Here is a 42,437-nt window from a genome sequence, read left to right on the forward strand (position 1 = left end):
TAGTAGTTCATTCATATCCGCAGGAATTTCTCGTTCGAATTCCATATATTCACCCGTGCTAGGATGATCAAACCCTAAAGTTTGTGCATGAAGCGCTTGACCTTCAATCTGCAGTGTCTTTGAAGGACCATACTTCGGATCTCCGGCTAATGGGAATCCAATATATTTCATATGAACACGAATTTGGTGTGTACGTCCTGTTTCTAGCTGACATTCCACAAACGTGTAATTCGTAAACCGTTTGATCACATTAAAATGAGTAACAGCATCTCGGCTGTTTTCATCGGTTACGGTCATTTTTTGACGATCACTCTTGTCTCTTCCGATTGGAGCATCAATCGTACCTTGGTCATGTGGCATCACTCCATGAACGATCGCTTTATAAACACGAGTTGTTGTTTTTGCTTTAAGTTGATCAACGAGAGATTCATGAGCCTTATCGTTTTTTGCGACCATTAGTAATCCAGATGTATCTTTATCGATACGGTGAACAATTCCTGGACGAAGTACACCATTGATTCCAGATAGATCTTTGCAGTGTGCCATAAGACCGTTTACTAGAGTTCCGCTATAATGCCCAGGTGCCGGGTGAACAACCATCCCGCGTGGCTTATTTACTACAAGTACATCGGAATCTTCATACACGATATCCAGATTCATCTCTTCTGGTACAACATCTAATACTTCTGGTTCTGGAATTTCAATCTCGATGACATCTCCAGCTGTACATTTATAATTAGACTTTACAGGTTTTCCTTCTAACAACACAATCTTATCTTTGATCCAGTTTTGAATCTGAGAACGTGACCAATCATCCTGCACATCAGATAAAACTTTATCAATACGGTTTCCTGCTTGTTCAGGAGTTACCGTATATTCAAATTTGTTCATTTTCTGGCTCCTTCTTTTTGCTTTCCATAAAACTTTGAATAAAAATCAAACCAACACCTACTACGAGTGCTGAGTCGGCTACATTAAAAATCGGGAAGTCATAGCTGCCGATGTAAACATTCAGAAAATCAACAACTTCTCCGCGAAGCAAACGATCGATAAAATTACCAACAGCTCCCCCTAATACTAGTGCAAGCGCCGTTTTAAGGAGTGTATCATGTGCGTGTTTTTGTAGGTAATAAACAACTGCACCCACAACAATAACGGTAATAATGATAAAAAAGTATCGCTGATCTTGGAGAATACCAAATGCGGCTCCCCTGTTTCGGTGAGAGGTTATGTAGAATACTTGATCAATAACAGGAATAGATTGCCCTAATTCCATATTCTTTACGATTAGCCACTTTGTCACTTGGTCGATTACCAAGATGAGCAAAGCTACAAGATAATAAAACAATAGAACTCCTCCGATACAGAAATTAATGTCTTTATGAATTGTAGCACAGCCATCGGACGTTCTACAATTTAATTTGTGCCTGACATCAATGAAGTACACCACAACAAACAAAAATCCCGCAAAAATGCGGGATTAAACAGTTTGAGTTAACTTTGATGCTCTTGTAAGTAGTTGTTCTCCGTTTCAGGTTGCTTCGCTTTCCGCGGGGCGACCGGTGAGCCCCTTGACGCTACGCGCCCTTAAGGGTCTCACCTGTCCGCTGTCCCGCAGGAGTCTCGCACCTTACACTCCGATCAACTTTCAAAGAAGAAAAAAAAAGTACAAAAACTTTTATAGATTTATCTGTTTAAATAACTGATACTTTTAAGCGTAGTGCTTTTCAACGATCTCTGCGCAGCTTGCACAAAGTGTTGGATGGCTCTCGTTCTGCCCAACATCTTCAGAAACAACCCAGCAGCGTTCACAAGTTTCACCTTCTGCAGAGCTTACTGAAACAGCGACATGCTCATACACTCCTGCAGATTCAGGAGCTTCTGACTTCACTCCTCCGACTTCAGCTTTAGAAACGATAAAGAGCTTATTCAAGTCCCCTACTGATTCTAACCATGGTTTTAAAGCTTCTGTCGGATAAAGAGTAATGGAAGCGGTTAGTGACTTACCAATTGTTTTTTGGCTTCTTGCTTCTTCAAGTGCTTTTAATACTTCATCACGAACATCCATGAATACATCCCAGTCTTTTTCAAGGTTTTCAGTACCTTGGTAGTTCTGAACTTCTGGCATTGTTGTTAATTGCACACTCATTTCATCAACGCCTGGAATGTATTCCCATACTTCATCAGCTGTATGAGAAAGAACAGGAGCAGAAAGCTTTGTAAGTGCCATGAGTGATTGATAAAGCACAGTTTGAATGCTGCGGCGTTTATGATCGTCTTCTGCTTGAATATATAGAGTATCTTTTGCCATATCTAGATAGAACGAACTTAACTCAATCGTACAGAAGTTGTGAATCGTATTATATACCGTAATAAACTGATATTCTTCGTAAGCTTTTTTCACTTTAGCTACTACTTTATCGAGTTTAACCATCATGTATTTTTCAAGATCCGGCATATCTTCAAACTTTACAGAATGCTGCTTCGGATCAAATCCATGCAGGTTACCTAACAAGAAACGAAGTGTATTTCTGATTTTACGGTATACTTCAGCAACTTGTTTTAAGATGTCGTCTGATACACGTACGTCTGATTGGTAATCAACAGACGATACCCATAAACGGATGATATCTGCACCTAGCTGCTTCATCACCTTGATCGGATCTAATGTATTACCAATTGACTTACTCATCTTACGTCCTTCTCCATCTAGAACGAAACCATGGCTTAAGACAGCTTTGTAAGGAGCTTTACCAGTGATTGCAACAGATGTAGAAAGAGAAGAGTTAAACCATCCACGATATTGGTCAGATCCTTCAAGATAAAGATCTGCAGGTCTTACTAAATTCTCTCTCTCTTCAAGAACACCCCAGTGAGATGTACCCGAATCAAACCAAACATCCATGATATCTGTTTCTTTTGAGAAACGGCCATTTGGGCTATGAGGTGAAGTAAATCCTTCCGGAAGCAAATCTTTTGCATCTCTTTCAAACCAGATGTTTGATCCATGCTCTCTGAACAATTCTACAACGTGACTAATCGTTTCTTCTGTAAGAATTGCTTCACCATCTTCGCCATAAAAGACTGGAATTGGAACACCCCAAGCTCTCTGACGAGAGATACACCAGTCTTCACGATCTTTGATCATGTTGTGTAAACGTGTTTCCCCCCAAGTTGGAACCCAGTTAACTTCTTCAATCGCACGAAGCATATCTTCACGGATTCCTTTGATCGAAGCAAACCATTGAGCAGTTGCACGAAAGATTACCGGTTTTTTCGTTCTCCAATCATGCGGATAAGAGTGTGTGATGAATGAAAGCTTTAGTAGAGCACCCTTTTCTTGTAATTGTTCAGTAATCGGCTTATTCGCTTCATCATAGAACAATCCTTCAAATCCAGGTGCTTCTTTCGTCATAACACCTCTGTCATCAACAGGACACAATACTTCTAGTCCGTATTTCTTACCAACTAAAAAGTCATCTTCTCCGTGACCAGGAGCTGTATGGACACAACCAGTACCTGCATCCGTTGTTACATGGTCGCCAAGCATGACTAGTGAATCACGGTCATATAGAGGGTGACTGGCTACGGCATGCTCAATGTCAGCACCTTTAAAGTGTTTCACTACCTCAGCCTGATCCCACTCAAATTCTTTCGTTAGTGATTCTAATAGTGCTTCAGCTACAACATATTTTCCATTTTCCGTTTGAACAGAAACGTAATCTAACTGTGGATGAACAGAGATTCCTAAGTTTGCAGGAATCGTCCATGGAGTCGTTGTCCAGATTACAAGTTTCTCATCTGCATCAAGAACACCTTTTCCATCCTTTACATCAAATGCTACATAGATAGAAGCTGAACGTTTATCTTGGTACTCAATCTCTGCTTCTGCTAATGCCGATTCTGATGAAGGAGACCAATATACAGGTTTTAAACCTTTGTAGATCAGATCTCTTTTGGCCATTTCGCCAAATACTTCGATCTGTCGAGCTTCGTAACCTTTATCTAGCGTGATATAAGGGTTTTCCCAATCTCCACGAACACCTAGACGTTTAAACTGCTCACGTTGATGATCGACTTGTTTCAGCGCATACTCTTCACAAAGCTTACGGAACTCTGCAACTGTTAGTTCTTTGCGTTTTACTTTACCGCTTTTTGTTAGTGCTGTTTCGATCGGCAGCCCGTGAGTATCCCAACCAGGAACGTAAGGAGCATAGTGACCTGTCATCGATTTAAAGCGCACGATGATATCTTTTAAAATTTTATTCTCTGCGTGTCCGATGTGAATATCACCATTGGCATACGGTGGTCCATCATGCAGGATAAACGGAGGTAAATCCTTCGTGTTTTCTAACACCAACTTGTAGATGTCTAGTTCTTTCCACTTGTCTTGAACAACAGGTTCTCTTTGAGGAAGATTTCCTCGCATCGGGAACTCTGTTTTCGGCATTAATAATGTGTCTTTATAATTCATCATCTTTCCTCCTTCATTACGATAAAACGTGACAGATGACCAAAAGTACCATGTTAAAACAAAAAAACCTTCTCGCCCCTACTGCATGCTAACAGTAGGGACGAGAAGGTTATCCCGCGGTACCACCCTAATAGGTTCGTATATAAACACGAAACCCGCTTAGTCATCCGTAGCGTGGATGAGGCGCCTGAACTTACTGCTTTTTCAGTCCAGGAACTCTAGGGTGATTTTCGAATACTTCTCTATACTAGGCTCACACCATTTCCTAGCTCGCTTTAATAGATAAAAGTAATTTACTCTCCCCGTCTTCGTCACATATTAATCTTAGAAAAGTATATGCGATTTTTTAAAGTAATGTCAAGCTTACGACTTTACTTCCTGTAGTTCATAGCCTTCAAGATTATCTGGTGCATTCAACGAGTCCCAATCATCATTCTTTAACATTTCAAGTTGAGCTTCGATCAACATTTTGAAACGCGTTCGGTAAACAGAAGACTGTTTCTTTAATTCATCAATTTCCATTGAAATCTTTCGAGATTTTGATAACGACTCGTTAATGATTCTATCGGCATTTTTTTCAGCTTCTTTTACAATTAAGCGAGCCTCTTTATTTGCTGTACGTTTTACTTCTTCCCCTGTTTCCTGAGCAATTAGAATCGACTTATTCAGAGTTTCCTCAATGTTTTTAAAATAAGAGATCTTTTCTTCAAGGTTCGCTACCGTTTCCTCTAGTTCTTTCTTTTCTCGGATCACTGTTTCATAATCTTTGATGACTTGATCTAGAAAGTCATTCACTTCATCTTCACTATACCCTCTGAAACCTCTTGTGAATTCTTTGTTATGAATATCCAGTGGTGTTAAAGGCACAACGGCCACCTCCATTGATGCATTATTTTTTACCTAATTTCGACAAATTTTCCGTCATTCCTTCTATTTAAGGAAATTATTTTAAAAGTCCGTAACGGATACGCCACTTTTCTTTCTTAGTCGTTCCCTCGATCGCGATGAGTTTACTCCTGCCGAATCCTCTTACTGAGAGCTCATCACCTTCCATCATTTCAGTTGAAACATGGTCAACAATCTTATGATTGAGCTTAACCCGACCTTGTTGGATCAAGGGGGATGCTTTTGCTCGGGAAAGGTTGTACACTTCAGCGACAACCACATCTAGTCTTAGTGAAGACACGGTCCCGCTCTTTTCGTTATATTCAGTCTTTACTTCTGCTAGTTCATCTTCTGAAATAGTATGTAACGTAATACCTGTCTTACCGACTTTCGTTAAGTTCAATTCAATAAACCCAGAGATCTCAGTTGCACAAATGAATTGAACACGATCCCCTGAAATTAAAATATCACCGTACTTCCCTCTCTTAACACCGATGTTCATTAAGGCTCCTAAAACATCTCGGTGTTCAATCGTAGAGAATTTAGCAGGATACTGAATGTTATAGCAGACTAATTGAAAATCTTCGTTCTGAGCTTCATAATAATCCGGATAAATCAATGCTCTCTTCCGTTCAGAAAAAGAAGAGCCTCCCCATAGAGAGAGGCGAACTTCTGTATCGTTACCAACGATGGTTTTTACGATTTCCTGTTCTCTCGGATCAAGAAAGTCCGTCAATCTCGGACTATACCTCTCGAGCACCTCAGACTTCCAGTGCAAGACCCGATCCACAAATTCATGCTCTTCTGGTCTGTAATGCTGATAGATACTCATATCTATCACCTAAAGTGAACGAGCTATCATCTGTGCGATCGCCGAAACACCAAAACGAGCAAAGTGCAGAGCCATTAAAGCTACGATTGGTGAAAGATCAATCATGCCAAGAGGCGGAATAATCTTTCGAAAAGGAGATAGATATGGTTCAACGAGTCTAGCGATCACTTGACCGATGGATGACTCACGAGCGTTTGGAAACCAAGATAATAGTATGTACCCGATAATCATGTAATAGTAGATCTGGATAAGAGTTAGTACTACGTCTTCAACTGCATAGATCATATTCAATAATTTTCACCTGCCTGATTTAATCTTCTTCCATCATTTCTGAAATCGTTCCGGAAACATCAACATTTTCAGGAGTACACAAAAATGTATTCGGCCCTAACTTTTGTATGTCACCACCGATTGCATAAACAGTCCCTGATAAGAAGTCTACGATTCTTTTTGCTTGATCATGCGGAATTCTTTGTAAATTCATAACAACAGCTCGTCGATTCTTTAATTGATCTGCGATATCTTGAGCTTCTGCATATACACGAGGTTCTACAAGAACAACTTTAACTTGTTGTTGAATACTTTGAAGACTTACAACGTTCGGTTTTCCTTTTTTCGTATGAGACGGTGTGATTTCCTCTTCTTCTTGTCTTGATTCTTCCTCGTATTCTTCTTCATACTCATAATCGTCTTCTAGATCAAAAAAGCGCTTGAATTTTGTTTTAATTCCCATTTGTACCACCTCCTAAAATTCTTTTCCTACTAAACTCGTCCCTATTCTAATAAATGTTGCACCTTCTTCAACAGCAATCGAAAAATCGTTAGACATTCCCATAGATAGTTCAGTACATGGAGCATGAACCATTTTTTGTCTCTGTATTTCCAATTGAAGTTGCTTTAATGTAGAAAACACGTTTCTGATTAAGGATTCATCATCAGTAAAAGGTGCCATAGTCATAAGTCCGACAACCTTAATACGATCGTAGTCTTTTAATTTATCGACAAAAGCGACCACATCTTTTACTGGCAAACCATGTTTGGAATCTTCTTCCGCTACGTTAACTTGTACAAAGCATGAAATGGTCTTTTCTGCTCTTTTTTGAATCTCACTCGCTAAACTTAAACGGTCTAATGAATGGATATAATCCACATGCTCGATCACATCTTTTACTTTTCTAGTTTGCAGAGTTCCGATAAAGTGCCATTTAACTGACGTGTCTTTCAAAAATTCTTTTTTGGATAGCAGTCCTTCTATCCTGTTCTCACCGATATGTTCAATACCTGCTGAAACAGCCGCTCTCGTTGTTTCATTACTCACATATTTCGTCACAGCGATCAAATTAACGCCCTTTGAAGATCTGTTTTTTTTCTCGCATGCTTTTTGAATTTCATTTAAGATGTGTTCTTTGTTTTCTTTGATACCCAATTTCTTGATTAATCCCCTTTCCTGCCTATATAACTCATCATTCTTCCCGTCTTGCCTCTATCTTTACGATGTGAAAAGAACACGTCGTTTTGACAGCTCGTACATTGATCTGAAACGATAATATTTTCTGGCAATACTCCAGCTCTTAAGAGAAGGATTTCATTTAGTTTTTTCAAGTTTAATTGATAGTTTCCTGCTGCATTCTTCTTATAAACGGTGTCTTCCGTATCTCCGCCTAATGCTGCTTTTACTTCTTTAATTACTCGATCATCTACCTCATAACAGCAATGCCCTATAGAAGGACCGATTGCGGCTAATACCGCCTTCACGTCAACATTCTCTTTATCTTGCCAAGTTTTGATCATTGCTGGACCGATTTTTGCAACTGTTCCTTTCCATCCCGCGTGTGCGAGTCCGATCAAGTTATCGTTCGGCGAAAAAAAATAGAGAGGTACACAGTCCGCATACAGTGAGGTTAAAAGGATGTTTTCATCTGATGTATATAATCCATCTGCATCGGGAATTGCCGTTTCAAAATCTAAAGAACCTAATCCTCTATCTTCTTTAGATACCTTTACAATATTTTCAGCATGAACTTGTTTAGAGCCAACCCAATTTTCAACCGGAAAACTGATGTCAGCTGAAAATAATTCGCGGTTTGTCCGAACCATATCTGGATCATCATTCACATGAAAACCCATGTTCATAGAATGAAAGGGCATTGTACTATTCCCGCCTTCACGTGTTGTGAAACCAGCAATAACCTTAGAATTTATCTTATGCCATGTCTGTATTGCAAGATGCTTTCCAGATCGTTCAAATGTGTTCATAAGTATGTACTCCTCCTGGAAAGTTTTATCTTTATTTTACCACAATTTAAAGCAAGAAAGAAAAAAGAACCGTTTATTTCAATTGATCAAACGGTTCTTTAACATATTCATTTAATTCGCTAGCTTCCATATGTCTTACAAGAATAACATCTGCACCAATCTTAACAATATTTCTCCAAGGTATCACGATGTCGTTCTCTCTTGCAAAAAAACCAAGCATCTTTCCAGCACCAGGGATGATGATCGCATCTATCTTTCCAGTATTTAAGTTGATTTCAAGATCAGCTATATGACCGAGCTTTTTTCCATTTGCTACGTTAACCACATCTTTCACTTGAAAATCTGATATTTTATTCATCTGCAATCCCCGCCTCTCTTACAACAGTATATGAAGGACAAAGCTATTTCATGTTTCTGTCCAAAAATAAAAAAAACCCGTGAAAACGGGTTTTAGCTGCTTTGGATGTTTTTATTCATCTGAGAGATTGCTGCTTTTTCAAGTCTCGATACTTGCGCCTGGGAAATTCCGATCTCATCAGCGACTTCCATTTGCGTTTTTCCTTGAAAGAAACGCATCGTTAAGATCATCTTTTCTCTATCATTCAGCCGGCGCATTCCTTCTTTTAAAGCAATCTCCTCAATCCACTGCATGTCTTTTGCTTTATCATCGCTGATTTGATCCATAACAAAGATCGGATCACCACCATCATTGTAGATCGGTTCAAATAGTGAAACTGGATCTTGAATGGCATCAAGTGCAAAGACAACTTCTTCTTTTGGTACATCTAGAGCTTCTGCAATCTGTTGTGCCGTTGGCTCCCGAGATAGTTTGTTCATAAGCTGATCTCGAACTTGCAGTGCTTTATATGCGATATCCCTTAAGCTTCTTGAAACTCTTATCGGGTTATTGTCTCGAAGATACCGGCGAATCTCACCAATAATCATCGGAACTGCATAGGTTGAAAACTTAACATTCTGACCTAGATCAAAATTGTCTATGGACTTCATCAGCCCGATACACCCTACTTGAAATAAATCATCTACATGCTCTCCGCGGTTGTTGAACCTTTGAATGACACTCAGAACGAGCCTGAGGTTTCCGTTAACCAAAGTTTCGCGTGCATCTGGATCACCTTTATGCATCTTATCAAAAAGAATACGCATCTCTGGATTTTTTAAAACAGGAAGCTTTGATGTGTCAACTCCGCAAATCTCAACTTTATTTCTTGTCAAGTCTTTTCCCTCCTGCCGGGAGCTAATTTCAAATTAAGTATCACCGAACGGAGGGAAATTTATGCAATTATTATTTTACAGAAAACGGTAATAAGTGATCAAAAGCTATATTCAATATGTGTTAAACCATTTTATTAAATTCTTTTTGAAGTCTCTTAATGATTCGCTTTTCCAGCCTTGAAATATAAGACTGAGAAATTCCGAGCATATCTGCTACATCTTTTTGTGTTTTTTCTTCTCCTCCCGAAAGACCGAAGCGAAGTTCCATGATCTGTTTTTCACGATCGTTTAAGGTAAATAGGGCTTTTAATAAAAGTTTACGATCTACATTTGCCTCAATTCTGCGCGTTATAATGTCATCATCTGTCCCAAGAACATCTGAGAGCAAAAGTTCGTTCCCATCCCAATCCACATTTAACGGTTCATCGAACGATACTTCTGACCGTGTCTTGTTGTTACGGCGTAAATACATCAAGATCTCGTTCTCTATACATCTCGATGCATAAGTGGCGAGCTTGATCTTTTTTTCTGGATTGAACGTGTTTACCGCTTTAATAAGGCCGATCGTTCCAATACTGATTAGATCTTCAATGTTAATCCCTGTGTTCTCAAACTTTCGTGCAATGTATACGACTAAACGAAGGTTTCTTTCGATCAAAAGAGATTTGGCAGCCTGGTCACCAGAAGGAAGCTTTTCAAGCAATACCGCTTCTTCTTCTTTACTAAGCGGAGGGGGTAAAGCTTCATTTCCACCAATATAATAAATCTCATCTGACTTCAGCCCCAACTTGAATAGTAACTTATACCAGTACATCGTCATTTTTAAACGCCACTTATTAAACATGTTAACTCCCCTTTCACATTATCTTCTTTTAAGTGCTTTCACGTATCGCCTTTGTTAGGACGCTTGTACATGTTGCAGGTACATCTTTGGATGAACGATAGCATCAAACTGACCTTCGCTAGATAATACTGTCCAGCTCAAGCCTATGAGACACTGCGGAGATGCTACCGATACTCCATCCTTTTCTATTTCTACGGCATCTGGTTTTAAACAAGCTAAAAACTGTTGATGTCCTACTGCGCGGTAAGGTACGATTCGAAGTCTGTTAAGCCATAGGTGCTCATTGTCATCTGTATTCATTGCAAGAACGTCTTTGGCAGCAGTTCGAATGATCTCGGGAAAAGAATCACCGTGTTTGTTCATATCAAGGATCATGACGGGCATTTTAGAAATAGGATCGTATAATTTATTGCCAGTATCAATAAGTCCATTTGCAGATATCAAGATCTGGTCTATTTTGATAGTAACTTTGACAAGACTGTTGGAATCCATTTTTTCCACAGAAATATCATCTACTCTTTTCTTTGAAAAGTACCAAAGAAGAGGAACACCTGCTACTACAAAAAGCCAGCTGATCGGGTCACCCATACCTGAACTTTTTGTCGTGATAACTCCATTCATAATCACAGCATCACTTTGCATAAAATAATGAAGACCGAAAATACCTCCACCCGTCACAAAAGAAACAAAATAAAACATGGCTATATTTTTCATGACAAACTTGAAACGCTTAAAACCAAACGCCACAATCATAATAAAAATAGATAGGATAAATTTCATGATCGGCTGTGAAAATAACATTAGTTCTGGAAAGATTACTAAAAACACATAACTTGACGCTAATAAAGAAGCAAATAGGATTCTCTTTTTCGATGCATTGCGCTTTAGCACATACGCTGTCAGAGAGATTAGAACATAATCAATGCAGAAATTAAGAAACCAAATGACATCCAAATAAAGGGTCATTGGTTTTCTCCTTTCTTAAATTTGAAATCAGTATAACGTATAGGTTGTTTGAAAGTCTGTCAGTTTATGAGAGAAGTAAAGTTCTTATTTTCTCTATTTTTGTCAAAATAACTTATATGTTAGGTATACGCTTTTCGGACAAGAATATGACAAAAAAAACTGTATGCTTATACATTGTTGCTCATGAAGGAGGTTAATTTCCGATGCAGAGCTCGCTTTCCTCAAGGTGTACGGTGAGGTCATTCTGCTTTCAGTCATTAAACGGTCTACCTGTCTAGCTTCGCCTCTAGCCCCTCGAGGTTATAATGTAAATAGTCCACGAAGGTACAGGTCTCTTCCGCATTCAACAAACCCGCTCATTCCGCAGGAGTCCCTCCCTTCTTCTCCAATCAACTATTCATTGAAGCATTCTTCAAGATTTATTGATACCAACAGTCTTCTTCTCAAAAATGCATCTAGTACTTTAGAAAAGCTGTTTTAATTTGACTCTTTTCAAAAAGCTAGTTACTAAAAAGAGATTTTGTAATTCTTCATTGTCAAGTTGATTGGAGTGGAAGTTGCGAGACTCCTGTGGGACTGGCGGTCAGGTGAGACACTTAAAAGTGAAACGTTACGAATGTGGCTCACCGCCTGCCCCACGGAAAGCGAGCAAACTGGAACGGAAATCGACTACTAACAAATGCAACAATGAATTCAAAAACAGCTTTAGGAAGATGTTTTTCGCAAAAAAAAGCATGCTCTCTAAAATAGAGAACATGCTTTCATTTTTGTATTTATCTTCTTCTGTTACGACTGCGGTTACGCAAGAACGTTGGAATATCAAGCGTATCTGAATCAGCATTCGTGTAAGAAGTATTTCTTGATTCTTGGCTCTCTTCACGAGATTGCCCTTGAGACTGGCTTTGTGGTTGAGATTGACTTTGAGAAGAATGAGACTGATTAGAAGTAGGAGCTTGCTGCATTCTAGGACGCTCCGCTCTCTGCTGGTTGTTAACCATCTTCTCATTTTCATCAAATCCAGTCGCGATAACCGTAACTAGAATCTCATCTTTTAGTTCTTCGTTAATTACGGAACCAAAGATCATGTTTACTTCAGGATCTGAAGCAGATGAAACAATATCTGCTGCTTCGTTCACTTCATAAAGACTCAAGTTAGCTCCACCAGTAATGTTCATCAATACACCTTTCGCTCCATCAATAGATGTTTCAAGAAGTGGAGATGAAATTGCTTTTTTCGCAGCTTCAGCGGCACGGTTTTCACCAGTACCTACACCAATACCCATGAGTGCAGATCCGCGTTCAGTCATGATTGTTTTTACATCGGCAAAGTCAAGGTTGATCAATCCTGGTACAGCGATCAAGTCTGAAATACCTTGTACACCTTGGCGAAGAACATTATCCGCTTCACGGAAAGCTTCTAACATCGGAGTATTTTTATCAACGATTTCTAATAGTCGATCATTCGGGATTACAATTAATGTGTCAACTTTTTCTTTTAATACTGAGATGCCACCAACCGCTTGCGTAGAACGCTTACGGCCTTCAAAAGTGAACGGTCTTGTTACAACACCAACTGTAAGAGCTCCAAGATCTTTCGCGATCTCTGCAACTACAGGAGCCGCACCAGTACCTGTACCGCCACCCATACCTGCTGTTACGAAGACCATATCAGCACCGCTGAGTGCCTCTTCGATCTGCTCGCGGCTTTCTTCAGCAGCTTTTTTACCGATATCAGGATTCGCACCTGCCCCAAGTCCTCTTGTTAATTTCGTTCCGATCTGCATTTTCACAGGCGCTTTTGATAGATTCAAAGCTTGTGCATCTGTATTCACACAGATAAATTCTACACCTTGTACACCGTGTTCGATCATACGGTTAACAGCGTTACTTCCGCCGCCACCAACACCAATTACTTTAATTGTCGCCAATTGATCCATATTCATATCAAACTCTAACATGAGCGTTCCTCCTAATGACTAGTTCCTTAATGTTATTCAAAAAATAAACCAAACCAGTCTTTGACTTTTGATTTCATGCCACCGGATTGTTTTTCTTGTCCCGATTTTTGGCTGGATTGTTGTTTCTTTTTAGGTAAAGGTTCTCCAGCGTTATCAGCTAACGCAGTGGCAACTTCTTTTCCTTGAACTTTAATATTTTTGTGAGTGAATTGGATTAATCCAACACCTGCTGTAAACTTCGGTTCTCTAACTCCGATATAATCCGGCAAGGAAACACGTACGTTCTGTTGGAAGATATCTTGGGCGAGCTCAAGTACTCCTGGAATTGCAGCAACTCCGCCTGTAATAACAAAACCGCCTGGCAGTTCGGAATATCCGCGCTGATGCAATTCATCATCAATCATCTCAAATATTTCAGCCATACGAGCTTCAATGATTAACGAAAGTTCGTATTGCGAGATTTCTTGTTCTTGTGAAGATCCAATTTGTGATACTGTAAATGTCTCATCTTTTGATGCATAATCCACAAAAGAATGACCATGCTTTAGCTTAATCTTTTCTGCATCTTCAGCAGACGTTCTTAATCCGATGGATATATCTTTTGTAATAAAGTCTCCTCCAACAGAAAGAACAGATGTTAACTGCATGGTACCTTGATCAAAAACAGATAGTGTAGTAGAACCCCCACCAATATCAATCAGTGCTACACCAAGCTCCATCTCATCACGTGAAAGTGCAATCGATGATGTTGCCAATGGCTCTAAACAAATGTCCGCCACTGTAAGTCCAGCTCGTTCTACGCAACGTAATAAATTATGTAAGATTGTCTTGGAACCAGTTATTACTGTTCCTTCCATCTCAAGGCGAACACCTAACATACCTCGAGGATCAATAATCTCATCTGTACCATCAACAATAAATTGTCGAGGAATCACATCTATAATTTCGCGTTCTGGAGGCACTGACATAACCTGAGCTGCCTCTATTACTCTAGCGATGTCTTCATCACCGATCTCTCGGTCTTCTCTTGATACCGCAACTACACCGTGGCATGGCTGAAGTTGAATATGGTTTCCTTTTACACCTACGATTACAGCATTAATTGGAATACCTAACATTCTTTCTGCTTGCTCTACGGCTTTTCTTATGGAACGAACAGTTTCGTCAATATCTACAATGGAACCTTTTCTGATTCCAGCTGATTTTGCATGGCCAACACCAATTACATTAAAGGACTCACTAGTCATTTCTCCAATGATCACTTTAATATTGGATGTACCGATGTCTAAACTTACATAAATTTCATTGCTGTTCATTCTGTGGCACCTCCTTACCTTTCATCCAAAAAATCTTCTTAATTTTTTAAAAATCCCTTAATTTACGCTTAATTATGGAATAAATTCCACAAACAACGGGTTATCCCTCTTTTTTTTTACCGTTTTTTCAAATTTTTTAGGCCTTTTTGCGCGAATCTGACCATTTGGAAATAATTAAGCGTCTAATAACAGCGATATTATTAAACAACCTAACACCAAATGCAAAAATCGCAGCTAGATACAGATCGATCCCAAGGTGTACCCCTAAGTATGCGAGCCCAGCAGCCAATAAAATGTTAAAGAAAAAACCTGTAATAAACACTTTATCTTCAAAACTGCCTTGAAGATGTGCACGTATACCACCGAATAAGGTATCTAGTGCAGCTAAGACAGCGATCGATAAATAGTTTGCATATTCTGGAGGGACCCGAATATCAGACATGAAACCTAATAGTAGACCTAATAACAGTCCAAGTACCGGCAACCACATCTTACGTTTCCTCCTTTGCCGGTTTCATAAACTTCACCTTCATATCTTTATCGAAAGCTGGCAAAATAACTTTAGCTGTTTGTTTGGATTCGACGAGAAAATTTTCTCGAATAAACTCCTCTACAGCGGGTGAAGCAATGATCTTCTGATGAAGTTTTTCATTGTCTTTTGCCAAAACTCGGATTTCAATCGGAAATGAAGAAACAGGCTCATTGTTTATGTAGATGTTTCCATTCACTTCCCGGATCGGGGTTTTAGATACGACGCGTTGGCCATCTATAGAGATCTCATTCGCATCATATCGGTTTAGTTCGTTTACAAGTCTTCTAAGCATATCAGGATCTATTTTAGGAACAGGTTGACCTACTCCAATTAGCTCTTCACTAAAAGGTTCGATCGTTATTACGATTCCTTGTCCGCTAATCGTTGTTAATCCTGCCTGTTTTTTTAAATCCCATAGCGCTTTTTCCATTGCTTGGATTTTTTCGTCCTTACCTTCACCTTTGTATTGGTTCAGGAGTTCACTATAGCGTTCAAATTCCTCATTAAGCTCCTGCTGACGCTGTTTCTCTTTTTCCAAATCAGCTCTTAATTCCCATAGATCTCTAGTATCCCGAACAACAGGATTGTTTGTGGTCTCAAATTGGATCGCCAGCATTCCGCCAAGTATGAGGGCAATTGTTGCAAACATGAATTGTCTTTCTTTCAACTAACTCATCCCTCTTCCGTAATAAATGGCTCCATCTCGATCGCGCTTTCTTGCTCCACTCTTACTTCTACTCCATCATTAACAATTTTATCAACGATGTATAGATTCAAAGATTTCTCTAGGGTTGTAGAATTCCCGATTGCTGTAATAACAAAGGGTGCAGGATATTGGTTACCATCCACAGAAACGACAGGACCGATACAAGCGATATACGTATCGTGAGAGATTCTTTGACCGTTTATCGCAATGGCTTCTGCACCCGATACGTGAAGTTCGTCAATGACACCTCTTATATGTTCTTCATGGACGATATAATCGTTAGGGTTCTCCCCTTCCGGTATATAGGAAGAATCTTGAAGAGTAACCTCTACCCCCTCCCCTTTCACTTTTACGTTCCCTACTACCATTCTGAGCTCTTTCAAATCTTCTACTAGTTTAGAAGATATCTCCTTTTGATCTGCCAGCTTATTTTCTTTCTTCTCAACATTTTGCTGCAGACTTTGAAGATCGCCTGCTAATTCTCTATTCGTTTTTTGAAGATTTAAGATTTGGCTGCGCAATGAATCTTCCTTTTTCCATTCATTGTTCTGCACAACATTTTGCTTTTCGATCTGCGCTCTCTGATAGGAGAAAGATAATATGAACCCGGTAACGAGTAGGATTAAAGATAGGAAAAGATGCGTCCCTTTAATTTTTCTCATTACTTTCCTCCACTTGGTTGTATCGTTCAAAACGTGTGCTGATTCCTAAATAGAACGTTCCTTTTTCCTCAGGCTTTAACTCGCTCACTAAAGATGGATAAGCTGTCAGCCTTTCTGAGAACTTAGAGATCGATGTCACCACTTTGTTTCCATCCGTCATAAACAACGTTAGCTGGTTTGAACTGTTGGATGAAGGTGTATGTGTGATCTCAGATATACGATGAATGATTCCTTCAGGTAGCTTCTGCAGTTCCTGTGCCATCATCTCTAATTGTTCTGGATCTTTCCAGCTGACAATTACAGGTGCATTTACTGGTCTCTCATTTTTCTTTAGAGGCTCTAACATTTTTCCGTTCTGAAGCATCGGGTAGTATACGTTCTCTTTTCTGAAATACCCGACGCGTTGAAATTCACTCACTTTAATGACAACTTGGTTAAAAAATTTCTTTTGGATGGATACGGAACTAACCTCTGAGATATCTTCGAGCCGCTCCATAATCTCTTCCTCAGATACATTCAAATACTTTGTCTTTGTTGAAATTTTGCTTTTTTCAAGAATCTCATTGTCGGTTACAAAATAGTTGCCAGAGACGGTAATTTTCTTCACATGACTAAGATCTGATTGAAAATAAACGACGACCAACAATAACAGGAAGAAAAAGGACAAGTAATATATAAGACGACGATTTGCTTTTTGTTTGCGATGTTCTTTCAGCTTCGGAATTCGGTCCTCAATCTTGACAACCTTTACCTTGTCCATCCTCTTCCTCCGTTTTATAAGTTAGTACAAGAAACATTAACGGTTGACAGAAATAAAAGAACTTGGCAGATAGACGCCAAGTCTTCAAAAAGGTACTGATAACAGTCCAACTGTCAGAAGATAACGAAATGTATGGTTCGTTTTGAAACGTCAAAAGTTAATTTTTTCTTGTTCTTTGTATTATAGCACGGATAAGCCGCAATTCAGCACTATTTATCCAATTTTTTGTTAATCATTTCTACCAATGATCTCAACTTCTGTATGAAGTTCAACACCATGCTTTTCTTTAATCGTTTTTTGTATATAACTGATAAGATCCAGCACGTCCTTGGCTTTTGCATCTCCAGTATTCACAATAAAATTAGCGTGCATCTCTGAAACTTGTGCCCCACCTACTTGAGTCCCTTTAAGTCCCGATGTTTCAATAAGATGTCCTGCATAATTAGGCAGCGGATTACGGAAAACACTACCACAGCAAGGATAGTTCCATGGCTGTGTGTTTCTGCGATAATCTTTATTCTTCTTAAGCTCTGCCATGATCGTTTCTTTATCTCCTTTATCCAAAACGAGGATGACTTCCACACAGATTCCACCTGTCTCTTGAAGAACAGAAGTACGGTAAGAGAATTTCAGTTCTTCATTAGAAAGCCATGTAAGCTCACCATCAGGTAATAAAATCAAGGCTTTATCAACGATCTTTGACATATCGGATCCGTGCGCACCTGCATTCATGAATACAGCGCCGCCAACTGATCCCGGAATACCTGCTGCAAATTCTAGACCCGTATAAGCTTCGCGTGACATTACAGTGGCTAGCGGAATAAGCGAATACCCCCCGCCAACTCTAATTGTGTTATCATTTTTTTCAAGGTGGTTGATCCCCTCCCCTACTTTAATGACAACCCCTTCTATGCCTCCGTCTGCAACTAGGAGGTTAGAGCCTCTTCCAATTGCACGTATTGGTGCGTTGGCTTCTTTTATATAACTTAATGCTTTTTTTAGACTTTCAATGTCTTTCGGTTCATAAAAAAGGTCAGCTGGTCCACCAATTTTTAATGTGGTGTGGTTTTTTAATGGTTCATTTACAAGGACAGTTCCTAAATCTTCACTTTTTAATTTCTCAGCTAATTGGCTATACATAATTAAAAACCCCCTACGTTCATACGCATCGTTCTATTTATATGCTATGCGTTAATCTTTTCCATGTTTTCAATATCCTTAAACATCGACAAAGAAGTATTCGAATGAATTACTCTTTTTGTTACTTATTTTAAAAGAAAACTACTTGATGCTCTTGAAGGTAGTTGATTTCCGCTCCAGGATGCTCGCTTTCCGCGGGGCAGGCGGTGAGCCACATTCGTACGATTCTCGTATAAGTGTCTCACCTGCCTAGTTGCAGTGGCTAGCCCCTCGAGGTCAAAAGCTAAATGGTCCACAAGGCAAAGTGCGCCTTGGAAGCCCATTCACCTTTTGCTGGTCGGGGCTGAACAAGCCACTTCCACTTTTAGGACTGCCCGCCTGTCCCGCAGGAGTCTCGCATCCTTGCACTCCAATCAACTTTTCAATGATGGTTTAATACATTTTATAAACAACAATCTTTTGAATATACTTCAAAAAAGAAGTTACCCTGCCATAATTGACAGGGTAACGTCTTTAAATCGCTATGTTTAGAATAAGAGAATTTCCTTTGAAACTCAAGTATTAATACCTTGAATAGCGGCTAATATTGAGGATTACTCCAATTGACGCAAGCATCAGAGTTAATGAAGATCCTCCATAACTTAAAAATGGAAGTGTTATTCCAGTAACAGGCATCAAACCTGTTACAACTCCAATATTAATCATCACTTGAATAGCGACCATTCCTATAATTCCTATCGCTAAAAAGCTACCGAATAGATCTGGAGCTCCTAAAGCAATCCTGATTCCTCGCCATAAGAGAAGACTAAAGAGGATTAGTACAAAAATAGCACCTATAAAACCGAGCTCTTCTGAGAGGATCGCAAAAATAAAATCCGTTTGCGGTTCAGGTAGATAACCAAATTTTTGTCTGCTCTGCCCTAAACCTAGTCCGAGCAATCCACCTGGCCCGAGTGAATAGAGAGATTGGATAATCTGAAATCCGCTGCCTAAAGGATCACTCCAAGGATCAAGAAAAGAAGTGATTCTCTTAATTCGATAAGGAGCAGAGATAATTAATCCCGCAAGTCCGATAAGACCGATTAAAGCCATCCCTACAAAATGGGAGATACGCGCACCTGCAACAAAAACCATCACGATGCTTGTTCCGACCATCACTGCTCCAGTTCCTAGATCTGGCTGAAGCATAATCATGCCAAATGCGATCATCACTAATCCGAGAGTAGGTACTAAACCTTTTTTAAGAGAAGTGATCTTTTTTTGATGCTCTGATAGATACTTAGCCAGGAATGTAATCATGGCTAGTTTCATAAATTCAGACGGCTGTATGGAAAAAGCACCTACACCAATCCAGCTTCTAGCACCGCCACGCACCATACCAATACCTGGCACAAGAACTGCGATCAATAATACAAAACAAATAATGAGAAGAATCTTAGACCAGACTCTCCACGTCATGTAATTGATGTTCATGATAAAAAACATCGCTGCAATACCTACACCGGCAAATAACAGTTGTCGCTTTGCAAAAAAGAACGCATCATCAAACTTGTATAGCCCTAAATCTGCACTAGCGCTATAAACCATTATTATACCGATCGATAACAACATAAGCGTAACGACAATCATTATGATATCAGGGGTTGATTTCGTTGCAGGCAAAGGGAAACACCTCAACTCTTCTTATTTGTACAAACCTTATTTAAGTTTATGCACAGAGTTGATAAACATGTCCCCTCTTTGTTCAAATGTCTTATATTGATCCCAGCTTGCACATGCAGGAGACAATAATATAACATCTTCTTCGGCAGATAAACTGTACGCAAGGGGAACAGCATCTTCCACATTATCAGCACGTTTTATCGTTTCTATTCCTGCCTGTTCCGCTGCTTCCGCTAATTTATCAGCTGTTTGACCAAAAGTGACGATCGCTTTTACATTTTTTAGTGATGGAAGCAGATCATCAAATGAATTTCCACGATCAAGACCACCAGCTAGTAAGATGACGGGTTGTTCAAATGCAGACAACGCTGCATTCGTCGCTAATATATTCGTAGCTTTTGAATCATTATAAAAACGTCTGCCCTTAAACTCTCCGACGAACTGCAAACGGTGTTTAACCCCAGGAAACGAAGTGAGAACTTGATGTATCTGCTTCAATGTAGCACCGGCTAATAAGGATGCCGCTACAGCTGCCATAATATTAGAGAGATTGTGTTTACCAGGTAACACGATCTCACTTAGATCAATAACTTTTTGGTTCTGAAAATAAAGGGCACCATCTTCAACATAAACTCCATCATCATATTTCTTCGTGACAGAAAATGGGATATGCTGCGCATTAGAATCCTTCATCAAATGAGAGACACGTTCATCATCTGCGTTATAGATCACATAATCTGATGGATCTTGGTTCTCAGTAATCTTAGCTTTTGCTTTTCCGTATTCATCAAGAGAACCGTGATAATCTAAGTGTGCTTCAAATAGGTTCAGAAAAACTGCAATCTGTGGCTTAAATCGCTCTGTACCCATCAACTGAAAGCTAGAAAGTTCAGCTACTAATATATCTTTCTCTGTCGACTTCGCTGCAACCTCTGAGAACACAGTACCTATGTTCCCTGCTACGACAGGTGTCTTATCACTGTTTTTTAACATATCACCGATAAGAGTAGTGGTTGTTGTCTTGCCGTTTGAACCTGTAATCGCAATAATTGATGCCTCTGAGATCATACCTGCTATTTCCACTTCAGTATAAACCGGAATGTTGCGTTTAACCGCTTCATCGATCAAAGGGTTTTGGTATGGAATTCCTGGATTCTTTACAATGAAGTCCAACTGGTCATCTAGTAATGTTAGCGGATGATCTCCACAAACTACTTTGATTCCAAGCTTCTCAAGTTTTTCTGCTTCCACATTTCCTTCTCTAGGGCTTTTATCGTTCACTGTTAATTGGGCTCCAAACGAATGAAGCAGTTTTGCACCAGCAAAACCGCTCTTAGCTAATCCTACGATTAATATCTTTTTGTTGTTAAAAAATGTAGTGTCTTTCATCTATACCCACACCTCTAAATAAATTCCTAATGCTGCAAATACCAATCCTACAAGCCAAAATGTAACGACGATGCGCCATTCACTCCAGCCTGACAGTTCATAATGATGATGAAGCGGACTCATCTTAAATACACGCTTACGAGTAAGTTTAAACGATGCTACTTGAATCATTACAGAAAGCGTTTCGATTACAAAAACTCCACCAATAATAACTAGTAAAATCTCAAGCTTTGTTAGAATCGCGACCGCGCTAATCGCACCACCTAATGCAAGTGAGCCAGTATCTCCCATGAATACTTTTGCTGGGTGTGCATTAAAAACTAAGAAGCCAAGTACTGCACCAACCACTGCGACACAAAAAATAGCAGCTTCAAATTGAAGGATAGTAGAAGACAAAACAGCAAACGCACCAAAAGCAATAGCTGCTGTTCCGGCTAACAGTCCATCCAATCCATCCGTAAGGTTTACCGCATTTGAAGCACCGATTAACATGAATACAACTAATATTGGGTAAAACCATCCTAGATCAAACGAAAAATCTGTTCCAGGAACCGAAATTTCTGTTGAGAAATCAATGGCTCTTAATCCTAGGAAGAAAAGAGCTGCAATGATTAATTGACCTACTAATTTTTGTTTTGATGTTAAACCGAGATTTCTTTTCTTTACTACTTTAATAAAATCATCTAAGAATCCTATAAGTCCGTATCCTAATGTAACAAGGATAAGCAGATGGGTCTCTGCCGTAACAGCAAAAAACTTAGCAGTCATCGCATACGTTGCGATAACAAGGGCTAAGACGATAACAATCCCGCCCATTGTAGGTGTTCCCTGCTTTTTTTGGTGAGATTTTGGGCCTTCATCACGGATGCTCTGCCCAAATTTTAATCTTCTTAAAAACGGGATAAAAAAGGGTGAACTTAATACCGCGATTAAGAAGGATGCAACTAATGTAAATAATAAGACTTGCTCAATCATTTTTTCGACTCCTGTTCTTTCTCTACAAATTTCGAGACTAGGGTTTCTAGTACCATCCCTCTTGATGCTTTAAAAAGAATAGCAGTATCTTTTGATAATAATTTAGCAATAGGTTCTTCCGCTTCATCTTTTGTTAGACAATGAATAACCTCAAGGCCTTCATTTTTTTGTTTTTTTAGTTCGTCTGCAATCCAAGCACCTTTTTGCCCTACACATATCACATGAGAGATCGATTCATTCACATGCTTCGCTATGTTTCGATGCATTTCTTCTTCATTTGAACCTAATTCATACATATCTCCAAGAACTGCAACTTTATTAGAATAATCTTTCAGTTCAGCAAGTGTATCTAGAGCAGCAATCATACTCGTTGGACTAGCGTTATAGGCATCGTTGATGAGAAGAGTATCCTTCTTACCGCTTTTCATTTCAAGACGCATAGAAGTAACTTTAAGATTCTCAAGTCCTTCTAGTATCTTATTTTCTTCGATATTCAAGTAATGCCCTACAGCTATGGCATATGCTGCATTTTTTATATTATGTCGTCCTAACATCGGTATGCGATACACAGTTGTACCTTCTTCTAAAGAAAACGTAACACCATGTGCATCTGTCTTAAGGTTACATAACTTCAGTGTGTTGGAATCACCAAATCCAACTTGCAGCACGTTCTCACCTTTTACATGTGAAAGAAGCGGCTCATCTCCATCGATGATAAACAGCCCGCCTTGTTTTAATCCATCTGCAATCTCAAGTTTAGCTTTAGCGATTCCTTCACGACTACCAAGCTGTTCAAGATGGCTTTCACCGATATTCGTAATAACAGCAACATCTGGCTCTGCGATCTTACTTAAAAGAGATATCTCACCATAATCACTCATCCCCATTTCTAGGATCAATACTTCTGTAGTATCTTCCATCGCTAGAATGGTCAAAGGCATTCCAATATGATTATTGTAATTCCCTTGTGTTTTAAACGTTTTAAAGTTTTCAGAGGAAACACTTTCGATCATATCTTTAGTTGTTGTTTTTCCGTTACTACCCGTTACAGCTACTACAACAGGATTGATCTTCTTCAAGTAATATTTAGAGATATCTTGCAAAAATGTTACAGTGTCTTTTGTGTAAAGGATAGGAAAATCTTCCGGCAATCCTAGTGGAAGATCTTTTCCTTCTTGCCAGACCGTAGCTGTGCAACCTTGCTCGATCGCATTTAACAGAAAATCGTGACCATCAAACCGCTCACCAGCTATCGGTAAGTATAGGGCATTCTCGCTTTTATGTCTTGTATCTTTAGAAACACCTTCTAATATCAGGTTCTCATACTTACCACTCGTACGATCTGCTAATGAGACCAGTTCTTTAAAATCTAACTTCATTTTTTCACCGCCTTAATTGCTTCCCTTGCAACGATCCTATCGTCGAATTCTAATATATCTTTTCCAATGATTTGATAGGTTTCATGACCTTTTCCGGCTATAAGTATAACATCGTTTGCACTAGCCTTTTCAACCGCATGTTCAATTGCCTTTTTTCGGTCAGGGATGGTCACATAATTACCATCGTCTACACCCTCTTCCATATCTTTTAAGATTTGAAGAGGATCTTCTGTTCGTGGGTTATCACTTGTAAAGATGGCATGATCAGCTAAGTTAGCCGCAATTCCCGCCATGAGTGGCCGCTTAGTCTTATCACGGTCACCACCACATCCTACGATCGCTGTTATTTTCCCTGTTGCAAACTCTTTAATCGTTCGTAATACATTCTCTAAACTATCTGGCGTATGTGCGTAATCAACGATGACCGTAAAATCTTGACCTGCAATAACAGGTTCGAATCTCCCAGAAACGCCAGTTACTTCTTTTAGACTAGCTAGAATCTGATCTAGATCTAATCCAGATAACAAACATGCTGTTGTTGCTGCGAGCACATTATAAACAGAAAACTTTCCGATAAGCTTCAATGTAACTTTTCTTGAACCAATAGGAGTCTGCAGCGTAAACGTAGTGCCTTGCGCCCCGATCAATATATCGGTTGCTCGAACGTCGCTATCGTTGTCAATTCCATAAGAAACAACCTGTGCGGAAGTAACTCTTTCAAACACTTTTGAAGCTGGATCATCATTATTAAGAACAGCGACTTTACGATCTGATCTGTTATAAGTATTACCCATTTGTGAAAACAGAAGACTCTTTGCAAACTGGTATTCTTCCATATTTTTATGGTAGTCCAAATGATCTTGTGTCAAGTTCGTGAAAACAGCGATATCAAAGTCACATCCCCATACTCTACCTTGAACGAGAGCATGCGAAGACACTTCCATGACGGCTGCTTCCACTTTTTCTTCGGTCATTTGATAAAAAGCATTCTGCAAAAATAATGAATCAGGTGTAGTATTCGCTACCTTAAAGCTTTGATCTTTTATCTTCATTTCAATCGTGCCGATCATCCCAGTGCTTTTCCCAGCATCTCTTAAAACTTTTTCAATGAGATGTGAAGTTGTCGTCTTCCCATTCGTACCGGTGATTCCGATTAAATGGAGTTTTTGGGAGGGATGACCATAAAAAGCATCTGCTAATACCGCAAGAGCTTTTTTTGTGTTTTTAACTTTTATAACAGGAATGTTAACATTAATATCTTTCTCAGCTAAAATAGCAGCAGCTCCGTTATTCGCAACGGTTTCTGCAAAATCATGTCCATCAAACAGAAGCCCTTCCATACATACAAAAAGACAGCCTTTCCCAGCTTTCCTGGAATCCATTTCAATGGAGGTAATTTCAGGATTGGCTTGAATATCCAATTCATAGTTCACTAAATATGTAAGCAGTTCTTTTAATTCCATTAATCCTGATCTCTCCTCTAATCATCGTTAAGCGTATAGTCAAAAAAGCGAAATTTCACATATGTTGCAGCTCATATAAAGGTCTTTTTTGGTGTTATCTTATATGCCGCTCAAATAAGTGCACCAAAATAACATCTTTCTATGAAAGAGCGTTTTATGTGCATCTTTAAAGAAAATAAGCCAAGCAAGATTCCGCGCTTGGCTATGTGTACATTCTTTATTTTAATCTTCCACTTCTTTTTTGTCACCCAAAAATAAACGAATCGTTTTACCAGCTTCTAGCTTTACGCCAGCTTTAGGAGCTTGCTGTACGATGTAGTTCCCTTTTCCGGATGTTTCAATTTTGAGATTATACAGCAGGTTCGTAAGCTCTTTCGTTTGTTTTCCCACTAAATCTGGAACGACTACTTCAGGAGCATCGAGCCATGTTTTCTCTTTTTCTATCTGACCTTTTTGCTTTTTAACGCCCATAGCAGAAAGGCTGTCTTCTATAATATTTCCAACGATTGGTGCTGCCACAATTCCACCAAACTGAAGTGTTTCTTTTGGATTATCTATAGCAACATAAACAACGATCTCAGGGTTGTTAGCAGGAGCCATCCCGATAAAGGAGACGATATGGTTGTTCTTTAAATAAACACCACCTTCAGCCTTTTGAGCAGTCCCCGTTTTCCCTCCGACCCGGTAACCATCAACGAATGCATTCTTTCCAGTCCCTTGAGCTACAACACTTTCTAATGCACGTCTAACTTCTTTAGATGTTTTTTCGGAGATCACTTTTCTTTTAAGTTTTGGTGTTTGCTTACTAACGACTTTCCCAGTAATAGGGTCCACTAATTCTTTAGCTATATATGGTTCGTACAGATAACCTCCGTTTACGGCCGCAGACACAGCAGCTACTTGTTGAATCGGAGTCACAGAAACACCCTGCCCGAATGCGGTTGTTGCAAGTTCAAGCGGTCCAACACGATCTAAGGAGAATAAGATCCCTTTACCTTCTCCAGCCAGATCAACACCTGTCTTCTCTCCAAATCCAAAGTCTTTAATATATTCAAATAGTTTATCTTTACCTAGACGTTGACCAAGAATAACAAACCCTGGGTTGCATGAATTTTGAACGCCTTCTAAGAAGGTCTGACTGCCATGCCCTCCCGCTTTCCAGCATTTAAGCTTTCTTCCTGCAACTTCGATCGATCCAGGATCGTGAAAATGATCTCTATCTAAGTCAACTTTATCTTCTTCGAGTGCTGCAGCAAGCGTGATGATCTTGAAAGTAGAACCTGGTTCATATTGAGCCCACACTGGTAAATTTCGATTGTATACTTCTGGTGAAACTCGTTTGTACTCTTCTGGGTCAAAATCCGGTCGTGAACTCATACCAAGAATTTCTCCAGTGTTCGGATTCATCGCTATAGCGATCGCTCCATCAGGGTCATAGGTGGCTTGTGCGATATCAAGCTCTCTTTCAATAATGGTTTGAACGCGTGAATCTGTCGTTAATCTGAGGTCATAGCCATCTTTCGGTTTTTCATACTTGTCCGATAAAGATGGCATTCTGCGTCCCCTTGCGTCCGAGAAGAAAGAGATATGACCTTTTTCACCGTTCAGCTGTTCATCATAATAGAGTTCTAATCCTGTGAGCCCTTGACTGTCAATACCTGCAAAGCCCAGTACGTGAGAAAGATAAGATCCGTACGGGTAGTGCCTTTTACTATCTTCTGCAACAAAAACACCTGGTAGATTCAAAGCTTCAACTTCTTTTGCCTTCGTATTGCTGATCTTTCGTCCTCCGTTATCGATTCTCACGATAGAGGCTTTCTTGGTAAGTCTTTGGTACACTTCTGTTTTCGATATATTTAACAAAGCAGCCAACTTTTCAGCAGTTTCTTCAGGTTCCTTAATCTGTCTTGGAACGACAAAGACGGTTGGAGCGCTAATATTTGTGGCGAGTACCACGTCATTACGATCTAGAATCTTTCCTCTTTTTGGTTCAAAAGGAATGTCTCTGCTCCAAGAATCAAGGGCTTGATCTGTCAACATATCTCCAAGCACAAATTGAACGTAGCCAAGTCTTACAGAAATAACAAAAAAGAAAGCTATTCCAAAAACAAGAACAAAAATTAAGCGCCTGCGTACAGTTACATTCGAAACTCGCACACACAATACCTCCCTTGTATGTCTCGTTTCAAATATATGCTTGTACACAAGCGCCTAGAACATTTAGTCTGTTACTGGAAGATCTTCATCTTGAGACTGTTCCTCGCTAGAACCCGGGTCTTCCACGTTCTCTTCTTCTTCAGAATCTGTTTCTGATTCTGTTACTTTAGGAGGTTCTAGTTGAACAACAAAGAAATCTCCTTCTTTAACGGGGTTACCGGGTTTAATGCTTTGTTTTACTGCAAATCCGCTTCCCGTTATCGTTTCTTTCAATCCAAGAAGCTTGCTGATTCGTAATATATCCATGTAAGACCAGTCTTTAACATCAGGCATTTTTGCATCACCAGACGTTCTTAATATGACTCTTTCACCTTTCATCACATAAGCACCTTCATATGGTTCTTGGTTGGTGATATCATTACCTGAACCAATGACGGAAACCTGCATTCCGAGTTTTTCTAAATCACTCTTTGCTTTCTCCGCAGATTGTCCAGTGTAATCTGGTAATTCTTTACCGTAAGATTTCTTTACTTTAGAAGATTGATTTTTTACTTTAGCTTCAGGCTGAATATTTAAATATTGAAGCCCGCTTTTCATAACGCTCGTAAAAATATTAGCTACTGGGGTAGAACCCATCTCAGGGAACTCAACCTTAGGACGTTCCACAGCCACATATACTAACAGTTTAGGGTCATCTTTAGGAGCCATTCCCAAGAAAGAGAACACGTTCTCTCCCCAACCAGAAATGTACTTTCCGTCTTTTCCTACGATCTGTGCCGTTCCTGTCTTTCCAGCTACGCTATAACCATCAATCATATAAGGTTTACCCGTTCCATCCGTTACTACTGTTTCTAATATATCTCGTACTTGTTTTGCAGTTTCTTCAGATATCGGCTTACCTGCTACTTTCGGCTCATTTGATAACACCGTTTTCTTCGTTTCTGGGTCCATGATCTTGTCGATCACGTACGGCCTCATCATGTTACCACCATTTGCAATAGCTGTTGCGGCTTGAATCTGTTGAATTGGAGTGATCGTTGTTCCTTGGCCGAACGCAGTGGTTACTTTTTCAATCTCATAGTTATAAAGAATCGATCCACTCTTCTCATTCGGCAGGTCAATGTTCGTCTTTTGATCTAATCCAAATTTAGAGAGATAACTTCTATATTTCTCATAACCTAGTTTTTCACGTACAAGTTTTGAGAACGCAACGTTAGAAGAATTTTGAACTCCTTCGTTATAAGTAATCGGTCCCCATCCTCTTTTATTATGATCGTAGATCGGTCTTCCGATGTTCGGAAGCTTGTACGATCCAGATTGGAACACCTCATTACCGTTGTATTTACCTTCTTCAATGGCTGCTGCCAATGTGAAGATCTTCATTGTTGATCCTGGTTCAAACGGATATGAAACAGCGAAGTTCGTATAGTTTTTTATATCTTTTTTGTTCGGATTAAAACTAGGTGAATTACTCATCGCGAGAATTCTTCCCGTTTTCGGATCAGCAACGATGCCAGTGATCTTTTCTGGCTTGTATTTCTTTGCTGCTTCTTGCACCGCTTCATCTAAGTACAATTGAATCTTCTCATCAAGAGTTAAATAGATATCCTGACCATGTTTCGGTGGTGTGATCGATTCTTTATTTGCTGGAATTGCACGACTGAAAGCATCACCGACAAAGGAGATCTTGCCATCCTTTTCTTGCAAATACTTATCCAGGGATTTTTCAAGTCCCATCAGTCCAGTCTGGACGCCTTCTTCACCGTTTCCAGTGTATCCTAGTACATGAGCGGCAAAGCCTTGGTTAGGATAATAGCGTCTAGATTCTCTTAAGAAATCTACACCCGGAATCTTCATCTTTTCAATCTGCTCTTTTTTGCGATAAGAAACTTTTCTTCCAGATGGGACCTCGACTTGAAATCTGCCTTCTTTACTCAAAAGCTCTTCTAAGTCTTCTTTGTCAGAATCTAGTACTCTTGATAGTTTTTCTGCAGCCTCTTCTGGGTCTTTTATATGATTAGGATACTTTTTGTCGAGAATGGCGATCACGCTGTAAGAAGGAATGTCTTGTGCTATCACTTCACCGTTCCGGTCAAACATCGTTCCACGCTTCGCATCTAAAACGTCACTCTTCAACCATTTTCTTTTCCCGTATTCGATCAAGTCGACCCCTTCTGCGGATTGAGAAGAAGCTACTAGAAAGAATTTACTTGTTAATACAAAAAAGAGCACGGTAAACACAACCATCAGAATACCTGCTCCAACGTTTTTTCTTTTTAATTTCATAACAACACCTGCTTTTTAGTCCTGAACCACTTTTACGTTCTTATCGTCAAAGATGAATCCTTGTTCCTTTGCCAACTTCATGATGCGTTCGGGATTGCTTAGTTCTGTAACTTGAAGGTGATAATCTTCAACGATCTTCGTTTCTGCAGTAAGGTCCTTTTGAATATTCTCAACTTCAGCAGTTGCCTGATAAACGGACGCGTATAGAGAAATGAGCCAAATCAATCCGGCAATTAAGACCACCCCCATAGCTCCCCATAATACGACTTCACCTTTTGTAAATATCTTACGAGATGGCTGCTGTACCGGCTTTGGGTTTCTTTCTGGCTGTAACTGTACTTGTTGTTTTTGAACTTGATAGGCTAAATTGCTCACTTTAGCTCTCCTCTCTATTTTTGTTTTTCAGCGACCCTCAATTTTGCTGAGCGTGATCTTCTGTTTTCTTCAAGCTCATTTTCTGTTGGTACGATCGGTTTTCTTGTGATGAGTTTTAATTCTGGTTTGTATTCTTCAGGAATAACCGGCAGTCCTGGAGGGAGTTCCGGACCTGTGCTTGCTTTTTTTAGGATATTTTTACACGCACGATCTTCTAAAGAATGGAAGGTGATAACCGCAATCCTGCCACCGATATCTAATAGTTCAATGGAATCTTGCAATGCATCTTCAAAAGCGTTCAATTCATCATTTACAGCGATACGAATGGCTTGGAATGTCCGTTTTGCAGGATGTCCGCCTGTTCTTCTTGCAGGAGCAGGTATAGCATCCTTTATTATTTCGACAAGTTCTCCAGTTGTTTGAATCTCTTTTTTCTCACGAGCCGCTTCAATTTTTCTAGCGATATGTTTAGCAAATTTTTCTTCGCCATATCTTGAGATAATCTTCATTAAATCATTGAACGGCCATTCATTCACAATTTCTTTTGCTGTAAGATCATTTGATTGATCCATTCGCATATCAAGCTCAGCGTCATGTTGATAGCTAAACCCTCTATCCGCTTCATCTAGTTGCGGAGATGAGACACCTAAATCAAATAGGATGCCATCCACTTTATGTATGCCACGTTTAGAAAGCTCTTCTTTAATATGACGGAAATTGCTGCGAATAATCGTATACTTTCCTTCATGTTCCTTTAGAACCTGACGGGCGTTTTCAATAGCAATGTCATCTTGATCAAATGCATATAGATGGCCAGTTTCTAATTGAGACAAAATAAGTGCACTATGACCTGCCCCACCTAACGTACAATCAACATAAATTCCATCTGGTCTCACGTGTAAAGCATCTACTGATTCTTGTTTTAAAACGGTTATATGGTCAAACATGGAAAATTCCTCTCTGCTATAAACTTAAGGGTTATAAATCAAAGTCCATCAGACTCTCTGCAATTTCTCCAAATGAGTCTTCTGACTTTGAGAAGTATTCTTCCCAAATTGATTTACTCCAAATTTCAATTCTATTCGACACACCTATCACTACGCAATCCTTTTCTAGTTTTGCATAGTCTCTGAGCGGAGATGCAATGTTCACTCTTCCCTGTTTATCTAACTGACACTCAGCAGCTCCAGAAAAGAAAAAACGAGTAAATGCACGTGCATCCTTTTTCGTGAATGGCAAACTCTTCAACTTTTCTTCGATGACTTTCCACTCATTTAAAGGATAACCGAATACACATTGATCCAATCCGCGAGTTAAGATAAACTCTGTGCCTAGTTCGTCACGAAATTTGGAGGGGATGATCATACGTCCTTTTTCGTCGATGCTGTGCTGATACTCTCCCATGAACATATGATCACCCCACTTTCTCCCCTAAATCTACCACAACGCTCCACTTTTCACCACTACAAGTATTATTCGTGTACAAAAAAAAAAATCCTGCTGTAGCACAGGATTTTTCCTAAAATAATTTATCGTTTTATACGTATACAATCTTATGTTTTCCATTAAATTGATAAGGGTATTGTACAAGGTTATCCACAAGACAGGAACCTTCTTCATTAATAAATTGATAGATGTTCCAGATTCTTTCTTGCAGGATTCCTGTCGGCTTTAATTGCAGCATGATCTCATCAAATTCGGCAAGTGGTTCTTTTACCTTTTTTCGAACACGCTGTTCTAGCTTATCCTCCATATAGTCGATCTCTGATAAGATTCTCTTCAAGTTGTGATCCGCAACGGAAAGAAGCTTCGGATCTATATCTTCTGCTAGCTTTATCAGTTTTTCATAAGAAGAAGTAAACTCTGCTCTTACAGATTGCACTGTTTCATAAGTCTCGATGGGACGGTTTAAAGTAAACCACTCGCGTTTATATTCTTCCGTACCATTCTCTAAAACTTGTTTTACCGTTAATTTCTTTGAATGAAGCAATTCGTTAACCTCAGCAGTTACGAGAGTAAATGAAAGCCTTGGTGTTAATATCGGCATCGTCCTATTAAATTGGCTAAAAACCTTTCCAAGAACAGCCCAATAGGCAATTTCACCAGGTCCAGCAACAAACGATAACACAGGTAGAAGAAACTCTTGCATCAAAGGACGCGTCACGACATTATTGCTGAATTTTTCTGGGTGTTCAACCGCTTCTTCAAGTAGTTCTGCTTTTGAGATCGTGAAGTCTTTCTCTTTAGAGGAGAATCCATTTTCATCACGATACAACAAGATTCGTTCCTGATCCTTCGTATAGAATAGATGTGCGTTGTTATCTTGAACCTCTATCGGTGCGGAATAACCACTTTTGCACAGTTCTTCCGTGCGTAAATTAAAAGCCTTATCGATCTCGCTGTTATGAAGAATCATCTCTTTTAACATCATCGATTGCAGTTTTTTAAAAGCAGGATCTCCAGAATCTAATACAATCAGGCCGTCTTCAGAGAACCATTTGGAAAGAAGTTTCGCGAAGAACGTAACGATTGAATCTGATTCCTTCAAGATACGTTCTGTCTCTGCAACTAGATCACTAGTAAAAGCTGTTTCACCAAAGGAACGAAATACTTCCTTCAACCAAGGTTGAACCTCATCTCTATTCCATTCCCATTGGGAGGCTGAAGATTTAATGCTGCTCGCTGACTTTAATGATACTTTTTTCGCAGTATTGTTCTTGGGAACCATAACATGGTTGATCTCATCCATATCATGATCTTCACCAGCTATCCAGAATATTGGAACAACCGGAACATTTAATTCTTTTTCAGCTTGTTTTGCTAGTTGAATGGTACTGATGCACTTGTAGATCACTAAAAGCGGTCCAGTTAAAAGTCCTGCTTGTTGTCCACCAACGACAGCTACACTATCTTCTGCATTCAACTTTTGTATGTTCTCTATTGTTTTGGGCGAAGAACCAACCTTTTGATTATAAGAAGTCAGATAATCCGTAAGACCCTGTCTAGGAAACGAATAACGCTTCAATTCCTGTTGTCTTTTTGCCCATTCATGCTTGTCATAAGGAGATTTATAATCAAAAAAACGGACAACCTCCGCATCTCCGTTGGAGTACCCTTCTAAAAAAGGCGATGTATGAAGCTGCATTTCCTCCAGTCTCATTTATGAACTTCCTTTCTACGTATCAATTACATCCTTAACGAGTATAGCAAAGAACGATTGAAGAACATAAAAAATATGCTCTAAATGTCCAAAATACGTGAAACGATTCCATATGTCATCAACGAAAAGTAACCAATTGAAAGAACAAGAAACTGCAGACGCCAATTTAACCTAAGTATTTTTCCGATAGACAGATCCAAATCATTTTTCCAAATCACATATGTAAAAAGTAAACAGCCGAATAGAAATACGAGTAGAAGAATCCAGTAATAAGAATGGCCCCAAATTTCTACAGTCATTCTTTCAATAGCCATAAATAAAAATAACGTTGTACTATCAACACCCGCCTTAAAGGCTTTTCTCCTTTTTTTCGTAAGCTTTAACACGCTCTTATTAACAAGAAAAAAGACAATATAAGGAACGGTTATTAAAGTAGCAATAATCGCACCTAGAACACTTGCCAATCATTCATCCTCTCCTATCCAATGCACTGATCGCTTCATAAGCAAAACGAGAATAAGGGGTTTGAATCTTCAATTCGTTTCCCCTCTTAATAACCTCACCCGTAATACTCTCAATTTCCGTTTGCTTACCACTCTCTACGCTCTTTAACATTGAAGAACGGTTTAATGAAGTATTTCTGCATAGGACTAACAATTCCTTCCATAATACTTCACGCCGTCCTGTCATATTCAATACGGAAACAGCTTCATCAAAAAGTTCTTGCATCATAGAGAGTGCATGCGGGTTCGTTAAAAGTTCTCCATTTGTTATTCTTAACAACGCTGTAAGTGGATTGATGGATGCATTCATAATTAGTTTTTCATAAACCATTGGCTCCCACTCTTTTTCTAATGCAATTGGAAAACGACTTGAATGAAGTAATCCGCCCCACGTCTGTTCGGAATCACCTCTATACGAGGAAACTTTTATCCTGCCTTCTCCTAGATGATGAACGGTCGTATAACCTTTCTTGATCGCCCCGTGCTCAACAACACCAATACTTATTTGTTTTTGTGGCATGCTTTTCAAGAAAGATAGATGACTGATTCCATTTTGTAAAAAAAGATAGGAAACTTCACTGTATGTAATCAATCCATGTATTTCATTCATCGCTGTTTGTTTAACGGCGATGATACACGATGACTCTTCACCAAAATATTGTGCGAATGGCTTCGCATCAACCTTTACAGTTGTATCTGAACCTTTTGTATCTCTATAAGTCAGTCCAGATTTTCTGAGTTCCTTTGCTTGTTCAGAGCTTCTTGTATATATTACAGGTTCTTGCCCGTTCTGCTTTAAAAAATAGGAAACTAATAACCCGATGGCCCCGCCGCCAATAACACTTATTCTCATAATAAAAATCACCTCAACTTACTCGATATTATCATATTCTTAAATCAACCTAAAAAAACCTCCCAAGTTCGGGAGGTTCATCTTATTAAACCGGATAGACAGGATGCTTTCGTTCACTGAATACCATTTCTTTGTTTTCATAAAATGCAAAACGGTTTGTAAGTTCATCTCTTAAAGCAGAAGGCGCAACAATATCATCAATGATCATCTCAGACGCAAGCTTATAAATATCAATATGCTCTTTGTATTCTTGTTGTTTTTGCTGAACAAATTGAATACGCTCTTTTACATCTTCAATCTCATTAATCTTGTTAGAATATACAGCGTTTACTGCTGCTTCTGGTCCCATAACCGCAATCTGAGCCGTTGGCAACGCAATACAACAATCAGGTTCAAATGCTGGACCCGCCATTGCATATAGACCTGCACCATACGCTTTTCGGACGATCACTGAAATTTTAGGTACAGTTACATCACTCATCGCAGCTATTAACTTAGCACCATGACGTATAATTCCAGCTCTTTCTACTTTCGTTCCGATCATAAAGCCTGGAACATCAGATAAGAAAAGTAAAGGGATCGAGAATGCATCACAAAGTGTTATAAAGCGTGCTGCTTTGTCTGCAGAGTCAACAAACAGTACGCCGCCTTTTACTTTAGGCTGATTCGCGATAATCCCGACTGGTTTTCCATCAATACGTCCAAAGCCCGTCACGATCTCTTGCGCGAATAATTTTTTCATCTCAAAAAAACTACCCTCATCAATGAGTCCATCAATAAATTCATACATATCAAACGGAACGTTCTGATTTTCTGGTACGATCGCTTCTAACTCTCTTCCCGCTTTAGGAGCAATTGAATCAACAACCGGAGCTTTTAATTTATAGTTACTCGGAAAATATGATAGATACCTTTTGGCTTCTTCAATAGCTTCAGTTTCATCTGCTGCCAAAACGTCGCCACATCCACTAACAGAGCAGTGCATTCTTGCTCCACCCATTTCTTCAAGCGTCACTTTTTCACCGATTACTTTCTCAGCCATTCGTGGACTTCCTAAGTACATGGATGCATTTTGATCGACCATGATCACGATGTCACAAAAAGCTGGTATATATGCTCCACCTGCTGCTGAAGGACCAAATAGAATACAAACTTGTGGAATCATCCCAGACATTTTTACTTGATTGTAAAATATCTTGCCCGCTCCCCGGCGGTTAGGAAACATATCTATCTGATCGGTAATTCTAGCACCAGCAGAATCAACAAGATAAAGCATCGGTACCTTTAATTTTTGTGCGGTCTCCTGTATGCGAATGATCTTTTCAACTGTTCTAGCCCCCCAAGAACCCGCTTTGACAGTAGAATCATTAGCCATTACACAGACCGTCTTCCCGCCAACTTTACCTATTGCAGTTACAACCCCATCTGCTGGCAGATCACCTGCTTGATTATTTGCAAACTTAGCATCTTCAACGCTGTATTCACCATCATCAAAAAGAAGTCTTAAGCGGTCTCGTACGAACATCTTATTTTGAGAATTGTTCTTCTCATGATATTTTTGTGCACCACCAGCTTCTATTTGATCGATCTTTTCCTTTAATTGATTTTCTAATTTTGCTACCATGATTTACCTCCTTCAAGAGAATGAGCGCTCGTTCAGATTGTATGCACGCTAATTTTATTTTAGTGTAACGAGTACGTCGCCCTCATTCACAAAATCTCCAGATGCAAACTTAATATTTTCTACTGTTCCTGCATCTACAGCGTCAACGGGTATTTCCATTTTCATAGATTCTAAGATAATAACGGTTTGTCCTGCTGCTACCTCGTCACCTTCACTCACTAATACTTGCCAAACTGTGCCTGCCATAGATGCTGTAATTTCTTTCATTTCTCTCTCTCCTCTGTCTAATTATGGTTTTGAAACTTTTCTCTTACTTAAATAGCTAGTGGTATAGTCACCTTTTGTAAAATCTTCTTCTTTCAGGATCATTTGAAAGAGTGGTATATTCGTTTTCAGGCCCTCTATCTCAAGTGCATCAAAAAATTCAACCGCATTTTTAATACATGCTTCACGATTGGAATCGCTTACAATTATTTTCGCGATCATTGGATCATAAAAAGGTGTAACAGCATTTCCACTATCATAACCCGAATCGATCCTTACCTTCTCAGAGCTTGGCCATATTAATTTTTCTATCTTACCAGGTGACGGGAAGAAAGTGATTGGATCTTCTGCATAAAGTCTAAACTCTATCGCATGACCTTTACTCATGATTTCCTCTTGAGTCAATGGAAGTTTTTCACCTCTAGCTACTTGAATCTGCCATCTTACTAGATCAAGTCCTGTAATACTCTCTGTAACAGGATGCTCAACTTGAAGTCTTGTGTTCATCTCTAGAAAATAGAAATCTCCGTTTTCGCTTACGACAAATTCAACGGTTCCCGCATTCACATAGTTTACTGCTTCTGCTGCTTTAACAGCCGAATCAGTAATTTTAGAACGAAGGCTTTCTGTTAAGAATGGTGATGGTGATTCTTCGACAACTTTTTGATTTCTTCGCTGAACGCTGCAATCTCTTTCAAAAAGATGAACGATATTTCCATGTGTATCACCCATGATTTGAACTTCAATATGTCTAGCATTCTCAATACATTTCTCTATAAACATTCTGCCAGAGCCAAAGTAGTTCTTAGCGCGTTGTTGCGATGAGACAAAATGTTTACGCAGATCTTCATTGTTATCACATTTCACCATGCCGATTCCGCCACCGCCGCTGCTTGCTTTAAGCATTACTGGATAACCGATCTGCTCGGCAAGTTTTACACCTTCTTCAACATCTTCGATAGGTTCGATCGTTCCAGGTACGATTGGAACACCTGCTTGCTGCATCGTTTTTCTTGCCATGATCTTATCACCCATCCACTCAATGGTTTGAGGTGAGGGACCTATAAAAGTTATTCCAGCTTTCTCTATCTTTTTGGCAAACTCATCATTCTCAGATAATAATCCATAACCTGGATGGATAGCATCTACCTTATGTTTGAGAGCGACTTCTAAGATCACTTCACTCTGCAGATAAGATTTCACTACCGGAGGTTCACCAATATGTACCGCCTCATCCGCAGCTTTTACAAAAGGGAGGTCTTTGTCTGCTTCAGAATATACTGCAACCGTTTGAATGTCCATTTCCTTACACGTTTGAATAATCCGCAGTGCAATCTCACCACGATTAGCGATTAATATTTTTTTCATGTTCATCCTCCTTCCTGATGTCAACATTACCTTTTTCGACATAAAAACCAAAAATCCCTTTTTGTAAGCGTAAACTAAACGAATATTTTATTTTTAAAGAATTTTTTGCATAATTAGTATATACTATAACTATAGAGAAAAGTACAGAAAGACTGGGGGAGAACATATGTTAAAGTATGAAGTAAAAAAATTATTAGTTAACTATAAAACACTTGAAGAATTTAAGCAGTTCAAAGAATATGGAGTACAAGAATTGTCAATGCTTGAGGATCTTCAAGAAAATATGATTGAAAACGACAGTGAGTCTCCGTTCTATGGCATTTATTATGGTGATAAACTAGTAGCACGCATGAGCTTGTATCAGATCGAAGCTGCTTATGATCAATATTTTGATCCTCCACAAGATTATTTAGAACTTTGGAAACTAGAAGTATTGCCTCACCATCAGACTAAAGGTCTAGGAAAATCATTAGTAGAGTTCGCTAAAACGTTCCACCTTCCGATAAAGACGAATGGCAGACAACAATCTGGCGGTTTTTGGGAGAAGATGGGCTTTGAAGCTGTAACTTATAATCAAGACCGTGATCGTGGTCAGAATCCTTATGTATGGTATCCAACAGGCGTAAGTGAACAACGTCTCGCATAAAAAATAAAAAAGATGGCATCTGCCATCTTTTTTTTAATTTCTCACAGGAACTTCTACTAACTTCCTTGCCCGATCCATAATCTGCAAAACATCTTTATAATCACGGTATACGGTCTCATATTCTTTATTTACTTTACTAAGTTTACTTTTCAGTGTTCCGTTTTCCTTCTTAAGGTTTTGAAGCTTCAACAGTAACGCTTTATTTTCCGCTTCTAAGTTCTTTGAAACTGGTTTTTCAGCTTGAAGTTGCTGTAAAAACAGTATGATGTCATTTAAAGAGAGAGGCGTATCGCTTTTGGCACTGTTTGAAGGGATTTCATGAAGTACCTCATTATGATTCTCTATGGTTGAAGCAAACTGTTTAACTTTACGTTTATTTCGCTCTTTTCGTACTTTTTTAGCCTCAGTTATCGCTTTATCATATTGTTTGCGGATGAGCGAGTTCCACCGGAAACCACAAGCAGCAGGTGTTCTCGTTAGTTTCTCTCCTACCTCTTCAAATGCAACCAGCTGTGTACTTCCCTCTCGAATATGCCGCAGTGTTACCTCAGCAAGAATAGCATCTTCCTCTTTTGTCCAGGCATCCTGGCGCAAATTTGTCATTAAGATCCCCCCATTTTAGTGGTTTGTAATAAGAATATGCTAGTGCTAGATAAGATAGACTTTTTATTCTACTAAAATGGGGAAAACTTATTTTTTTAAAAAGGCTTCTACTCTTTTATGGTGTTCGTCTGACGCCCATAACTTTGCACAGCGTTCGATCTCATTTTGTACGCTCTGCTTTATTCTTCCTGCATCAAATCTTTCAAGCTGTAGAGCTTTATAAGATTCGATAACACCCAGAGGTTGAGAAGTAAAACGACTTACATAGCGTTCTGTTTCTTTCAAACTGTTTCCTTTAATAACATATTGGATGAATCCATAATCCATGCCTTGCTTAGCTGTAACAGGAGTAGAGCTGTATAAGAGGTCCATGGCTCTTGTCAGGTTGATTCTTTCTAAGAGGTAAGTCCCTCCTCCCCAGCCCGTTGTAATGCCTAAACGACCTTGGATAAACCCTACCTTCGCCTCCGCTCGAGCAAGCCTTATATCGCAAGCTGATGCTATCTCACATCCGCCCCCAACTGCTGATCCGTTTAGAAGAGCGATAGTAGGTTTTGGAAAAAAGAATAGCTCGTGAAGAATGTTACCCATTTTTGATAACATCCCGTATGCTTGTTCTTCGGTCTTTAATGAATGGAAAGCACTAAGGTCTCCTCCCGAACAAAACGCTTTTGAACCTGCTCCCGTTATGATAAGAACTTTTACCTCTTCGTCCTTTTTTGCTGTGTTCAATAGAGTGGATAAGTGTTTCATCACTTCGTAGTTGATCGCATTACGCACAGATGGACGATTCAATGTGATCCACCCTATTCCATTCTTTTTTTCCCATAATACAGGTTGCTCGTTCACTATCTACACCTCCGATACAAAAGAAAACGCTTTATTTATGTATATGAAAAAACAGGAAGCCTATAGCTTCCTGTTTTTCATTACTTGCTAACTACTTCTTTTCCTTTGTAAGATCCACACTCACGGCAAACGCGGTGAGATAACTTGTATTCTCCGCACTGTGGACACTTTACCATACCAGGCATGGAAAGCTTGTAGTGTGTACGACGCTTCGCTTGGCGAGTTTGAGAAGTTCTGCGAAAAGGTACTGCCATTTGTATCCACCTCCTTAAAGGTTCTAGAAAGAATCATTATAACCTATTCTTTCACTTTTTGTCTTCGTCAAAAAATTTAGCCAGACCTTCCAAACGCGGATCAATCCGGTTTTTCATGTCCTCATCCGTAACCCTCTTCCATCCTTTACCTTCAATAGGAGCAGGACTGTCTGTCACATCAGCAGCCGTAATTTTCAACGGTTTTTCAAGCAAAATATGCTCTTCGATGACAGGGAGAAGGTCAACGTAATGTCCTTCGACTTTGTGAAGGCTCTCTTCATCTTCGAATTCCGTATAGTTCGGATCGAAAATAAAAATTTCCGTCGTTTTTACCGAGAATGGAAATTCCACATCTACCAAAGTGTTGGCACATGGCAACACCATTTTTCCTTTTATGTTTAAGTAAAAAGTGGCTTTTTGCTGAGTTACATCTGCATGTCCTTCTACGTGAACAGGATCAACGCTTCTGATCTCCGGGTCTTTTTCCATCACTCCGCTCACATCAACATTTTGTTCAAATGTTAACGGTTTACGGTAAAAATTTTTAATTTCTTGTAGTGACCATTTCATGTCTTTATCACCTCAAGGCAACAGTAGTAATTATATCGGTCATCAAATAAAATGTCAATATTTTATCTTTACACTGATACTTTTGATTCTAAACTCTTTTTAGTACAATGTAAACAAGTATAATCGAACGTTTAAAAGGAAGTGGAACAGTTGAAAGCAACTGGTGTTGTTGTAGAATATAATCCGTTTCACAATGGACATTTTTATCATTTACAAGAAACGAAAAAAGCTACAGGTGCTGATTGTATTATCGCCGTGATGAGCGGTAATTTCCTTCAACGAGGAGAACCAGCTCTTTTGTCAAAATGGAAAAGAACAAAGATGGCGCTATTAGGTGGAGCCGACCTTGTTATTGAACTTCCTTATTCATTTGCCACTAGCCATGCGCCTCGTTTTGCATTTGGTAGCATTTTTTTGCTTCAATCTCTTGGTGCAGAGTCTTTTTGTTTTGGAAGCGAATCTGGGGATGCTGAACTTTTTAATAAGACTCATGACTCGGTGAACGCTCAACAGGAAACCTACCAGGAACATGTTCGTTCATTTATGAATAAAGGTCTATCATATCCCTCAGCTGCTTCACGAGCATACGAATCACTGGATATTCCTTTGGCTCTCGATCTCAGTAAACCGAATAATATTTTAGGTTTTGAGTATGTAAGAGCTAGCCGTGAGTTAGGTTCTCATATCCGACCTGTTACGATAAAGAGGAAAAATGCTGATTACCATGATGTCATGCTAGGCAGAGGTAATATTGCTAGTGCAACAGCTATTAGAGAAACTATTTTTAAAGGTGATGTAAAACAAGCTGCACCATATATGCCCCATTACACACTTGAGATGTTAGCTGAAGAACGAGTTGAAAAAGGTACTCTTATGCACTGGGAACGCTTTTTTCCTCTTCTTCGTTATCAACTATTATCTACAAGTCCCCATGAAATAAACCGTTATTACGAAGTTGAAGAGGGTTTAGAATATAGAATGATCGAAGCGATGAAGAGATCTGACTCATTCGAGACTTTCATGAAGCATTTAAAGACAAAACGTTATACATGGACAAGATTGCAGCGCGCGTGTTTACACGTTTTAAATAAGGTCCAAAAAGACGAGATGTTGGCCATTCTAGACTCATCCCCCTCATACATTCGCGTGTTAGGGATGACAGGTAATGGCAGAGATTACTTAAGTACTGTCAAAAAATCTTTAGACCTGCCTCTCGTTACTACTGTCTCTAAACATGATTTTGCTGGATTGAAGATGGAAGCTAAGACATCTTTAGTCTATGCTCAAGGTGCAGCTCGGGATATTCTGCGAGCTGAAAAAGAAGAATTTAACACTCCTCCAATAATGGTGAATTGATCAAGGGTTGGGGTTATATGGGATGGCGCTCGTATTTTTGATATGGCGCTCGTATTTTTGATATGGCGCTCGTATTTTTCATATGGCGCTCGTATTTTTCATATGGCGCTCGTATTTTTCATATGGCGCTCGTATTT

The 42,437-nt window shown here is 39.3% G+C and carries 42 protein-coding genes and 1 other annotated feature (1 of these 43 cut by a window edge); of the genes, 2 read left to right on the top strand and 40 right to left on the bottom strand.

What is annotated here, in order from left to right; all coding sequences use genetic code 11:
* From H9648_RS09880 to H9648_RS10055, 36 genes are all read right to left on the bottom strand, one after another.
* On the bottom strand, positions 1 to 891 hold the 5' portion of the coding sequence (locus H9648_RS09880) for an RluA family pseudouridine synthase (protein WP_191753675.1). The gene continues 24 nt to the left of window position 1, outside the view; 891 of the gene's 915 nt are visible here — the first part of the coding sequence; it begins with the start codon at positions 889 to 891; its stop codon lies off the left edge, out of view.
* Positions 878 to 1,348: a signal peptidase II gene (gene lspA, locus H9648_RS09885; RefSeq protein WP_144700897.1), complete on the bottom strand. Its 471-nt coding sequence runs from the start codon at positions 1,346 to 1,348 to the stop codon at positions 878 to 880. Before lspA ends, H9648_RS09880 begins: the two co-directional genes overlap by 14 nt.
* Before the next feature lie 363 nt (positions 1,349 to 1,711).
* The gene (gene ileS / locus H9648_RS09890; protein ID WP_191753746.1) at positions 1,712 to 4,474 is read right to left on the bottom strand and encodes an isoleucine--tRNA ligase; all 2,763 of its coding nucleotides are present in this window, start codon (positions 4,472 to 4,474) and stop codon (positions 1,712 to 1,714) included.
* Between the two features lie 93 nt (positions 4,475 to 4,567).
* Positions 4,568 to 4,792: a binding site (T-box leader), on the bottom strand.
* A gap of 45 nt (positions 4,793 to 4,837) precedes the next feature.
* Positions 4,838 to 5,341, bottom strand: coding sequence for a DivIVA domain-containing protein (locus H9648_RS09895; protein ID WP_191753676.1), 504 nt, complete (start codon positions 5,339 to 5,341; stop codon positions 4,838 to 4,840).
* 76 nt (positions 5,342 to 5,417) lie between these two features.
* Positions 5,418 to 6,191, bottom strand: coding sequence for a YlmH family RNA-binding protein (locus H9648_RS09900; protein WP_191753677.1), 774 nt, complete (start codon positions 6,189 to 6,191; stop codon positions 5,418 to 5,420).
* 9 nt (positions 6,192 to 6,200) lie between these two features.
* Positions 6,201 to 6,476 carry a YggT family protein gene (locus tag H9648_RS09905; protein ID WP_225218836.1) on the bottom strand — a complete coding sequence of 92 codons (276 nt, stop codon included), beginning with the start codon at positions 6,474 to 6,476 and terminating at the stop codon, positions 6,201 to 6,203.
* A gap of 25 nt (positions 6,477 to 6,501) precedes the next feature.
* Complete coding sequence (locus H9648_RS09910; RefSeq protein WP_191753678.1) at positions 6,502 to 6,924, bottom strand: cell division protein SepF; 423 nt, start codon at positions 6,922 to 6,924, stop codon at positions 6,502 to 6,504.
* 12 nt (positions 6,925 to 6,936) lie between these two features.
* Complete coding sequence (locus tag H9648_RS09915; RefSeq protein WP_191753679.1) at positions 6,937 to 7,617, bottom strand: YggS family pyridoxal phosphate-dependent enzyme; 681 nt, start codon at positions 7,615 to 7,617, stop codon at positions 6,937 to 6,939.
* Positions 7,618 to 7,625: 8 nt separating this feature from the next.
* A complete protein-coding gene (gene pgeF, locus H9648_RS09920) occupies positions 7,626 to 8,447 on the bottom strand; it encodes a peptidoglycan editing factor PgeF (RefSeq protein WP_191753680.1) in 822 nt (273 codons plus the stop codon).
* Between the two features lie 73 nt (positions 8,448 to 8,520).
* Positions 8,521 to 8,805, bottom strand: coding sequence for a YlmC/YmxH family sporulation protein (locus H9648_RS09925; RefSeq protein ID WP_066289211.1), 285 nt, complete (start codon positions 8,803 to 8,805; stop codon positions 8,521 to 8,523).
* Positions 8,806 to 8,897: 92 nt separating this feature from the next.
* Positions 8,898 to 9,680, bottom strand: coding sequence for an RNA polymerase sporulation sigma factor SigG (sigG, locus tag H9648_RS09930; protein ID WP_066240567.1), 783 nt, complete (start codon positions 9,678 to 9,680; stop codon positions 8,898 to 8,900).
* Between the two features lie 121 nt (positions 9,681 to 9,801).
* On the bottom strand, positions 9,802 to 10,524 hold the full coding sequence (sigE, locus tag H9648_RS09935) for an RNA polymerase sporulation sigma factor SigE (protein WP_191753681.1): 723 nt from the start codon (positions 10,522 to 10,524) through the stop codon (positions 9,802 to 9,804).
* 54 nt (positions 10,525 to 10,578) lie between these two features.
* Complete coding sequence (gene spoIIGA, locus H9648_RS09940) at positions 10,579 to 11,490, bottom strand: sigma-E processing peptidase SpoIIGA (RefSeq protein WP_191753682.1); 912 nt, start codon at positions 11,488 to 11,490, stop codon at positions 10,579 to 10,581.
* A gap of 773 nt (positions 11,491 to 12,263) precedes the next feature.
* Positions 12,264 to 13,448: a cell division protein FtsZ gene (gene ftsZ / locus H9648_RS09945; protein WP_191753683.1), complete on the bottom strand. Its 1,185-nt coding sequence runs from the start codon at positions 13,446 to 13,448 to the stop codon at positions 12,264 to 12,266.
* Between the two features lie 32 nt (positions 13,449 to 13,480).
* Positions 13,481 to 14,764, bottom strand: a complete 1,284-nt coding sequence (gene ftsA / locus H9648_RS09950) for a cell division protein FtsA (protein WP_191753684.1) — start codon at positions 14,762 to 14,764, stop codon at positions 13,481 to 13,483.
* A 136-nt stretch (positions 14,765 to 14,900) separates the two neighbouring features.
* Entirely contained in the window at positions 14,901 to 15,254 is a 354-nt protein-coding gene (locus tag H9648_RS09955; RefSeq protein WP_066393455.1) for a small basic family protein, read from the bottom strand.
* 1 nt (position 15,255) lies between these two features.
* Positions 15,256 to 15,963 (bottom strand): DUF881 domain-containing protein, encoded by a 708-nt coding sequence (locus H9648_RS09960; RefSeq protein WP_191753685.1) that lies wholly within the window; start codon positions 15,961 to 15,963, stop codon positions 15,256 to 15,258.
* Positions 15,964 to 15,968: 5 nt separating this feature from the next.
* Entirely contained in the window at positions 15,969 to 16,664 is a 696-nt protein-coding gene (locus H9648_RS09965) for a DUF881 domain-containing protein (protein ID WP_191753686.1), read from the bottom strand.
* Positions 16,651 to 17,424 (bottom strand): cell division protein FtsQ/DivIB, encoded by a 774-nt coding sequence (locus tag H9648_RS09970; protein WP_191753687.1) that lies wholly within the window; start codon positions 17,422 to 17,424, stop codon positions 16,651 to 16,653. Before H9648_RS09970 ends, H9648_RS09965 begins: the two co-directional genes overlap by 14 nt.
* Positions 17,425 to 17,652: 228 nt before the next feature.
* Positions 17,653 to 18,564 (bottom strand): UDP-N-acetylmuramate dehydrogenase, encoded by a 912-nt coding sequence (gene murB, locus H9648_RS09975; RefSeq protein WP_191753688.1) that lies wholly within the window; start codon positions 18,562 to 18,564, stop codon positions 17,653 to 17,655.
* 561 nt (positions 18,565 to 19,125) lie between these two features.
* Positions 19,126 to 20,226 (bottom strand): stage V sporulation protein E, encoded by a 1,101-nt coding sequence (gene spoVE / locus H9648_RS09980; RefSeq protein WP_191753689.1) that lies wholly within the window; start codon positions 20,224 to 20,226, stop codon positions 19,126 to 19,128.
* 36 nt (positions 20,227 to 20,262) lie between these two features.
* Positions 20,263 to 21,615, bottom strand: coding sequence for a UDP-N-acetylmuramoyl-L-alanine--D-glutamate ligase (gene murD, locus H9648_RS09985; RefSeq protein ID WP_191753690.1), 1,353 nt, complete (start codon positions 21,613 to 21,615; stop codon positions 20,263 to 20,265).
* On the bottom strand, positions 21,616 to 22,590 hold the full coding sequence (gene mraY / locus H9648_RS09990) for a phospho-N-acetylmuramoyl-pentapeptide-transferase (protein WP_191753691.1): 975 nt from the start codon (positions 22,588 to 22,590) through the stop codon (positions 21,616 to 21,618).
* Complete coding sequence (locus tag H9648_RS09995) at positions 22,587 to 23,969, bottom strand: UDP-N-acetylmuramoyl-tripeptide--D-alanyl-D-alanine ligase (protein ID WP_191753692.1); 1,383 nt, start codon at positions 23,967 to 23,969, stop codon at positions 22,587 to 22,589. Before H9648_RS09995 ends, mraY begins: the two co-directional genes overlap by 4 nt.
* On the bottom strand, positions 23,966 to 25,432 hold the full coding sequence (locus H9648_RS10000; RefSeq protein WP_191753693.1) for a UDP-N-acetylmuramoyl-L-alanyl-D-glutamate--2,6-diaminopimelate ligase: 1,467 nt from the start codon (positions 25,430 to 25,432) through the stop codon (positions 23,966 to 23,968). The genes H9648_RS09995 and H9648_RS10000 overlap by 4 nt, the downstream gene beginning before the upstream one ends.
* A 222-nt stretch (positions 25,433 to 25,654) precedes the next feature.
* Positions 25,655 to 27,589, bottom strand: a complete 1,935-nt coding sequence (locus H9648_RS10005) for a stage V sporulation protein D (RefSeq protein WP_191753694.1) — start codon at positions 27,587 to 27,589, stop codon at positions 25,655 to 25,657.
* Positions 27,590 to 27,652: 63 nt separating this feature from the next.
* Positions 27,653 to 29,875 carry a penicillin-binding protein gene (locus H9648_RS10010; RefSeq protein ID WP_191753695.1) on the bottom strand — a complete coding sequence of 741 codons (2,223 nt, stop codon included), beginning with the start codon at positions 29,873 to 29,875 and terminating at the stop codon, positions 27,653 to 27,655.
* 15 nt (positions 29,876 to 29,890) lie between these two features.
* Positions 29,891 to 30,250 (bottom strand): cell division protein FtsL, encoded by a 360-nt coding sequence (gene ftsL, locus H9648_RS10015; protein WP_191753696.1) that lies wholly within the window; start codon positions 30,248 to 30,250, stop codon positions 29,891 to 29,893.
* Positions 30,251 to 30,264: 14 nt separating this feature from the next.
* Positions 30,265 to 31,197: a 16S rRNA (cytosine(1402)-N(4))-methyltransferase RsmH gene (rsmH, locus tag H9648_RS10020; RefSeq protein ID WP_191753697.1), complete on the bottom strand. Its 933-nt coding sequence runs from the start codon at positions 31,195 to 31,197 to the stop codon at positions 30,265 to 30,267.
* A gap of 31 nt (positions 31,198 to 31,228) precedes the next feature.
* The gene (gene mraZ / locus H9648_RS10025) at positions 31,229 to 31,660 is read right to left on the bottom strand and encodes a division/cell wall cluster transcriptional repressor MraZ (protein ID WP_191753698.1); all 432 of its coding nucleotides are present in this window, start codon (positions 31,658 to 31,660) and stop codon (positions 31,229 to 31,231) included.
* Positions 31,661 to 31,787: 127 nt separating this feature from the next.
* Positions 31,788 to 33,410: a bacillithiol biosynthesis cysteine-adding enzyme BshC gene (gene bshC, locus H9648_RS10030; protein ID WP_191753699.1), complete on the bottom strand. Its 1,623-nt coding sequence runs from the start codon at positions 33,408 to 33,410 to the stop codon at positions 31,788 to 31,790.
* Positions 33,411 to 33,490: 80 nt separating this feature from the next.
* Positions 33,491 to 33,874, bottom strand: a complete 384-nt coding sequence (locus tag H9648_RS10035) for a DUF3397 domain-containing protein (RefSeq protein ID WP_191753700.1) — start codon at positions 33,872 to 33,874, stop codon at positions 33,491 to 33,493.
* 4 nt (positions 33,875 to 33,878) lie between these two features.
* Positions 33,879 to 34,766, bottom strand: coding sequence for a ketopantoate reductase family protein (locus H9648_RS10040; RefSeq protein ID WP_191753701.1), 888 nt, complete (start codon positions 34,764 to 34,766; stop codon positions 33,879 to 33,881).
* An 85-nt stretch (positions 34,767 to 34,851) separates the two neighbouring features.
* Positions 34,852 to 36,390: an acyl-CoA carboxylase subunit beta gene (locus H9648_RS10045; protein ID WP_191753702.1), complete on the bottom strand. Its 1,539-nt coding sequence runs from the start codon at positions 36,388 to 36,390 to the stop codon at positions 34,852 to 34,854.
* A 54-nt stretch (positions 36,391 to 36,444) separates the two neighbouring features.
* The gene (locus H9648_RS10050; RefSeq protein WP_144700945.1) at positions 36,445 to 36,657 is read right to left on the bottom strand and encodes an acetyl-CoA carboxylase biotin carboxyl carrier protein subunit; all 213 of its coding nucleotides are present in this window, start codon (positions 36,655 to 36,657) and stop codon (positions 36,445 to 36,447) included.
* Positions 36,658 to 36,678: 21 nt separating this feature from the next.
* A complete protein-coding gene (locus tag H9648_RS10055; protein WP_191753703.1) occupies positions 36,679 to 38,022 on the bottom strand; it encodes an acetyl-CoA carboxylase biotin carboxylase subunit in 1,344 nt (447 codons plus the stop codon).
* Between the two features lie 166 nt (positions 38,023 to 38,188).
* Between H9648_RS10055 and H9648_RS10060 the strand changes: the two genes are divergently transcribed.
* Positions 38,189 to 38,668 (top strand): N-acetyltransferase, encoded by a 480-nt coding sequence (locus H9648_RS10060; RefSeq protein ID WP_191753704.1) that lies wholly within the window; start codon positions 38,189 to 38,191, stop codon positions 38,666 to 38,668.
* Between the two features lie 33 nt (positions 38,669 to 38,701).
* Here the strand turns inward: H9648_RS10060 and H9648_RS10065 are convergent, their stop codons facing one another.
* The 4 genes from H9648_RS10065 to H9648_RS10080 all read right to left on the bottom strand — a co-directional run bounded on the left by H9648_RS10065 (position 38,702) and on the right by H9648_RS10080 (position 40,944).
* Positions 38,702 to 39,271, bottom strand: coding sequence for an RsfA family transcriptional regulator (locus H9648_RS10065; protein WP_191753705.1), 570 nt, complete (start codon positions 39,269 to 39,271; stop codon positions 38,702 to 38,704).
* 87 nt (positions 39,272 to 39,358) lie between these two features.
* Entirely contained in the window at positions 39,359 to 40,120 is a 762-nt protein-coding gene (locus tag H9648_RS10070) for an enoyl-CoA hydratase/isomerase family protein (RefSeq protein ID WP_191753706.1), read from the bottom strand.
* Positions 40,121 to 40,200: 80 nt separating this feature from the next.
* Positions 40,201 to 40,374, bottom strand: coding sequence for a 50S ribosomal protein L32 (gene rpmF, locus H9648_RS10075; RefSeq protein ID WP_066240492.1), 174 nt, complete (start codon positions 40,372 to 40,374; stop codon positions 40,201 to 40,203).
* 51 nt (positions 40,375 to 40,425) lie between these two features.
* Complete coding sequence (locus tag H9648_RS10080) at positions 40,426 to 40,944, bottom strand: YceD family protein (protein ID WP_191753707.1); 519 nt, start codon at positions 40,942 to 40,944, stop codon at positions 40,426 to 40,428.
* A gap of 150 nt (positions 40,945 to 41,094) precedes the next feature.
* Here H9648_RS10080 and H9648_RS10085 point away from each other — a divergent pair, with 150 nt between their 5' ends.
* The gene (locus tag H9648_RS10085) at positions 41,095 to 42,300 is read left to right on the top strand and encodes a nucleotidyltransferase (protein WP_191753708.1); all 1,206 of its coding nucleotides are present in this window, start codon (positions 41,095 to 41,097) and stop codon (positions 42,298 to 42,300) included.
* Positions 42,301 to 42,437: the final 137 nt, after the last annotated feature.

The organism is Fictibacillus norfolkensis, assembly GCF_014836645.1.
Taxonomy (GTDB): domain Bacteria; phylum Bacillota; class Bacilli; order Bacillales; family Fictibacillaceae; genus Fictibacillus; species Fictibacillus norfolkensis.

What these genes read in the sequence shown, in the direction of transcription:
- ileS (WP_191753746.1), bottom strand. Translation starts at nt 4,474, where the DNA reads ATGAATTATAAAGACACATTATTAATGCCGAAAACAGAGTTCCCGATG.
- H9648_RS09900 (WP_191753677.1), bottom strand. Translation starts at nt 6,191, where the DNA reads ATGAGTATCTATCAGCATTACAGACCAGAAGAGCATGAATTTGTGGAT.
- H9648_RS09905 (WP_225218836.1), bottom strand. Translation starts at nt 6,476, where the DNA reads ATGATCTATGCAGTTGAAGACGTAGTACTAACTCTTATCCAGATCTAC.
- H9648_RS09910 (WP_191753678.1), bottom strand. Translation starts at nt 6,924, where the DNA reads ATGGGAATTAAAACAAAATTCAAGCGCTTTTTTGATCTAGAAGACGAT.
- pgeF (WP_191753680.1), bottom strand. Translation starts at nt 8,447, where the DNA reads ATGAACACATTTGAACGATCTGGAAAGCATCTTGCAATACAGACATGG.
- H9648_RS09925 (WP_066289211.1), bottom strand. Translation starts at nt 8,805, where the DNA reads ATGAATAAAATATCAGATTTTCAAGTGAAAGATGTGGTTAACGTAGCA.
- sigE (WP_191753681.1), bottom strand. Translation starts at nt 10,524, where the DNA reads ATGTTTAATAAGTGGCGTTTAAAAATGACGATGTACTGGTATAAGTTA.
- spoIIGA (WP_191753682.1), bottom strand. Translation starts at nt 11,490, where the DNA reads ATGACCCTTTATTTGGATGTCATTTGGTTTCTTAATTTCTGCATTGAT.
- ftsZ (WP_191753683.1), bottom strand. Translation starts at nt 13,448, where the DNA reads ATGTTAGAGTTTGATATGAATATGGATCAATTGGCGACAATTAAAGTA.
- ftsA (WP_191753684.1), bottom strand. Translation starts at nt 14,764, where the DNA reads ATGAACAGCAATGAAATTTATGTAAGTTTAGACATCGGTACATCCAAT.
- H9648_RS09955 (WP_066393455.1), bottom strand. Translation starts at nt 15,254, where the DNA reads ATGTGGTTGCCGGTACTTGGACTGTTATTAGGTCTACTATTAGGTTTC.
- H9648_RS09965 (WP_191753686.1), bottom strand. Translation starts at nt 16,664, where the DNA reads ATGAGAAAAATTAAAGGGACGCATCTTTTCCTATCTTTAATCCTACTC.
- H9648_RS09970 (WP_191753687.1), bottom strand. Translation starts at nt 17,424, where the DNA reads ATGGACAAGGTAAAGGTTGTCAAGATTGAGGACCGAATTCCGAAGCTG.
- murB (WP_191753688.1), bottom strand. Translation starts at nt 18,564, where the DNA reads ATGTATAGCCAATTAGCTGAGAAATTAAAAAGTGAAGATTTAGGAACT.
- murD (WP_191753690.1), bottom strand. Translation starts at nt 21,615, where the DNA reads ATGAAAGACACTACATTTTTTAACAACAAAAAGATATTAATCGTAGGA.
- mraY (WP_191753691.1), bottom strand. Translation starts at nt 22,590, where the DNA reads ATGATTGAGCAAGTCTTATTATTTACATTAGTTGCATCCTTCTTAATC.
- H9648_RS09995 (WP_191753692.1), bottom strand. Translation starts at nt 23,969, where the DNA reads ATGAAGTTAGATTTTAAAGAACTGGTCTCATTAGCAGATCGTACGAGT.
- H9648_RS10000 (WP_191753693.1), bottom strand. Translation starts at nt 25,432, where the DNA reads ATGGAATTAAAAGAACTGCTTACATATTTAGTGAACTATGAATTGGAT.
- H9648_RS10010 (WP_191753695.1), bottom strand. Translation starts at nt 29,875, where the DNA reads ATGAAATTAAAAAGAAAAAACGTTGGAGCAGGTATTCTGATGGTTGTG.
- rsmH (WP_191753697.1), bottom strand. Translation starts at nt 31,197, where the DNA reads ATGTTTGACCATATAACCGTTTTAAAACAAGAATCAGTAGATGCTTTA.
- mraZ (WP_191753698.1), bottom strand. Translation starts at nt 31,660, where the DNA reads ATGTTCATGGGAGAGTATCAGCACAGCATCGACGAAAAAGGACGTATG.
- bshC (WP_191753699.1), bottom strand. Translation starts at nt 33,410, where the DNA reads ATGAGACTGGAGGAAATGCAGCTTCATACATCGCCTTTTTTAGAAGGG.
- H9648_RS10040 (WP_191753701.1), bottom strand. Translation starts at nt 34,766, where the DNA reads ATGAGAATAAGTGTTATTGGCGGCGGGGCCATCGGGTTATTAGTTTCC.
- H9648_RS10045 (WP_191753702.1), bottom strand. Translation starts at nt 36,390, where the DNA reads ATGGTAGCAAAATTAGAAAATCAATTAAAGGAAAAGATCGATCAAATA.
- H9648_RS10050 (WP_144700945.1), bottom strand. Translation starts at nt 36,657, where the DNA reads ATGAAAGAAATTACAGCATCTATGGCAGGCACAGTTTGGCAAGTATTA.
- H9648_RS10055 (WP_191753703.1), bottom strand. Translation starts at nt 38,022, where the DNA reads ATGAAAAAAATATTAATCGCTAATCGTGGTGAGATTGCACTGCGGATT.
- H9648_RS10060 (WP_191753704.1), top strand. Translation starts at nt 38,189, where the DNA reads ATGTTAAAGTATGAAGTAAAAAAATTATTAGTTAACTATAAAACACTT.
- H9648_RS10065 (WP_191753705.1), bottom strand. Translation starts at nt 39,271, where the DNA reads ATGACAAATTTGCGCCAGGATGCCTGGACAAAAGAGGAAGATGCTATT.
- rpmF (WP_066240492.1), bottom strand. Translation starts at nt 40,374, where the DNA reads ATGGCAGTACCTTTTCGCAGAACTTCTCAAACTCGCCAAGCGAAGCGT.
- H9648_RS10080 (WP_191753707.1), bottom strand. Translation starts at nt 40,944, where the DNA reads ATGAAATGGTCACTACAAGAAATTAAAAATTTTTACCGTAAACCGTTA.